Source organism: Trichocoleus sp. DQ-A2 (assembly GCF_039961915.1).
Lineage (GTDB): Bacteria > Cyanobacteriota > Cyanobacteriia > Cyanobacteriales > FACHB-T130 > FACHB-T130.
The window spans coordinates 1-57,671 of record NZ_JAMPKD010000025.1 but is presented as its reverse complement, the minus strand read 5'-3'; the positions used below and the strand labels follow the sequence as shown (position 1 = coordinate 57,671).

General features: G+C 46.5%; 46 protein-coding genes and 2 pseudogenes (1 of these 48 running past the window's edge). 27 read left to right on the top strand and 21 right to left on the bottom strand.

From position 1 onward, the window contains the following. The 6 genes from NC997_RS21810 to NC997_RS21785 all read left to right on the top strand — a co-directional run. Window positions 1–121, top strand: the 3' portion of a protein-coding gene (locus NC997_RS21810) for a CDP-alcohol phosphatidyltransferase family protein (RefSeq protein ID WP_242031490.1). It extends 422 nt beyond the left edge of the window; only the last 121 of its 543 coding nucleotides appear in the window; the start codon falls outside the window, past its left edge; its stop codon occupies window positions 119–121. Between the two features lie 513 nt (window positions 122–634). After that, on the top strand, window positions 635–1,849 hold the full coding sequence (locus NC997_RS21805) for a hypothetical protein (RefSeq protein WP_190529691.1): 1,215 nt from the start codon (window positions 635–637) through the stop codon (window positions 1,847–1,849). 73 nt (window positions 1,850–1,922) lie between these two features. Further along, on the top strand, window positions 1,923–2,102 hold the full coding sequence (locus NC997_RS21800; protein WP_190412266.1) for an HNH endonuclease signature motif containing protein: 180 nt from the start codon (window positions 1,923–1,925) through the stop codon (window positions 2,100–2,102). Window positions 2,103–2,438: 336 nt separating this feature from the next. After that, window positions 2,439–2,900 (top strand): hypothetical protein, encoded by a 462-nt coding sequence (locus NC997_RS21795; protein WP_190412265.1) that lies wholly within the window; start codon window positions 2,439–2,441, stop codon window positions 2,898–2,900. A 108-nt stretch (window positions 2,901–3,008) separates the two neighbouring features. Further along, on the top strand, window positions 3,009–3,806 hold the full coding sequence (locus NC997_RS21790; protein ID WP_190529689.1) for a sulfite exporter TauE/SafE family protein: 798 nt from the start codon (window positions 3,009–3,011) through the stop codon (window positions 3,804–3,806). Window positions 3,807–3,921: 115 nt separating this feature from the next. Then, window positions 3,922–4,668, top strand: a complete 747-nt coding sequence (locus NC997_RS21785) for a phosphatase PAP2 family protein (protein WP_190412263.1) — start codon at window positions 3,922–3,924, stop codon at window positions 4,666–4,668. 16 nt (window positions 4,669–4,684) lie between these two features. Here NC997_RS21785 and NC997_RS21780 read toward each other — a convergent pair whose 3' ends face one another. The 6 genes from NC997_RS21780 to NC997_RS21755 form a co-directional block, all read right to left on the bottom strand. Further along, window positions 4,685–5,866: an AbrB family transcriptional regulator gene (locus NC997_RS21780; RefSeq protein WP_190529687.1), complete on the bottom strand. Its 1,182-nt coding sequence runs from the start codon at window positions 5,864–5,866 to the stop codon at window positions 4,685–4,687. A 260-nt stretch (window positions 5,867–6,126) separates the two neighbouring features. Further along, window positions 6,127–6,552 (bottom strand): DUF202 domain-containing protein, encoded by a 426-nt coding sequence (locus NC997_RS21775; RefSeq protein ID WP_190412261.1) that lies wholly within the window; start codon window positions 6,550–6,552, stop codon window positions 6,127–6,129. Between the two features lie 243 nt (window positions 6,553–6,795). Next, complete coding sequence (locus NC997_RS21770) at window positions 6,796–7,440, bottom strand: hypothetical protein (protein WP_190529685.1); 645 nt, start codon at window positions 7,438–7,440, stop codon at window positions 6,796–6,798. Window positions 7,441–7,586: 146 nt separating this feature from the next. Continuing rightward, the gene (locus NC997_RS21765) at window positions 7,587–8,246 is read right to left on the bottom strand and encodes a cadmium resistance transporter (protein ID WP_190430925.1); all 660 of its coding nucleotides are present in this window, start codon (window positions 8,244–8,246) and stop codon (window positions 7,587–7,589) included. 21 nt (window positions 8,247–8,267) lie between these two features. Beyond that, window positions 8,268–9,005 (bottom strand): cadmium resistance transporter, encoded by a 738-nt coding sequence (locus NC997_RS21760; RefSeq protein ID WP_190529683.1) that lies wholly within the window; start codon window positions 9,003–9,005, stop codon window positions 8,268–8,270. A gap of 45 nt (window positions 9,006–9,050) precedes the next feature. Continuing rightward, window positions 9,051–10,538 carry an APC family permease gene (locus NC997_RS21755; RefSeq protein WP_190529681.1) on the bottom strand — a complete coding sequence of 496 codons (1,488 nt, stop codon included), beginning with the start codon at window positions 10,536–10,538 and terminating at the stop codon, window positions 9,051–9,053. 222 nt (window positions 10,539–10,760) lie between these two features. Here NC997_RS21755 and NC997_RS21750 point away from each other — a divergent pair, with 222 nt between their 5' ends. Next, window positions 10,761–11,702, top strand: a complete 942-nt coding sequence (locus tag NC997_RS21750; protein ID WP_190529679.1) for a LysR substrate-binding domain-containing protein — start codon at window positions 10,761–10,763, stop codon at window positions 11,700–11,702. Between the two features lie 6 nt (window positions 11,703–11,708). Here the strand turns inward: NC997_RS21750 and NC997_RS21745 are convergent, their stop codons facing one another. After that, the gene (locus NC997_RS21745) at window positions 11,709–12,509 is read right to left on the bottom strand and encodes a prohibitin family protein (protein ID WP_190529677.1); all 801 of its coding nucleotides are present in this window, start codon (window positions 12,507–12,509) and stop codon (window positions 11,709–11,711) included. A 278-nt stretch (window positions 12,510–12,787) separates the two neighbouring features. On the opposite strand from NC997_RS21745, the pseudogene NC997_RS21740 reads away from it, so the two are divergent. The 5 genes and pseudogenes from NC997_RS21740 to NC997_RS21720 form a co-directional block, all read left to right on the top strand. After that, window positions 12,788–13,080, top strand: a pseudogene (locus NC997_RS21740) (sulfate ABC transporter ATP-binding protein); the annotation flags it as partial. A 184-nt stretch (window positions 13,081–13,264) separates the two neighbouring features. Beyond that, a complete protein-coding gene (locus tag NC997_RS21735) occupies window positions 13,265–13,567 on the top strand; it encodes a hypothetical protein (protein ID WP_190529673.1) in 303 nt (100 codons plus the stop codon). A 112-nt stretch (window positions 13,568–13,679) separates the two neighbouring features. Continuing rightward, window positions 13,680–14,396 carry a pentapeptide repeat-containing protein gene (locus NC997_RS21730; protein ID WP_190412253.1) on the top strand — a complete coding sequence of 239 codons (717 nt, stop codon included), beginning with the start codon at window positions 13,680–13,682 and terminating at the stop codon, window positions 14,394–14,396. Between the two features lie 243 nt (window positions 14,397–14,639). Then, window positions 14,640–15,293, top strand: a complete 654-nt coding sequence (gene msrA / locus NC997_RS21725; protein ID WP_190412252.1) for a peptide-methionine (S)-S-oxide reductase MsrA — start codon at window positions 14,640–14,642, stop codon at window positions 15,291–15,293. Between the two features lie 226 nt (window positions 15,294–15,519). Further along, complete coding sequence (locus NC997_RS21720) at window positions 15,520–16,308, top strand: tryptophan-rich sensory protein (protein WP_190529671.1); 789 nt, start codon at window positions 15,520–15,522, stop codon at window positions 16,306–16,308. Window positions 16,309–16,457: 149 nt separating this feature from the next. On the opposite strand, the gene NC997_RS21715 is transcribed toward NC997_RS21720, so the two are convergent. Beyond that, a complete protein-coding gene (locus NC997_RS21715) occupies window positions 16,458–17,969 on the bottom strand; it encodes a CoA-acylating methylmalonate-semialdehyde dehydrogenase (RefSeq protein ID WP_190529669.1) in 1,512 nt (503 codons plus the stop codon). Window positions 17,970–18,126: 157 nt separating this feature from the next. Here NC997_RS21715 and NC997_RS21710 point away from each other — a divergent pair. Further along, window positions 18,127–18,355 (top strand): annotated as a pseudogene (locus NC997_RS21710) (transposase); the annotation flags it as partial. A gap of 130 nt (window positions 18,356–18,485) precedes the next feature. Next, complete coding sequence (locus NC997_RS21705) at window positions 18,486–23,900, top strand: ATP-binding sensor histidine kinase (protein WP_190529650.1); 5,415 nt, start codon at window positions 18,486–18,488, stop codon at window positions 23,898–23,900. Here the strand turns inward: NC997_RS21705 and NC997_RS21700 are convergent. From NC997_RS21700 to NC997_RS21690, 3 genes are all read right to left on the bottom strand, one after another. Beyond that, window positions 23,853–24,113: a hypothetical protein gene (locus NC997_RS21700; protein ID WP_348257824.1), complete on the bottom strand. Its 261-nt coding sequence runs from the start codon at window positions 24,111–24,113 to the stop codon at window positions 23,853–23,855. The two genes, NC997_RS21705 and NC997_RS21700, sit on opposite strands and share 48 nt — an antisense overlap. 243 nt (window positions 24,114–24,356) lie before the next feature. Beyond that, window positions 24,357–24,647 (bottom strand): hypothetical protein, encoded by a 291-nt coding sequence (locus tag NC997_RS21695; RefSeq protein WP_339380513.1) that lies wholly within the window; start codon window positions 24,645–24,647, stop codon window positions 24,357–24,359. A 160-nt stretch (window positions 24,648–24,807) separates the two neighbouring features. Then, a complete protein-coding gene (locus NC997_RS21690; protein ID WP_190529733.1) occupies window positions 24,808–25,476 on the bottom strand; it encodes a DUF1614 domain-containing protein in 669 nt (222 codons plus the stop codon). 431 nt (window positions 25,477–25,907) lie between these two features. Between NC997_RS21690 and NC997_RS21685 the strand changes: the two genes are divergently transcribed. The 4 genes from NC997_RS21685 to NC997_RS21670 all read left to right on the top strand — a co-directional run bounded on the left by NC997_RS21685 (window position 25,908) and on the right by NC997_RS21670 (window position 32,636). Continuing rightward, a complete protein-coding gene (locus NC997_RS21685; RefSeq protein WP_190529648.1) occupies window positions 25,908–26,516 on the top strand; it encodes an Hsp20/alpha crystallin family protein in 609 nt (202 codons plus the stop codon). Window positions 26,517–26,921: 405 nt separating this feature from the next. Beyond that, window positions 26,922–27,206, top strand: coding sequence for a hypothetical protein (locus tag NC997_RS21680; RefSeq protein ID WP_190412245.1), 285 nt, complete (start codon window positions 26,922–26,924; stop codon window positions 27,204–27,206). A gap of 470 nt (window positions 27,207–27,676) precedes the next feature. Then, window positions 27,677–28,759: a glycosyltransferase family 4 protein gene (locus NC997_RS21675; RefSeq protein ID WP_190529646.1), complete on the top strand. Its 1,083-nt coding sequence runs from the start codon at window positions 27,677–27,679 to the stop codon at window positions 28,757–28,759. 367 nt (window positions 28,760–29,126) lie between these two features. Then, the gene (locus NC997_RS21670) at window positions 29,127–32,636 is read left to right on the top strand and encodes a tetratricopeptide repeat protein (RefSeq protein WP_190529645.1); all 3,510 of its coding nucleotides are present in this window, start codon (window positions 29,127–29,129) and stop codon (window positions 32,634–32,636) included. Between the two features lie 7 nt (window positions 32,637–32,643). Here NC997_RS21670 and NC997_RS21665 read toward each other — a convergent pair whose 3' ends face one another. After that, the gene (locus NC997_RS21665; protein WP_190412242.1) at window positions 32,644–32,856 is read right to left on the bottom strand and encodes a hypothetical protein; all 213 of its coding nucleotides are present in this window, start codon (window positions 32,854–32,856) and stop codon (window positions 32,644–32,646) included. 423 nt (window positions 32,857–33,279) lie between these two features. Here NC997_RS21665 and NC997_RS21660 point away from each other — a divergent pair, with 423 nt between their 5' ends. Beyond that, window positions 33,280–35,757, top strand: a complete 2,478-nt coding sequence (locus NC997_RS21660; protein ID WP_190529643.1) for a glycoside hydrolase family 31 protein — start codon at window positions 33,280–33,282, stop codon at window positions 35,755–35,757. 36 nt (window positions 35,758–35,793) lie between these two features. On the opposite strand, the gene NC997_RS21655 is transcribed toward NC997_RS21660, so the two are convergent. The 3 genes from NC997_RS21655 to NC997_RS21645 all read right to left on the bottom strand — a co-directional run bounded on the left by NC997_RS21655 (window position 35,794) and on the right by NC997_RS21645 (window position 38,327). Then, complete coding sequence (locus NC997_RS21655; RefSeq protein WP_190529641.1) at window positions 35,794–36,669, bottom strand: phosphatase PAP2 family protein; 876 nt, start codon at window positions 36,667–36,669, stop codon at window positions 35,794–35,796. Between the two features lie 138 nt (window positions 36,670–36,807). Beyond that, window positions 36,808–37,029: a hypothetical protein gene (locus NC997_RS21650; protein ID WP_190529639.1), complete on the bottom strand. Its 222-nt coding sequence runs from the start codon at window positions 37,027–37,029 to the stop codon at window positions 36,808–36,810. Then, the gene (locus NC997_RS21645) at window positions 36,984–38,327 is read right to left on the bottom strand and encodes an erythromycin esterase family protein (protein WP_190529731.1); all 1,344 of its coding nucleotides are present in this window, start codon (window positions 38,325–38,327) and stop codon (window positions 36,984–36,986) included. Before NC997_RS21645 ends, NC997_RS21650 begins: the two co-directional genes overlap by 46 nt. Window positions 38,328–38,713: 386 nt before the next feature. Between NC997_RS21645 and glpK the strand changes: the two genes are divergently transcribed. Then, window positions 38,714–40,234, top strand: coding sequence for a glycerol kinase GlpK (gene glpK, locus NC997_RS21640; RefSeq protein WP_190529637.1), 1,521 nt, complete (start codon window positions 38,714–38,716; stop codon window positions 40,232–40,234). A gap of 262 nt (window positions 40,235–40,496) precedes the next feature. Here the strand turns inward: glpK and NC997_RS21635 are convergent, their stop codons facing one another. Continuing rightward, window positions 40,497–41,279: an SAM-dependent chlorinase/fluorinase gene (locus NC997_RS21635; protein ID WP_190529635.1), complete on the bottom strand. Its 783-nt coding sequence runs from the start codon at window positions 41,277–41,279 to the stop codon at window positions 40,497–40,499. Window positions 41,280–41,578: 299 nt separating this feature from the next. On the opposite strand from NC997_RS21635, the gene NC997_RS21630 reads away from it, so the two are divergent. From NC997_RS21630 to NC997_RS21620, 3 genes are all read left to right on the top strand, one after another. After that, window positions 41,579–44,071 (top strand): glycoside hydrolase family 15 protein, encoded by a 2,493-nt coding sequence (locus NC997_RS21630; protein ID WP_190529633.1) that lies wholly within the window; start codon window positions 41,579–41,581, stop codon window positions 44,069–44,071. A 118-nt stretch (window positions 44,072–44,189) separates the two neighbouring features. Then, window positions 44,190–44,921: a pentapeptide repeat-containing protein gene (locus tag NC997_RS21625; protein WP_190529631.1), complete on the top strand. Its 732-nt coding sequence runs from the start codon at window positions 44,190–44,192 to the stop codon at window positions 44,919–44,921. Between the two features lie 5 nt (window positions 44,922–44,926). After that, a complete protein-coding gene (locus tag NC997_RS21620; RefSeq protein WP_190529629.1) occupies window positions 44,927–45,493 on the top strand; it encodes a DUF4126 domain-containing protein in 567 nt (188 codons plus the stop codon). 248 nt (window positions 45,494–45,741) lie between these two features. Here NC997_RS21620 and NC997_RS21615 read toward each other — a convergent pair whose 3' ends face one another. Next, entirely contained in the window at window positions 45,742–46,716 is a 975-nt protein-coding gene (locus NC997_RS21615) for a DUF6569 family protein (RefSeq protein ID WP_190529627.1), read from the bottom strand. After that, window positions 46,698–48,077 (bottom strand): VWA domain-containing protein, encoded by a 1,380-nt coding sequence (locus NC997_RS21610; protein WP_190529625.1) that lies wholly within the window; start codon window positions 48,075–48,077, stop codon window positions 46,698–46,700. The genes NC997_RS21615 and NC997_RS21610 overlap by 19 nt, the downstream gene beginning before the upstream one ends. A gap of 389 nt (window positions 48,078–48,466) precedes the next feature. On the opposite strand from NC997_RS21610, the gene NC997_RS21605 reads away from it, so the two are divergent. The 3 genes from NC997_RS21605 (at window position 48,467) to NC997_RS21595 (ending at window position 50,255) form a co-directional block, all read left to right on the top strand. Then, complete coding sequence (locus tag NC997_RS21605; protein ID WP_190529623.1) at window positions 48,467–49,228, top strand: Mut7-C RNAse domain-containing protein; 762 nt, start codon at window positions 48,467–48,469, stop codon at window positions 49,226–49,228. Window positions 49,229–49,425: 197 nt separating this feature from the next. Further along, a complete protein-coding gene (locus NC997_RS21600) occupies window positions 49,426–49,896 on the top strand; it encodes a regulatory protein RecX (protein WP_190430743.1) in 471 nt (156 codons plus the stop codon). Between the two features lie 86 nt (window positions 49,897–49,982). Next, window positions 49,983–50,255 carry a PQ-loop domain-containing transporter gene (locus NC997_RS21595; protein ID WP_190412229.1) on the top strand — a complete coding sequence of 91 codons (273 nt, stop codon included), beginning with the start codon at window positions 49,983–49,985 and terminating at the stop codon, window positions 50,253–50,255. Window positions 50,256–50,383: 128 nt separating this feature from the next. Here the strand turns inward: NC997_RS21595 and NC997_RS21590 are convergent, their stop codons facing one another. Together NC997_RS21590 and NC997_RS21585 are read right to left on the bottom strand one after the other, a co-directional pair. Further along, complete coding sequence (locus tag NC997_RS21590) at window positions 50,384–50,932, bottom strand: GAF domain-containing protein (protein ID WP_190412228.1); 549 nt, start codon at window positions 50,930–50,932, stop codon at window positions 50,384–50,386. Between the two features lie 12 nt (window positions 50,933–50,944). Beyond that, window positions 50,945–54,214 (bottom strand): alpha-mannosidase, encoded by a 3,270-nt coding sequence (locus NC997_RS21585; protein ID WP_190529621.1) that lies wholly within the window; start codon window positions 54,212–54,214, stop codon window positions 50,945–50,947. 67 nt (window positions 54,215–54,281) lie between these two features. Between NC997_RS21585 and NC997_RS21580 the strand changes: the two genes are divergently transcribed. Further along, window positions 54,282–56,303, top strand: coding sequence for a hypothetical protein (locus NC997_RS21580; protein WP_190529619.1), 2,022 nt, complete (start codon window positions 54,282–54,284; stop codon window positions 56,301–56,303). A 58-nt stretch (window positions 56,304–56,361) separates the two neighbouring features. Here NC997_RS21580 and NC997_RS21575 read toward each other — a convergent pair whose 3' ends face one another. Then, window positions 56,362–57,327 (bottom strand): tetratricopeptide repeat protein, encoded by a 966-nt coding sequence (locus NC997_RS21575; protein WP_190985769.1) that lies wholly within the window; start codon window positions 57,325–57,327, stop codon window positions 56,362–56,364. Window positions 57,328–57,671: the final 344 nt, after the last annotated feature.

Sequence of the window (57,671 nt, the reverse complement as noted above, 5' to 3'; positions counted from 1 at the left end):
TTATTCAGCCAAAGCTTGGGGAATAACGCTATTCATCACCACAATTGCCCTATTCGTTTTTAATTATGCTGGAGTTACGCTATTGATGATGATTGCTGTAGGTTGCATTCACACGCTATAAGAAATTGCCATGACACTAATTCTTCCGGATTGGACACACGATGTCTTGAGTATTGTTCATGCGCGAAAGATAGTTTCTTATAAAAAATAGTGCTTTCAACTTAAGAAGATAGGTAGTTGATAAGACTTTTAGAATCCCTGTAGGCGGGTTTCCTGAATATAGCTGCGACTTTAGCCGCCTAGATAATATCAGTGGTTTCAGTTTTTGAAACCACCACTTTAGATGCCCTAATCACAATGTTATAAAAATAGTAGCAAATCTCCCGACAGTATTAAAAGTTGCGGTTATGGCAATCTGATTTTAGTTTTATTTTTATAAAGTGCTTTGAGTGCGTTCAAAATCTAGAAATGCACTCAAAGCCTTGTGCTAACGTGCCTGTAAAACCTAGAAAAAATTTAGTTTGGAACATAGGTTTTTCAGCCACGTCTCAAATGATGGTATGAACTTCAAGCAAACATCAAACTTCTAAACTTTAATTCGAGTGGCTTTGGAGTAGCCTTAATTGTGGAAAGAATGACTCAAACTAAAAATCCTAAAAAATGGCTAGTTGCTACTTTAATTTTGTTAACTAGCAGCTTGTCTTTATCTTTATGTACTGCTTTAACCTTAAAAGAAGCTGCTGTTGCCGATCCCGTCAAACAAGTATCTAAGAAAGAAAAGTTACCGTCTTCCGTTGCCAATGCCATTTTGCGAATAGCATCTCAACGCACGGGATTACAAGCGTCGCAACTACGCATCATTAAGTATGAACAGATTTACACCAACGGTTGTTTAAATCTGCCGCGTCCGGCTGAAGGCTGCACCAAAATTAATATGCCTGCGTGGGAAGTCACTGTAAAAGCTAGGCAACAAAGCTTAGTTTATCGAAGCGATCGCAACGGCTCCCGGATCAGATTAAATGAAGCTGCTAGCAGCATCGTTGATGCCAAATTGCCTAAATCTGTTGTCAGTGCCGTTTTGCAAGATGCCACCCAAAACTGGGGACTCCCGGCGAACACCGGACGCGTTGTGAATGCGAAGCAGACAGGGTGGGCGTATGGTTGCGAAGTTTCGACTTTTCCCCATCCCTGCGATCCAGTTGTCGTGGAGGGCTGGCAAGTCACCGTAGAAAGCGGGCAAAAACGCTGGATTTATAATACTGACAAAGTGGGTTCCCAGGTTCAGCTTTATCAAAGGGAGAGCCAGCCAAACGAGGCGAAAAAATTACCTCCTGCGGTTGCTGAGCAAGTTTTAAAGTTAGCATCCGAGCATTTAACCTTACCAATCTCCCAACTTTTGATTACACAAACTCAACAGCAAACTTGGTCTAATGGCTGTTTAGATCTTCCAAGTCCTGTAGAGCGGTGCATGAGCGCTCAGACACCAGGTTGGCAGGTAACGGTGGAAGGCAAACCGAAGCAATATCAGGTCTATCGTACTGATAAATCTGCTGAGCAAATTAGGACGGAAGCAATAGGCGATATGCCCCCACGCAAAGACTCTTTACCGAATTCCATTGCCAAGGTGGTATTGCAGGATGCTAGTAAGCAATTAAAAGTACCAACTTCTCAGTTATACATCCTCGAAGGTCGAAGTCAGATGTGGTCAAATACCTGTTTTGATTTGCCTGGTACGGAAAATAGCTGCGCTCAAGCAATGGTCGCAGGTTGGCGAGTCGCTGTGGATGGCAACGGGAAAACCTTAGTTTATCGCCTCGATCGATCGGGTTCTCGGTTCAAAGTCGAGTGATTTTGTCGTTGATTTGGGGATTAGGTGGATGCCTAAACCAGGTAGTTAGCTTGATAGTAGGTGCAGGAGCGGATTGTCCTTCAAGGATGGAGACTTGCTGGACACTGACCATATCATCCCTAAAAACAGAGGGAGTAACGATACCCCTGAGAATCTACAGCTACTTCACCGACATTGCCATGATGTGAAAACAGCCCTTCGACGATTGGGATCTTCGGCTAGTAGTGTGCATGATCAGCCGAAGATCCCGTGAGGAGCCGGAGGAAGCGAAAGTTTAATACTCAACACGTCCTGCTACGCTAACAAGCCTCACTTTCACGCCCTGGCTGCCTGACAAATCATTCCGTGTAGGTTGGGTTGAACAGAGTGAAACCCAACAGCAGCCTGTATTTCGTTTAGTTTTGCTCCCGCCTCAAGCCAACCGATGACTCTTCTAAGGGTTTCAAGAGCTTTGGAGAGCCTTGCAGGTTTCACACCATAGTTAGATATTTCAAAAAAAACTAAAGCGTTGTCCCTTCCGCACTAGACTTTTGATCCGTATCAGATTAAATTGAAACTACGGTAACTCTAGCGGGATAGTGGATTTTGCATGGACAACGCTAAAAGACCCAGTAGTGAGCTGACCCTCGCAGGGCAAGTAACTCCTGAGCATTTGCAACCAGCGGCTCAACAAAGTTTCCAGGAAGGTTGGTTCAAAAAGCTCAGAGGCGGATTCCTTCTGGTCATTGGATATATGCTGTCACCACTATGTTGGTGGAATGACCTGTTTTTCAATCTGCCAATTGCTTATTTTTTTGGGTATATCTGTAGTTGGCTTTCCCCAGATTTACTTCTGCCTTGCTCAATCGTCGGGTACTGGCTCTCTAATATTGCGGGAATTCTCTTGATGCAAGTAGGGGCTGTCGATGTTTTTAGTAAGGAACCCGCTGAGCGTAACTGGAAAAAAGAGTTATTGACAGGTGTAGTCTCCTCAACCGCTTACACTCTGGTCATTCTGGCATTGATACAGTTTAAGATTCTCGATGCTCCTGTCTTATTCCCCGGTGGCTAATGGGGATTTATGGGCGGTGAATGTTGCTTAATCGCCGCTAGCACTAATGTCAAAGTTTACTTTTAGTTAGAGATTCAGCATTTTAACCACCTGTGCAAGGACAGCAGTATGGACTATCTATTACTACCGTTCCTCAGTTTTGTCGTGGGTATCATTGTTGGTTTAACGGGAATCGGTGGAGCATCTCTGATCACTCCGATGTTGATTTTTGTGTTCCACGTCCCACCTGCGATCGCAGTCAGTTCCGATGTAGTAGCTGCCACATTGATGAAAGTGATCGGCGGCTTTAAACACTGGAAACAGCAAACGCTTGACCTGCAAGTTGTCAAATGGCTGGCTTGGGGAAGTGTTCCTGGTTCACTAACCGGAGTAGGGATTTTATACCTGATTAAGCTTAATGCAACCTTAGACCTAGATTACATTCTGCTACGTGCAATCGGGTTTATGATACTGCTTGTCACTTTGTTGGGACTCGCACAATTGTCGCTGAAAACTTTTTTCCCGAAGTTACAGTTACCTGAACCGCCTAAGTTTGACTTAAACACTCAGATGGGTCGAATTTCGACCCTCAGTGTAGGAGCATTTTTAGGCTGTCTGGTAGGATTAACAAGCGTGTCTTCTGGTGCGATGTTTGCAATTGTGTTGATTACCTTTTTTCGCCTCGACGCGCGTAAATTGGTAGGCACAGATATTTCACAGGCAGCGATTTTATTGGTGTTTACTTCCCTTGGACACCTCTGCCTTGGGACAGTGAATTGGAGTTTAGTATTGCCAATTTGGCTGGGAACAGTACCGGGAGTTTTGCTAGGTGCTAAACTCTGCAAGGTTACTCCTCAAGGCGCGCTCCGGCTGGTAATTTATGTGATTTTAGCAGGGGTAAGTTGGAAGTTAGTTTATCAAGCGTGATCTGAGTTTGATTTAATATCTGATAGCAAAGATATTTCCCCATCAGGGTGATACTATTTTTTAAAAAAATAAATGAAAATTTCGGTTTGTACACATTTTAAGCATTTTTTGGTGAATGTTTAGTTCTAATTTTTGGAAGCTGTCTTCATCTTTCCTAAGTTTTCTCGAAAAGCTGCTCGTTGCTTATTGGCGTTCTTTGCTACTCCTATTGATAGGAGTCTGTTTACCCATGCTGGTTTTTGAGGAACTTGCATTAGTAGTATTGCAGAATCAAGGCGGTCTTCCCTGGGATGAAACACTCCTACTAGCAGTTCACAAGATAGCACAGCCACAACTAGACGTTTTTGCGGCAACTTTAACCAAGTTCGGAGTATTTTGGGGCGTATTTCCAGTTGCTACTGTAATCTCGTTAGTGTTGCTGCGCCTTAAAAAGTGGCGATCGCTCGCCTATTTACTGACCACGCTACTAGGGAGCATTTTGATTAATCGCACTGCAAAGCTGTTGCTGCATCGAGTGCGTCCCAACCTCTGGGAGTCAATTTCCCCAGAGTTTGATTATGCATTTCCCAGCGGTCACGCGATGTCCAGTATGACCTTGATAGCTGCTTTAGTCATTTTGACCTGGAATAGTAATTGGTGCTGGTTGGTGCTGGCTGTGGGGAGCGTATTCGTATTAGCGATCGGTTGGACGCGAATATATTTAGGGGTTCATTTTCCCAGCGATATTTTAGCAGGATGGATGGTTTCAATTGCTTGGACAATTGGCGTTAGTCTGCTAATCCAACCACATTTAACTAAACCGAGTACTATTCCTGAGGATGAGCTAACTGTGGATGAAGAGGAATCAATAGCCCAAGGTTAACACCATCGCAAAGAAATTATGGCATTGCTGATTTGGGTGATATCGTTTTAAGCTGATCTGCTGCGCCATCTTGATTTTTTGTAGAACGGCCTTCTAGATAGCAAATGAAAGACACCAAAGCTGGAAGACACAGATTAATCGTCATTAGCCGAACTAGATGACCTGCGGTTACAATCTCAACATTGTGATGCAAAGCTAGAGAGATTAATATCATTTCTGGAGATCCGCCTGGAGATGTCACCAGCAAACACGTTAGCCAGTCCCAGGGCGAGATCAACGTAGCAATTCCTGCTAAGATGAATCCTGCCAAAAAGGTCATGGCTACAGGAACCGAAGCATACGCTACTGTAAGCCTTCCCAGCTTTGGGTTTATTCCCCAATATTCGCCGATTGTAATTCCCAGTAGAATTTGACCAATTAAATTAAATAAAGGGGGTAGATTAAAATCGATATGAGATAAAAATGGCAGTGAATTTAGCAATAACTCAAAAACAGCGCCGACTATTATAGAGCAAAAAAAACCAGCAACAGGAATTTTTAAATAACTGCCTATTCTAACTGTTAAGAATGTTAAAAAGAGCAATAAAAATAGTAAAAATAAGTAATTTAAATCCAGAAAAAATAAATTTTCATTAACAGAATGAATTATTGCACTAATGTCATGAGAATTAGAAACATTAGCAACAATTGGTATAACAATAATAATCGCCGTAAACCGTATTAACTGAACAAGAGAAACAAGTGAAATATTTCTACCATAGTCTGCTGCTATACTTGCCATGATTCCTATATTTCCGGGAACCGTAGCAAGCATGGCAGTTAGTAAGTCTGTTTTTTCAATGCGTGAATATATATAACCAATAATTCCACCACAAAATAGTAAAAATAATGCTAAAAATAGAAAGATATGTAATTGGGAATAAATAGTTATTAGATTACTTTGCTTAAGAGAAAATCCTACAGTAAGACCAACAATAATTTGTCCAAATTTCCTTAAGTTGCGATTTGGTTTAGCTTGATTGTTATATCGACGATAGAAATAAAATACCAAGGCACCAGCAGCAATACCCCCAAGTATCCAAGACCCTCCGCCTGCCCCAAGTGCAATAAAAGTCAGACCACTTAATAAACCGATAATTATTTCTATAGCAACAACTAAATAAGTGGTCATCAATTTACTAAGTGTAGATTTATCCAAACTTATTTTGCTCACAAAATCTCCAATCTTTAATCATTACTTTCTTATGCGTTGAAGTGCAAAGATTATCCAAAAATGCTTATAAAAAGCGCATTACTTACACCTTGCAGCCTATCTTAAAAATAACTGACGGTGCAACATATATGCGTAGCCTGTAGCCAGGTCTAACGCATTACTTCTGAGTTTATATGCGTTATAAAACCTGTAAAAATGACTTTTAAAGGTAGGCTCTCTTCAGGGTTACTTAAATAAAATCTCAGTTAATCAAGGATGACACCATTTAATGATTCAACTGGAACTGTGAAGACGTAGTAGATAACCCCAGCTCCCAAGGTGAGTACGGCAAGGCTAAATAAAATCACCCAGCGATCCGCAGGTTCGTATGTATCCTCATCAATGTCATGTCGAACAGCGAAGTAGTGCTGGGTTGACAGCAATACCGTTACCAAACCAACTAAGGAGAACACTAATCCTAACTTCCACCCATTACCAGGAGGTTGAGGCGCAAGGGGTGGACGGAGGAGACGAAGGCGCACGATCAAAACACCAAATCCCATCAGCGCGATCGCACTCCGCATCCATGCTAAGTAGGTGCGTTCGTTTGCCAAATGATCCCGCACTCGCTCAGAAGTCCGTCGTTTCGGCGTCTCTAATTTTTCTGTACTCCCATTTATCGGCTTAAACATAAACAATAGCTGCACAAAATACTACCCTCAATTATCAGTTTAGATGTACAAACAAAACAAGCTTTCTCCCTTCAGAAGCACTTTGATCCGAAACCCGATATTCCGAAAAATTTTATGAAGTCTATTAGCCAGAGTATGATAGCTGTTCAACCGTTTACTTTTGGTAGCTTTTCATACCCTGGCTGTCATCCTGCTACTTTTTAGAGGAAAAACACCTAAAGTGCTTTCGCAGGCGTGAAAAATTTAATCCTCGATTGGTGCGTTAGGAGTTTGCGCTTCCACATCTGCTGACGACAAGTTAGGAACAGACCATGTACCCTCACCTGCTTTGAAAACTTTCGCAGCAGGAACGTTGAATTCAACTGCACCAGTTTCTGGATTGGTTTTAGCGACTAATTGGGTTCCAGCCACTATTTTGAGAGCTACAGGCTCCCCTAAATCTTGCCCTTGGGTGTCACCAGGAGTTAAGCCAGCTACTTTGACACCACTTGGCAAGTAAACGCCATCACAGTTCCAATCATCGTCCGTGACTTTGCCATTTCCCAAGTAGTAGAGAGTACTTGCTTCGGAAAAGTTAGATTTATTGGGTTTATGAGCATAGACCGCTAACGTTTTCCCAGTTTCATTGCGGCACTGCCCCCAGTCTGCCGCTGTCTCTAAGATATATTTTTGCAGTTGCAACTCACCGAGTTTCTGCTGAATTTCCTCAGGTGTATAGTCGGATTGATCCGGTGCGTCTTTTGCCTTTAAGAGGCTGTCAAGAGATTGAGTTACCTCTGTGTAGTCAGGACTCAGGGTAAGTTTCGGTCTGTCTGCCAAAGAAGGTTGAGCGATCGCCAAATTGACCAGAAATACTAATGCTACCAGAGCGATTTTGAACAGTTTCATGAACTTTCTCCTTGCGAGATTCCGAGTTTTTCCAACTCGATGTTTGGGTTTATGGTTGGAAAATTTTTAAGGGTAGACCTTTAGCAAAAAAGGTTTTTATTAAATTGCAGATACTGGTAAATGGTCTGCCAAGGTAAAACTGACACTTATTGGAACGACGGTAAGAGTTGATAGCTACCGCTTTCAACCAGAATAAAAATTCCTAAGCCAATTAACACAAATGGGACGATTCTCTTACCGTAGCGAGTGAAAAGGTGAGCAACAACCGAATGGCGGGTTAATTGGTAGGCGACATAACACCAAACTCCAACCAACACAAAAAACACGCTTAAAATTACTCCCAAACTAGCCAGATTGCTACTAGCGAACAACGGTACATATATCCCGATATTGTCACCCCCATTAGCAAATGTAACAGCTGCGACGTGATAAGTCTGAGGAGTAAGAAAACTAGCGAGAGTTGACATCACTGAGGAACTAGCTTTTGAGCTATTGAATTCATCTGATACTGTCTGGACTTCGTTTTCATCTTTTTCCCAATTGACTAATTGATTCACTCCAATAACAATGGGAACCAGACCTAGTAAGCCAATCCAAGCTTTTGGCAGAATTAAGCCACCAAAGAAACCCGGAAGACTAGCGGCAATTAATACAGTGAATCCAAGATACTTACCTACAACAATATGTTTGGTGCGGAAGGTAGAATTTACCTGGGCGAAGAATAGCATCAAGATCACAATGTCATCGATGTTAGTTGCTACAAAGGATGTAACTCCGGCAATGATTGCTTGTGCAAACCAACTCATGACACTGCGATCGCAACCTCCTCAATTTTTCTCCACTTCAGGCGTTGAGCAAATTTCCGCCTCAGACACTTGCTCATTACTTTTGCCAAGAGTCAGCAAACAGAGACAACTTGTGACTAAAGTCAGTACGAGCAAGCCACGATTTTCCAGTGTGTGACTGTCTACTAGAATTAAAACACCCAACCCAATTAAAACACAGGGAACGAGTTGATTGCCATAGCGAGTCAGGGTTTGAGCGATCGCAGGTAAACGGGTTAATTGATAGGCGGTGTAGCACCAAACTCCCACCAGCGAGAAGAATACCCCCAGAATCGCCAGAAGACCCTCCCAGCTACTACTCGCAAACAACGGCACATAGATACCGATGTTGTCACCCCCATTCGCAAATGTAACGGCTGCCACGCTATAAGTTTGTGGAGATAAAAAACTGGTAAACCAAGATTTCTCAGGTGGTTCTACTTTTTCCTCGCCTTCCGATTCATCGGTGTCTTGATTGAGTAAGCGACTGATTCCAATTGCAATCGGGAGAATGCCTAACAAACCAATCCAAGGGCGCGGCAATATTAGGGTACCAAAAAAACTGGGAAGGCTAGCGAGGACTAATGCACCAAAACCCAGATACTGACCAGCCACAATATGGCGACGTCGGAATACCGCATTCACTTGCGAGAAAAACAGCAACAAAATCACGATGTCATCAAGGTTGGTGGCTGTGAAGGCAGTGAATCCAAGGGGGATTGCCGTGATTATTTCGCTCATTTTTGCGTGTCCTTAAGGTTTGTAGATGCGTTGTCCAAACTAGCTTCAAAATTCATCATCTGCGATCGCCTCTGGTATCACCACTGAACTAGGTGTCGCAAATTTTGCATGAATCTCTTCAATCCCCCGCTCCATTGAACTGACAATTTCTGGAGAGCGGAATCTTTGGATGACAAACCATCCGCAAGTAACCATCAGGTACATCAAAAACAGGTAAGGAAACGCATCGTAAGGCGCTTCTGGAACTGGGAAAAGATTGCTACCTGGAATCCCCACGCTTCCGAGAACGGGAATCATCATAAACCCAACTGCGAGAACTGAGAACACTACATGGTGTAGGCGGAGTTTTCTAATCTTGTGCAGGTAAACGGGTGCAGCGATCGAAATCAAGGTATAAACCGTTAAAAACCCGTAGCTACAGATCGCGCCCAAGTAACCCATGCTGTCAAACAGCTTCACATGAAACAGGGACATCGAAGCAGGCACAAGAAATACAATCAGCGAACACAGCGTAACGGCAATGTGCGGTGTCCGGTTCGATGAGTGAGATAAACCCAACGAAGAGGGGAATAAGCCGTGACGAGCCATCGTAAAGAAGACTCTGGCTGCTGGATTAATACTACCAAGGACACAGGCAAAGAAGCTAAACAGGGCACTGAAGGCGACCAAGGTTCCTAAAAAACCAACTCCCGCTTGTTGCGCTAGAAAACCCAGCGGTTCTTCCGTAGTAGTAATGGAAACTCCAGTTCCGCTAAAACCCAGCACTTCAATGTAAGTCATCGAAATGAAGAATAAACCTGCCAGGGTAGTACTCCCCAAAACTGCTCTGGGGATCGTTTTTAAGGGGTCTTTTGCTTCATCACCCAGAGATGTAGCACTTTCAAAGCCAGAGAAACTAAACATTACTAGGACAAGCCCCATTGCGACGCTACCTGGAGTTACGCCTTGCAAAGTCAATTGGGACATATCTAACGCAAAGCCTTTGTGCGCCCAGATGATGATCCCCAAGACGGCAATCAGGAGCAGAGAGGCTCCCTCCATCCACAGCATCGCCATTGCTGATAGCTGGATATCTTTATATGCTGCATACCAGGCAACCCCTGCACCGAGCGCCAGCAGCGTAATCGTCGAGGGATGAACGCCCAAGTGACCAATCAAAATCCCGCTAAAGTTGGCAAAGCCACACAACACTGACATTCCTGTAAACAAGTAAGCCAGAACTAAACTCCAGCCACAAATTACACCCGCTGTAGGCCCCAATCCTTTGACGATGTAAGAGTAGAGCGAACCTGGAGAAGCAGAACGACTGGCAAATTGATTAATGTTAGTACTAACAAGGACTAACCCAATCATGCCGATCAGAAAACTTAGCCAGGTGCCATTGCCGGAAAGTACGACGATCAATCCTATATTTGAGGCGGGTATTGTTGTGGGTGCAATGACCGCAAAGGATTGAGCAAGAACTTCTCCAAAGGGAAGACAGTTTGGCTTTAAGCCGCGATCGCTCTGATTTAATCGTCTTTCACTCGTCATTTAGAGACTCCCTTCATACAGATTTGCCAATTCGGTGCGGCTAGCCGAATCTAACCGCTAGGCTTTGTCTGGGTAAGGCTTGATTGCAATGAATATATGTTTTCAATCTACGCAGCCAAATTAATAAAAGCAAATACTTTTTTTTGTTGAAAGGATAACTTAAAGTGATTGATAGCTTGATATAGACAGCTAGAGGTGCTTAAGGAGCCTTAAAGAGTAGAGATGACATTTGAACAATTACGAATTTTTTTAGCGGTGGCAGAACATCTGCACTTTACCCGTGCGGCGGAGGAACTATATATTACCCAACCTGCGGTTAGTGCCGCGATCCAAAGCTTGGAACAGCAATACAGCGTGAAACTTTTCCATCGCGTTGGTCGCCACATTGAGATCGCGGAGGCGGGAAAGCTGCTACAGGTGGAAGCAAAGAAGATTCTCGATCAGGTGGCTTTGACTGAGCGAGGTTTGCGCGAATTAAACAATTTACAACGGGGCGAGTTGAAATTGGGTGCGAGTCTCACGATTGGCAACTACTGGCTACCCAACAAAATTAGTCAATTTAAAACCCAATATCCTGGCATTTTTGTTAACTGTACTCTGGGCAATGCAGAAGAAATTTGTGAAGGGACAGCAACGGGACTATTTGATTTAGGTTTAATCACAGGAGAAGTTAAACCATCGCTACAGAGTTGCTTAGAGCAAGAGAGAGTAGGGAGCGATCGCTTACAAATCGTCGTGGGAAAGTCTCACCCCTGGTTTGAGCTTGCTGAGATTTCTCTAACAGAACTTTCTACAACCAGTTGGGTAATGCGAGAGCCAGGATCTGGAGCGCAACAAATGTTTGAGCAAGCTTTGCAAAATTGGGGAATCGCTCCTACCCAGTTCAATGTAGTTTTAGTATTGAACAGTAGCGAGATGGTGAAGGCAGTGGTTGAAGGCGGTGTCGGTGCAGCTGCAATTCCTGAATTGATGGTGCAAAAAGAACTACAACTCTCTACACTGCACGCAGTTAAAGTTGTAGATGATAGGACAAGAGCGAAGACGAAACTAGAAATCGTCCAGCCTGTCTTGAAGCTGAAGCATCAACAACGGTTTCAGACTCAGGTTTCAATTGCTTTTGAAAACCTGTTAACTGTATCCACAACACTATCTACAATATTTTAATCAATTTTAGTTAGGCTTTACAAATTTACTTAAGTCCAACAATTTTGTAGAGGTTTCGACAATTAGCGGCAGCTTTCCATCCCATTTTTCTATTGCTTGCCTTTGCAATAATTCTGGAGTTAAATTTTCACGTAACACCCTATCCGCTTCCGCTTCTCCTCTGGCTAAATTAACCTGTGCTTCTGCCTGTTGTAATGTTTTTAAGGTTATAAAGCCTGCACGTTTTGCGTCCTGTTCGGCAATCTGTTTCGCCTCCACAGCATCGCTAAATCGCTTGGAAAAGTGGACATGGACTAGGGAGATATCATCAACTCCAATGTGATAGCTAGCCAGTCGTGTAGTTAATGAATCGTCTACGCCCGCTTTTACTTCTCCTCGCTTTGTAATAATTTCTTCAGCAGTGTACTGTGCCATTACTGCTTTTAATACTTCTTCTACTGCTGGATTTATAATTTTTTCTATAACTAGGTTCTCGTTCCCAATTTGTTGATAAATAGCATTCGCTTCCTCTGGAATAATGTGCCAGTTGAGAGCTACATCCGTGAAAACATCTTGAAGATCCTTCGAGGAAGCTTCAGCAGAACTTTCCTGTTTTTGTACTCGAACACTCAATTTTTGGACGGTATTAACAATAGGAATAATGAAGTGGATTCCTTCGTCTAATACTCTCGGCTGCACCTTACCAAACTGCATTAATACACCCCGTTCTCCAGCATCTACAATCACAACAGGAGTGAGGGAAATCACGACTAACAATAGAAATAAAATTAGTTTACCGCCATTGGGAAGAGCTTTAAATTTTTTCATGGTCGAGGGGTAAATGGCAACTTTACTAAACTATCAGCGAACTTTCGTAGATGTACTCAATCTCAAATAATCTCACCTTATATCGAGTCAGCAGGCCTAACGTTTTGCAAATCTTCCATTAGAGAGATGTTGGTTGTGATGACTTGGCAACTTTAACCCCTCGCCATTTGCTAGTTTCCTAATTCTTTAATATTTTTTTACTCAGATGATTAAGCGGAATGCCAAACTACGGTAATGGAATCGATAAACCGTAGTTTATATCGAAAGGGACACTTGCCGTGAGAATTGTTGTTGAAAACGTATCCAAGCAGTTCGGCAGTTTCAAAGCGGTTAACGAAGTTAGCTGACAAGTGTCCAACATGGCGGGTCGGGTTTGTGTTGCAGCACTATACTCGCTCTCACGCACTTGAGCGTGAGAGCGAGAGCCTTTGGTCTACAAATTCGCAATGCACTGAAAGCGAGAACCCAAACGCGAGTAGAACAACTACTAGAGTTGGTGCAATTGAACGGAATGGGCGATCGCTATCCCTTTCAACTCTCTGGAGGTCAGCGCCAACGAGTAGCACTGGCACCCCAGCACAGATTTGATTTGACTCAATACATTTCGGTTCAGGTTTTGACCGATTGCAACCCAAGCGACCAGAAATTCTTAGTAATCTAAGTATTGGAACGGAAGTCCTTACTTAGTTGATTCGACCAAATCTCTATAATCATTCTTAGTCTGTGCCTTTCGTAAAACAATCCGGGAGCAGATTATGAGACTAGATGAATTTACACAGTTGAGCGAACAGGAAAGATGTCCTGAGTCTATACCTCAAGCATTGCAGGCACTGTGGTACGACAAAAAAGGAGATTGGGACAAAGCTCATCAAATTGTGCAAAATGCCAGTGATGCTGACAGCGCTTGGGTTCACGCCTACCTACATCGGAAAGAAGGCGACAACAGCAATGCCCGTTACTGGTATCGGCACACCGGACGACCAGAGTTTAAAGAAGACCTAAACCAAGAATGGCAGCAGATCGCTGAAGATGTGCTAGAGCGTTGCAAACCGCAATGATTTGATGGGATGGGCAACAGGAGCGCGATCGCCCCTAGAGGTTTCGGGATCTCATTACTTCACTCCGAAAGAAGCATTCGTTCAACCGGCAACGCCTGCTAGGGTAGTGATAATGAGCGATCTAGATCGATACTACAAAGTGCTGGGATTAGAGCCTGGAGCCTCACTTGATGAAGTGAACCAGGCTTATAGGGATTTGGCTTTTATTTGGCACCCCGATCGCATCCCAAAAGATAATCCTCGGTTACAGCAAAAGGCTCAAGAAAAGCTGAAAGAGATTAATCAGGCACGCGATCGCTTGCGCTCAGTTCGACCCGGCGAAAAGAACCGAAATCCCGAACCTCCGGCACGCGATCGCGCTCATCCACCGAGTTCTTATTATCAATCTAGTTACTCCTATCAATCACCGCCTCAATCTCCCCCTCAATCTCCCCCTCAATCTCACCATCAGGCTCCTAAGCAGCAGTCCGACTTGAGCGGAGCCAACTTGAGCGGAGCTAATCTCAAAGAAAAGGACTTGTCTGGAAGAAATTTGAGCAATGCCAACCTCAGCAACGCCAACTTAAGCGATGCCTTCCTGCATAAAGTGAATCTTCAGGGAGCCAACCTGGAAAAAGCGAATCTTTTTAGAGCCAACCTGTTGCAAGCGAAGCTAAACAACGCTAACTTGCGAGAAGCTAACTTAATTGGAGCCGACCTCAGTGGAGCCGATTTGAGGGGAGCCGATTTGAGGGGAGCTAAGGTTGGGTCGCAAGACCGAGTCCTGGTTAAACTGACTGGAGCGAACTTAGCAGGAGCAATCCTACCCGATGGCAGCATCCACGGTTAGGAAGCAGCGATACATCCTATTTGACCTTACCCCGTAAGCAGGGAGAGGAGAAGCTAGCCCCGTTTAGCTCAGCGTTTAGCTCAACAACAAGGCAAAGAAATAGCCGCCTCTCCGTGAATGTCGAGGGGGTTGGGGGGTGAGGTTCCGGCTAACCCTACCTCCTTCCCGCTCTTCAGGGGATGCCAAAATCTTTACAATATGAAATAAGGTTAAAACGTTTATCAGAAAACAGAGTCAGAATCAATGGCGCTATTCGGATTTGGTAAAAAGCAAAGTCTGCCCACGATCGAGCAAGCATTGCCGGGACGGGCAGAACCCATGCAAGTCCCCGCTACTCACTACGTAAACGGTAATCCGCTGAAACCTCCTTTTCCCGATGGGATGGAGATGGCGATGTTTGGCTTGGGGTGTTTCTGGGGAGCAGAGCGCATATTCTGGAAGCAACCTGGAGTTTTCACCACCGCAGTTGGCTATGCAGCAGGAGTCACGCCAAACCCTACTTATCATGAGGTTTGTACGGGCATGACGGGACACAATGAAGTAGTTTTCGTTGTGTTTGACCCGAAAGAAATTAGTTACGAAACACTGCTGAAACTCTTCTGGGAAAGCCACAATCCTACCCAAGGAATGCGTCAAGGCAATGATGTCGGCACCCAATACCGTTCCGGAATTTATGCGTATTCAGACAGCCAGAAGAAGCTGGCTGAAGCATCCAGAGATGCTTATCAGCAAGCCCTGAAAGCCTCCGGGTATGGGGAGATTTCCACTGAGATTCTGGATGCTCCTGAGTTCTATTACGCAGAAGCCTATCATCAGCAGTACCTCGCCAAAAACCCAAATGGGTATTGTGGACTAGGCGGGACGAACGTTACTTGTCCTGTAATGACGAACGCTTGAAATAGAAATTCTGTCTGATAGCGATCGCTAGCAGAAATCACTATCTTTACCCGGTATGCTCTTGAGCGGGTTGCTGCGTTCGTGGCACTGGTTCCTTAAAGCGTGATGAACTTGTCTAACCTAGATTTGGTAATGGTTTGACCAGTTCTCACTCTTTAGCAAACCAGTGCCACAATTTTTTATTTTGAATTGTCAACCAAAGCCTTAAAAAAGAGGCGGTAACAGTATGAAATCTGTCAATCAGCGCTTCGACTCAGATTTCCTCCGGTCAGTTGCAAATTTCATCGCTATTCTTGCTGCATTTGCGATTAATGTCTATGCAAATGTGGCTCCTCCCAATGGATTGACAATTGGGGAAATTTCTAATCGCTTCTTCAGTGATGTCCCCATTATCCCCGCCAACTATGCTTTTGCGATTTGGGGAGTCATTTATTTAGGTTTGATTAGTTTTGGAGTCTATCAAGTTCTACCCGCGCAAAGACAAAATCCCTATCTGCGTCGGGAAGGGTATTTTTTAGTATTAGCGAGTATTGCACAAATTGCCTGGGTGTTTCTGTTCGAGTACCAACTGTTTACACTCTCAGTTGTGGCAATGCTGTTCATATTACTGCCCCTGATTGGGCTTTATCTGCGGTTGGGGATTGGATTAGAAAGAGTTTCAAGGGCACAAAAATGGTTCGTTCACATTCCCTTGAGCATCTATCTAGGCTGGATTAGTGTTGCGACGATTGTGAATGTGGCAAGTACGCTTGACTATTTGGGTTGGAATGGTTGGGGCATCAGTCCTCAAATATGGACGGTAATTCTGCTGGTTGTAGCGGCAGCGATCGCTGCGACGATTACCCTAAAACGGGCGGATATTGCCTATCCCTCCGTCATTATCTGGGCATTTGTGGCGATCGCGGTTCGTCAAGCCAATCAACCTTTGATTGCTGTGACCGCGGTTGTACTCGCGATCGCGTTAGGGTTATTAATTTTATGGCGTCAACTGCGCCGTCCTAATGTGGCGATTTAATCGATAAAATCCTAAAGAACCTCACCCCCTACCCCTCTCCGTTAACGGAGAGGGGAAAATGCTAAAGGTTTTACGGCTTGCCGTTCCTTGGAAGGAGAGGAATTGGACGTGAGGTTTTTATTGTGAAATACAATGAATTGCATTAGATACTAAAACTGACGCGACCAGGTTTTAGGCCAGCGTTCTACTACAACTTTTGTTTGGGTAAAGAACTGCACAGCGTCTTTCCCTTGACCGTGTAAATCGCCGTAGAAGCTGTCTTTCCAACCACTAAACGGAAAGAACGCCATCGGTGCAGCGACTCCTATATTAATGCCAATATTGCCCGCTTCTGCCTCATACCGAAACTGCCGCGCCGCCGCACCACTGCTAGTAAATAAACAAGCCATATTTCCCCACTGACCGCTATTGACTAAAGCGATCGCATCCTCAATCGTCTCTAGATGCATCACTCCTAACACCGGGCCAAAGATTTCTGTACGAGCTAATTCGCTTTTTGGGTTGACATTTTGCAAGATTGTCGGTCGGACAAAGTTTCCCTGTTCGTAACCGGGAATCTTAGCGCTGCGTCCGTCTACTAATACCGTCGCACCTTCGTCAGCTCCTTGTTGAATTAATTGCTCAATTCGCGCTTGACTTTGACGGGTAATTACGGGACCCATTTGCACTTTCTCATCCAAGCCATAGCCAACGACTCGTGTTTTTGCCGCATTTGCGATCGCTTCGGTAAAAGTGTGCCGTGCTTCTCCCACCGTCACAGCCACAGAAGCCGCTAAACAGCGCTGTCCAGCACAGCCAAAAGCACTATCGGCGGTAATTCGAGTCGTCATTTCCATATCCGCATCTGGCAGGACAATGATGGGATTTTTCGCGCCTCCCTGACATTGCACTCGTTTCCCAAAGACGGCGGCTTTACTGTAGACATATTGGGCAACGGGTGAAGAACCGACAAAACTAATGGCGCGGATTGTGGGATGTTCTAAGATTGCATCGACTACTTCCTTCGCCCCATTCACCAAATTGACGACGCCTTTGGGCAATCCTGTCTTTCCTAGTAATTCAAAGACCTTTTGCATCGTCAAAGGGACTTTTTCAGAAGGCTTAAGAATGGTTGTATTGCCACAAGCGATCGCATAGGGCAAAAACCAGAAGGGAATCATCCCAGGAAAATTAAACGGCGCGATGATTGCGGTCACTCCCACGGGTTGACGAATCATCATTTCGTCAATCCCACGAGCAACATCCTCCAAGTTATAACCCTGCATCAACAGGGGAATCCCACAAGCGACTTCTACATTCTCAATTGCCCGTTGTAACTCTGCTTTTGACTCAGCAAACGTCTTCCCGCATTCCAGCGTAACAATGCGAGATAATTCATCTAAATGTTCTTCTAACAGAAATTTCAATTTAAATAGATATTGCACTCGTTCCGTTGCCGGGATGCGTCGCCAGTTCGGATAGGCAGCCGCAGCCGCAACAGCAGCAGCCTCGACATCGCTTGCAGGTGACAAGGGAACCTGGGTTAAGACTTCGGCAGTAGCGGGATTCACCACATCCAGGTATTCGGTGGCGCGGGAAGCACACCACTCGCCGTTAATGTAGTTGGGTAAGGGGTTTCTGAAGGACACAGAGATTTCTCCTTCCAAAGGTTTTTTCTGCATCCTACTCCCAAAAAGACCGGAACCGAAGCTTTACCAAGGAGGGTAATTTAACCTGAGTTTGGGTTAAGCAGCTTGGGGCAAAGCAAAGTCCAGATCCGACGGTTTCTTGGGCTGATGGCATTCTTGCAATCAAACCACACATCTGGTTCACCCTGAGGGACAGGTGGTAATTGTTGATAACGCGACGTTCCATCATGGCGGACGCATTGCACCACTACTTGATTAGGCTGGATTGAGGCTGTTGTAATCTGCCCCCCTATTCTCCTGACCTCAATCGAATTGAAAAGTGTTGGGCTTGGCTCAAAACTCGCATTCGCCAATGCTTCTCTCACTCCAGTTCCCTCCGACACTCGAGCGAGTCTGTTCTTAGGGATGCTGTGTGCTAATACTCCTGCCGATAGGTATATATAGAAAGTTTCTGAATAATTAAGTAAGTTGTACTTTTAGCTTATTTGTTACATACGTAACATTTTAGGGAATCCTAGGAATAAAGTTAAAGCTCGCTTTTTAAACCTAATGACTCCTCTAGTACAGCAATTCCCAAAACTTTCTGGCTATACCTTGGTTGAGCAACTGTATCTAGGTTCTAGGACAGCTGTCTATCGAGGAGTGCAAAGGTTACAGCAATGTCCGGTGGTGATTAAGACACTGCGGCACGAATATCCTAGCTTCAGCGAATTGGTGCAGTTTCGCAATCAGTATGCGATCGCAAAAAATCTCGACATTCCAGGCATTGTCCAACCGATGAGTCTAGAACCCTATGCTCATGGCTATGCCTTGGTGATGGAAGACATTGGTGGCATCTCTCTACGTCATTACATCCAGACTTCCCCGCTGACGGTTGAACAATTCTGGCCAATTGCTCTGCAAATTGTGGATGTCCTCCACCAGCTCTATCAGCAACGAATTATTCACAAAGACATTAAACCCGCCAACATTCTGATTCAACCCGAAACTGGGCAGATTAAGCTGATTGACTTTAGCATTGCTTCCCTGTTACCCCGCGAAACCCAAGAAATTCAAAATCCCAACATTCTAGAAGGCACCCTAGCCTATATCTCACCAGAACAAACCGGGCGGATGAACCGGGGGATTGACTATCGCAGCGATTTCTATTCTTTGGGAATTACCTTTTTTGAACTGCTCACAGGACAGTTACCGTTCCCAGCTGACGAGCCAATGGAAATGGTTCATGCCCATATAGCGAAGCAACCCCTCTCTGTCTGCGATCTCAACCCAGATTTGCCCATCCTGCTCGGTGAAATCCTTCGCAAACTGATGGCTAAGAATGCGGAAGAGCGCTATCAAAGTGCCCTCGGTCTTAAGCACGATCTAATGAGATGCCAGCAAGAGTATGGTGTTGCGAACAAACACGCCTGGTTTAACTTAGGTGAACGGGATATCAGCGATCGCTTTTTGATCCCCGAAAAACTTTACGGACGAGAACAAGAAGTTCAAACCTTGCTCGATGCATTCGGTCGAGTTGCCAACGGAGCCTCCGAACTGATGCTGGTAGCCGGTTTTTCCGGCATTGGCAAAACCGCCGTCGTCAATGAAGTGCATAAGCCGATTGTGCGTTGGCATGGCTATTTCATCAAAGGTAAATACGACCAGTTCAACCGCAATCTTCCCTTTAGCGCCTTTGTCCAAGCCTTCCGCGACCTGATGGGTCAACTGCTGAGCAATGATGACGTGCAGTTGCAAGAGTCGAAAGCGAAGATCCTGGCAGCAGTGGGTGACAATGGTCAGGTGCTGATCGAGGTAATTCCTGAACTCGAACAGGTACTTGGCTCGCAACCCCCTGTACCCGAACTCTCTGGTAGCGCCGCTCAGAACCGTTTCAATCTGCTGTTCCAGAAGTTCATCACCGTGTTCACCACCCCAGAGCATCCACTGGTCATTTTCCTGGATGACTTGCAGTGGGCTGATTCGGCCTCTCTGAACCTGCTCAAACTCCTGCTAACCGAGCGCGATGCCTACGGCGGCAAGCAACGCGGTTATCTGTTCATCATCGGAGCCTATCGGGATAACGAAGTGTTCCCGACTCACCCCTTGATGCTGATGCTCGATGAGGTCAAAAAAGCTGAAACCCCGATCCATACCCTCACCCTGGAACCCCTGAGCCAAGCGGATGTGAATCAGTTAACGGCAGATACGCTGAGTTGCTCGATTGAATTAGCTCAGCCATTGACAGAGTTGGTCTGTCAAAAAACCAAGGGAAATCCCTTCTTCCTCACCCAATTTCTCAAAGCCCTGCATGAGGACGGCTATATTTCGTTTGATTCCCAGGCAGGACATTGGCAGTGCGACTTAGCAACGGTGAAGTTACTCGCGCTCACGGATGATGTCGTTGAGTTCATGGCACTTCAGTTGCAAAAATTACCTGCTGCAACCCAGACTGCTTTGAAGCTGGCAGCTTGCATTGGCGCTCAGTTCGATTTGGCAACCTTGGCGATTGTCAATGAGCGATCGCCCGAAGATACCGCCATCGACCTCTGGAAAGCCTTGCAAGAAGGCGTGATTTTACCGATTGCCGAGGTCTATAAGTTTTATCAGCCGTCACCACTTCAGGTGGCAGAAGTCAACCAGTCAGCAACCTTTAACTGTTCTTATCGCTTTCTCCACGACCGCGTTCAGCAAGCTGCCTATTCTCTCATCCCTAACGAGCAAAAACAGACGACTCATTACCAAATCGGACAACTGTTGCTGCAACAAGTTTCCCCAGCCGCCAGAGAAGAACGCATTTTTGAAATCGTCAATCAGTTGAACTATGGCACGACGCTGGTTGAGGCACAACAGGAACGGGACGAACTCGCCCAACTCAACCTCATGGCTTGCCGCAAGGCCAGACTGGCAACCGCCTATCAAGCCGCCCGCGAATATGCCACCGTAGGGCTGCAACTGCTAGGAACAGATGCTTGGCACCGGCAGTATGAAATGACCCTATCCTTGCACGACTTAGCTGCCGAGGTTGCTTTCTTGGTGGGCGATTTTGAGCAGATGGATCGGTGGATTGAAGCGGTAATTCATCATGCGAAAACGCCTTTAGAACAGGTGCAAGTCTATCAAGTCAAAATCCAGGCATTAGTCGCCCGCAATCAATTTGTGGAAGCGATCGCGATCGGTCAATCGGTCTTCCAAATGTTGGGCGTGAACCTGCCAGACGAAACAACGCTAGAGGATATTCGGCTCCTGAAGCAGGAAATTGATGCCTTAATTGGCGATCGCGCCATTGAGTCATTTCTTCATCTGCCCCCCATGAGCGATCCTCAGCAGCTCGCGATTATGCAAAATGCAGCGCGACTGACCCCCGTCTGCTATATGTCCGGCACAAAGCTTTATTTTCTGGTCGTAGCCCTCCAGGTTAAATTATCAATTCAGTTTGGCAATAGTCCGGTTTCCCCTTACTGCTACGCGGGTTACGCCTTTCAACTGAGGATATTGTGGGGAGACATGACCAAGGTGCCTCAGTTTGGGCAATTAGGATACCAACTCGCCTCAGAGCCAGATGCCAAAAATATTCGAGCCGCAACAGCCCTGTTAATGGGGGGATATGTGGGTCACTGGACGATCCATCTGCGAGAAACGTTGGCTATTCTGCTGGAAGGCTATCAAGCTGGATTGGAAACTGGCAATCTAGAATTTATGGGCTACGATGCCCAGTTGTACTGCTTCAATGCTTATTGGTGCGGTCAACCGCTCGCTGAACTCGAACCTCAAATTCGCGCCTATTACCAACAGTTGTGCGACCTCCACCAAGTCACGGCAGCAAACTGTGTTTTGGCTTACTGGCAAGCGGCTCAAATTCTTTTGGGTGAGTCAGAGGAAGAGATTCTCCTACGCCAGGATGCCTATGAAGAACAAGTTCTGGATGAGGCAAAAGTCGATTTTTATCGACTATCTTTCTTTTACCTGTATCGATTCACATTGAATTACTGGCTGGAAGACTTTGCCAGAGCGGAACACGATGCCACTCAAACCCGACAGTATTTAGCCGGAGGGATGGGAAGTACCGTTGAACCGATCTTATATTTCTATGATTCTCTGACCGTGCTGGCGACTCCCCCGGAATCGATGTTGGAGTCAGAACCTAGATGGCAGCGAATGCAAGAAAATCAAGCCAAGCTAAAAGAGTGGGCAGATTATGGCCCCATGAATTACTTGCACAAATATCATCTAGTAGAAGCTGAAAAACATCGCGTTCTCGATCGCAAAACGGAAGCGATAGAACTGTATGACCTAGCGATCGCCGGTGCCAAAGCCAATGGCTACCCTCAGGAAGCAGCTCTTGCCAATGAACTGGCGGCAAAATTCTACCTGGCTTGGAACAAAGAGCGGATCGCCCAAGCTTATATAATTGAAGCCTATTATGGCTATGCTCGCTGGGGGGCGAAAGCCAAACTCGCCGACTTAGAAACTCGCTATCCTCAACTGCTGGCTCCCATCCTCCAACAAACGCAGACACTATTCTCTATCGACGAAACCGTATTTGCCACTGGAACTGTCACCGCTACGAATACTTCTTCCACCAGTATTTCTGATTCCCTGGATCTGCTTGCCATCCTCAAAGCTTCCCAAACTCTTTCTAGTGAAATTGAGCTTGAGCAGTTAATTGGTACTCTTTTACTTACGGTAATACAAACCTCAGGGGCGACGCAGTGCGCTTTGATGTTGAGTGAGGAACAAAATCTCACGGTTCAGGCTAAGGCAGAGCTTACGGGATCGGGTCAAATCGAAACGCAGATTCTGCATCCGGCGCAGTCGCTTGTCGATAGCGGTATAGTGCCCATCAGTCTGGTCACAAAAGTCAAACGCAACTTGCAGTCTGCCGTGATTCCCAACGCCGTGCAAGAGCCGCTATTGATCGGTGATGTGTATATTCAAAACCAACAGCCCAAGAGTCTGCTGTGCAGCCCCATTCTGCAACAAGGCAAGTTGCTGGGTATGGTCTATCTGGAAAATAATCTGGCAACAGGAGCCTTTACCCGCGATCGCGTTAAGTTGCTGAATCTGCTCTGTGCCCAAGCTGCGATTTCCCTGGAGAATGCTCGCCTCTATCGGCAAGCCCAAGCCTATGCTCAACAGCTAGAAGAATCTCAGCTTCAGATTGTCCAAAACGAAAAAATGGCGACTTTGGGTAACTTGGTGGCAGGAGTTGCTCACGAAATTAATAACCCAGTCGGCTTCCTCAACGGCAGTATTAATAATGCCAAAGATTATGTAAAAGACCTGCGTGAGTATTTAGACACCTACCAGCAGCACCAGCCGCCTACTGGTTTGGTAGCTGAATTGGCCCAAGAAATTGACCTAGAGTTTCTATTGGAGGATTTACCCAAGTTAATTGACTCAATGCAAGGAGCGACCGATCGCATCAAAGGCATCAGCACCAGTCTGCGTACCTTCTCTCGTGCCGATACGGAACACAAAGTTAGCGCCAAGCTGCACGAAGGGTTAGATAGTACGCTGTTAATTCTCAAGTATCGACTCAACGCGAATGAAAATCGGCCTGCCATTAAAGTTATCCGAAACTACGGTGAAATCCCTGAAATTGATTGCTTCCCCGGTCAGCTTAACCAGGTGTTTATGAACATTTTGGCTAATGCGATTGATATGTTCGATGAAATGGCACAGCAAACAACCTTTGAAAAATTAGAACATCATCCCCAACAGATCGCGATTCAAACTGCATTATTACCAGAACAAAATACGGTTGAAATTCGCATTAATGATAATGGTAAAGGCATGAATGAGGAAGTTAAAACTAAGATTTTCGATCATTTGTTTACCACTAAAGAGGTTGGCAAGGGAACGGGGTTAGGCTTAGCGATTGCTCGTCAGATTGTGCTAGAGAAACATGATGGTCGGCTGGAAGTCCAGTCGGAGTTAGGGCAAGGCACTGAGTTTTCCATCTTCCTCCCGGTTCGGGGTTAAGTCATCCATCCTGCTTGAAACGCTGTAAATCAACCACCGCTGTGGCGCAGTACAACCACTCTGTTGCAGCGGAAAGTTTAGATATCTTGGTGTAGATGCAAAGGCGATCTGCTGCCGCTGAACACGACCGTTGTACAGCTTAAATTCTGGGTTTTGGCTGCTGAAGCAGGGACTTTCGCCACTAGGGTTCAAAGTGACAGCACAAATCGTCAATGTGCCAGAAAAGTTCTTCTGGCACTAGATAGGGGAGGAACTAGCTGAATTATAGATTTAACTCATTTGAGCTTACACGTCTCCTCCTTTTCTTATCCCAAACTCAGGTTGATTTAAACTCCAACGTTCGCCAAATCAAAGCGATAAAAAGCAAAAAACCCCAGTACCCATTTGGAGTGTACTGAGGAGCGAGTTCTTTCGAGTCCGATTATTTTTTATCTAGAGTCCCGTTGGCTTTGTTCTCTACATTACAGCCGAAATTTGCTCCACTAACGAAAGCCGTCCTTTACACGCGGCGCGAAGGAGACGGTCGATGACATCTCTCTCTTCTTCACCTAGCGAATCATCAAGTAGCGCTGCCATAAGTCCGTAGCGGTCAGCAAGCGTCAGGGAACCAGAATAAGTAACTTGAGCGAATAACTCAGAGAGGGCGGTGGGGAGAAGTTGGATAGAAGGCATCGTTTGGGACTTGAACTCGATATCTATAATATCGGTGAATTTCCGGTTGTCATTGGTGATGCGATGGGATAGCAAAAAGTGATTCTTTTAGCCGCCTCTTGTGATTCAAATCACAAGAAATGGCGAACTCAATCGCAGCCCGAGTACGATCTGGGTCACTTCATGGCTTCCTGGCTAAAACTCCACTTTGGTGCTGAATGAGACTCCTAGGGCTGAAGCAGCTGGGAGTGTCAATTTAAGTCAACAGCAAGGCAAAAAGACCGCATAAAGCAATGCCATCAAAGACTCCGGCTCCGCCGATACTTAGCACTCCTGGTGTCATTGCTTGAATTTCCTTCAGATGCAGCAAATCCGCACCAATCAACGTTCCCAATACGCCCCCAGCAAACGCGACAGGAGCAGCATGAACCCCTGCAATCACAATGGCAGACAGCGCAGCGGTCAGGGGAGCCAGTAATGGACTCATTTGAATACCAATTCCCGGCACCACTTTTGCCCCGTAGTAGCTAACCAGCGTGACAATTGCAGTCACTAGGACAATGAAAAGCGGATCTGCACGGGTAAATTGGTACAGCGCCACAACTAGCGGAATTAATCCACCCCCCACATTTAAAGCTACGACAGTTGAACGCCGCACTTTCCTCAGAGGAATCCCCCAGAATTGCCTTAACCAGAAGGAGGTAAAGTCATCGAGCAAGTCAGCTTGGGATTCCACTCGATAGAGGGGGATATTGATAGTGCTGCCCAGAATAACTGCTGTTAGTAATAAAACAGCCATACCGGGAGAAAATCCTAGCTTGGCTACCGCAATTTGCACCACATCCACCGCTAAAGCAAACCAAAGAAAAGGTAGTAGCAGCAGGAACAGGATAAATAGAAGTAGGGAGACTGGAAGATAAATCATAAACATCTGGGAGAAGGATTCCTCGTTAGAGTCCTTCACGCTGTCGCTATTGTATAAATTTAGAGAAAATCCAGTGAGACGGTGTTGACCACCTTAATCATTGGTTATTGCCGTACACGAGCAGGAAAGACTCGTGGTTATGCGCCCCTACGATATGGGTGGAAAGCATTACTTACTAGGTAGGGTTTTCCCTAATGACAAAACTTTTTGGATAGAACAATATTAGATTAAGGCAAGTAAATAAGTCTGGTGACTAAAAGCTGCTTTCTCAAAGTAATTAGCAGTGTACCCAGTCACTGAAAAAGACTATTTTCTTGCCTCAGGTAAAGCAGCTTCTCCATATTAAGTAATCGCAATCAAAGAAGCTGTGCGCGAGTCTACCAAACAATAACGTTGAGTGAGTTAAGTCTATAACGGAGGTAACTGAACGTATGGCACTAATACGTTGGCAACCATTCCGCGAAATAGAAACCTTACGCCGTCAATTTGACGAACTGTTTGAGGAACTTGCAAGAGGCAACCGCGAGTCTGAGATGACTTGGACGCCTTTGATTGAACTTCAAGATATGGATAACAACCTCATTTTTAGGGCGCAACTCCCTGGTTTAGAAGCTAAGGATATCGATGTCCAAGTGACTCGTGATGCAGTTTCAATTTCGGGGGAACACCGCTCTGAAAACAAGGTTGAAGAGAAAGGATATTTCCGCTCAGAATTTCGCTACGGTAAATTCCAACGGATGATTCCTTTGCCGGTTCATATCCAAAACGAGCGGGTACAAGCTGACTTCCAGAATGGCGTTTTAACGCTGACGCTTCCTAAGGTGGAAGAAGCACAACGCCGAGTAGTCAGACTTAATTTGGGTGAAAGCCAAGGCGCTGGAAGCGTTAGCGTAGCCATGCGCGATCGCGCGATAGCGATGCCAAAGGAAATCGCTGGAGCAAATGCTTCCACAACTGCTTCAACAACTGTAGAAGCGAACAGCGAACAAGGTAACGGTCATAACGACCAAGCTCAAGCTGAATCAGCGATCGCTTGCTAATTAACGCTCTTTGCATCCTCCATTCCTCCTGAGAGACATGGCAGCAGACGGGAGCAATTCCGTCTGTTGCTGAAACGACAACTAACCGCGATCGCAATCACTGCAAGTGCGATCGCGGTTAATTTTTTCACATAACAGCTTTGTGCATTCCCACAAGTTAAAGGATTATTCCAATTTGTCTGTTGAGTGCTGCTTCAATCGCCGCATCAGTGGCTTGAACTGAGATTTTGAAATACACACCCACAGCAGCCTTCAATCTCCAGCAGTGTTGCAGCTGCTCATCAAAGCGTGGTGCGGTTGCATCTCCCTGAATCCAGGTTAAGCCTGGTTCTTTACGAAGACGAAAATTCAGGGAATAATTAGAGAAATACAGATGAGGAAAATTTTTAGTTCGGTAGAAATACTATGCTGAGAATTGCGATCGTAGCTCTATTAACTTTGGAGATAGTGTTATTGTCTGCGTTAGCGCTATCTCCAGCTAACGCGACTAGCAGTGACTTTGAAAATTACATCTGGAGCTTTGCAGATGTAGGCAGCCATCAAGTTGTTTGTAAGAAGATTGTGATGCATCCGGAGAAACAGTTGCACTCCGGAGAATCTGGCAGACAAGTTGTAAAGATGTCTTCTACCTCTACAGTCGTGAGTGATAGTTATTGTGCTGCCTCAACGAAACCTGTTGTGGGAAGCTAATCGGTTACTTCAATACTGAGCTGAGTGGGAGGTAACTGGAACGCACCTCACATGTTAGTTATGTTTTGCCCGATTGCTCCCGGAAAGGTATAGCAGTCCTAAATGATGCGTGAGAGCGAGATGACCGACTTCCTTAAAGAACTCGGTCATCTGTTCTGCTGATTCACAATTCCAATAGGGTTGTTATAGCGCCAGATAAAAAGAGATTATTACGCGCAGAATTCTCATAATACAAGTATTTTAATTCTCAAAATAATATCTCAAATTTTATATTTTTTGGGTTCGGATATCTCTACCTTCTTAATTCCAAGTTTCCGCCTAAAGTAGCATTTACAAAACTAAATATTCTTTATTAAAATTTTGTAAAGTAATTTCCTCTGTTTAGAAAATCCTTCACAAGGAATAAAACATCTATAGAACAGAGCCTCTTCTAATCTAAATTAGACCTTACTACAATTAGGAGGTTAGTGATGAGAATTGCACAGGTGGCCCCTTTATGGGAGCGTGTTCCACCTCCAGCCTATGGCGGCATTGAATTAGTTGTCGGGTTACTTTGCGATGAATTAGTCCGGCGCGGTCATGAGGTCACTTTGTTTGCATCTGGTGATTCCATCAGTCTCGCTAAATTAGAATCTGTTCATCCACAGGCACTCCGTTTAGACTCCTCAGTGAAGGAATATAGCATTTACGAAATGCTGCAATTGAGTCGAGTCTACGAGCAAGCAGATAAGTTTGATATCATTCACTCTCACATGGGCTGCGCTGCCTTGCCTTATGCGAATCTGGTAAAAACGCCTACTGTTCACACCCTGCATGGCATTTTTACCCCAGACAATGAAAAGCTGTTTATGCACGCCCGTCGTCAACCTTTCATTAGTATCTCCAATGACCAGCGGGAACCCAGACTAAATCTGAACTGCGTCGCTACAGTTTATAACGGCATCAATCCAACGATTTATGAGTTTTACCCCCAGCCGGATAACCCCCCTTACTTGGCTTTTCTAGGTCGAATCTCACCGGAAAAAGGGCCGCATTTGGCAATAGAAATTGCTAAGCGTTCTGGCTGGCACTTAAAGATGGCAGGGAAAGTGGATGTCGTTGATGTGGAATATTTTGAGCAGGAAATCAAGCCTCACATCGATGGCAAGCAGATTGAATATTTGGGTGAAGCAAACCATGTTCAAAAGAATGCATTGATGGGAGGGGCTGTTGCAACTTTGTTCCCAATTACCTGGCGCGAACCGTTTGGGTTAGTAATGATTGAATCGATGGCATCGGGAACGCCAGTGATTGCCATGAAGATGGGTTCTACGCCAGAAGTGATTGCTCACGGGAAGACAGGCTTTTTGACCCATAACGTTGAAGAAGCGATCGCTGCAATTGATAAAGCCGCCCAATTAAACCGCTACGCTTGTCGAGAACACGTGCAAACCCACTTCAGCGTCCAACAGATGACTGATGGTTACGAAGCAGTTTATCAACAAATCTTGGCAGAGCGCTTTTCGCAAAATGGTCACGTCCGCAGTCAATCTAAATTGCGTAGCACCCATTAATCGCTAATCGTTTTGAGGAATCTTACAGGGAGGAGGAAGCTTTTACCATCCAAACTGTAAGTCTTGATTTCTCAATTCAGTTCAGTTAAGAGCGAATCGCAGTTTAAGAATTTTAATTGCCCTAAAACTTGTTATCATTTCGCCTTGTTGCTGTTAAGTGAGCCGACTTAAGAAGAATTTCGCTGAATTAAGTTGTATGCAATTTCGCGTCTCTACAAATGCCCTTCGACTTAGCAATGGTGCAAGCTATGAGCTTTGCCACTAACCGGAGTGCTTGATAATTGAGCAAATTTTTACATAACTGTGGCTCAGATAAAGATATAGATAAGGGAGCAAGCCATCTACCAAGCGGCAAGAGGACTTCCCAATGCACTACCGTCTTAGATACCTCAGCTTTACTACTGCGACTCTACTACTTTCGGTAACATTTCCCCTTTTACCGCTTACCTCAAACTTTGAGCCGCTGGTAGTTCAGGCACAAACGACCCAAGATAGAAATGCTAAGGCGAAGCGGCTGAACGAAGAGGGACTTCAGCAATTAGACAGGGGACAATTTCAAGAAGGCTTAGAGAAATTCCAGCAGGCTTTAGCGATTAATCGAGAAATTGGCGATCGCAAAGGCGAGGGAGTCAGCCTCAACAACATTGGGCTAGCTTACAATAACTTGGATCGATATCCCAAAGCTTTAGAGTTTTATCAACAAGCTTTAGCGATTTTTATGGAAAGTCGGGACAAGGCGGAGGAAGGTAACACTCGCAGTAACATCGGGTTAGTTTACCGCAAACTGAGTCAGTACCCCAAAGCCCTAGAGTTTTATCAGCAAGCCTTAGCCATTCGCAGAGAAATTGATGACAAGGCAGGGATAGGGACAACCCTTAACAATATGGGGGCAGTTTACAACAGCCTTGGAGAGTACCCCAAAGCCCTAGAGTTCTATAACCAAGCCTTAGATATTCGTAGAAAAATTGGCGATAAGAGGGGGGAAGGGACAACCCTCGGTAACATTGGGGGAGTTTACAAGCAGTTGGGACAGTACCCGAAAGCCTTAGAGTTTTTTAGCCAAGCTTTAGGCATTACTAGAGAAGTTAGCAACAAAGCGGGGGAAGGGGTAAACCTCAGTAACATTGGGACAGTTTACTCCGACCTGGGACAGTACCCGAAAGCCTTAGAGTTCTTTAGCCAAGCTTTAGCTATCTTCAGTAAAATCGGTGCCAAGGCGTGGCAAGGAAACACCCTCAATACGATGGGATTAGTTTACAACAACCTGGGGCAGTACCCAAAAGCTTTGGAGTTCTATCAACAAGCTTTAGCCATTCGTCAAGAAATTGGTGATAAGGCGGGTGAAGGAGGCACTCTCAACAATATTGGGGGAGTTCACACTAATCTGGGGCAGTACTCGAAAGCCTTGGAGTTTTTTAATCAAGCTTTAGCCATTCGTCAAGAAATTGGTGACAAGCCGGGGAAAGGGGTGACTCTTAACAATATTGGGGCAGTTTATGTTGAGCTGGGGCAGTATATAAAAGCTTTGGAGTTTTATCAACAAGCTTTAGCCATTCGCAAAGAAGTTGGCGATGAGGCGGGGGAAGGGATAACTCTCAGCAATATTGGATTGGTTTACGCCAAGCTAGGACAGTACCCGAAAGCGTTGGAGTTTTATCAACAAGCTTTAGCGATTGGCAAAGAAATTGGCGACAAGGCAGGGCAAGGGGTAACTCTCAACAATATTGGGTTAGTTTACGACAACCTGGGACAGTACGAAAAAGCGTTGGAGTTTTATCAACAAGCTTTAGCGATTGGCAAAGAAATTGGCGACAAGGCAGGGGAAGCAAACACTCTCAGCAACATCGGGATAGTTCACCGCAAGTTAAATCAGTACCCGAAAGCGTTGGAGTTCTATCAACAAGCTTTAGCAATTCGCACAAAAATTGGCGATAAGGCAGGGGAAGGGACAACCCTCGATAACATGGGGGGAGTTTACTATAAACGGGGACAGTACGAAAAAGCCTTGGAGTTTTATCAACAAGCTTTAGCGATTCGCAGAGACGTTGGCGACAAGGCAGGGGAAGGGACAACCCTCAATAATATTGGGGCAGTTTACTACGACCAGAAACAGTACCCAAAAGCCTTGGAATTTTATCAACAAGCTTTATCGATTGTTAAAGAAATTGGCGACAAGCCAGGGGAAGGTTTAACCCTCAATAATATTGGTTTGCTTTTAGAAGAACAGAAACAGCCAGAATTAGCGATCGCTTTCTTGAAACAATCCGTCAATGTCACGGAAGCCATTCGCAAAGATTTAAGAAGCCTGCCAAAAGAGCAACAGCAGTCTTATACCGAAACCGTTGCAGCCACCTATCGCCGTCTTGCTGACCTTTTGCTCAAAGAAAACCGGGTACTCGAAGCGCAACGAGTCCTCGACTTGCTCAAAGTTCAAGAACTCGACGATTACCTCCGTACCGTACAAGGGAACGAAAATACAAAACCGGGGGTGGAATATTTACCTTTAGAAGAGCGACTTTTGAGTGAGTATAATACTGAATTGGCTTCTGTTGTCCAAATCGGTAAAGAACTACAGAAACTCCAGAAAATTCCCGCAAGCGATCGCACCCCTGAGCAGGAACAGCGCCGACGGCAGATTGAAACCGCTCAGCGGGCAACAACTCGAAAATTTCTCGATTTCATCGGTTCTCCCCAAATTGTCGCCCTTGTCGGGCAACTGAACCAAACTACAGGCGGCGAAAACCTCAGCCCACAAATGCTTGTAGGTTTACAGGACAATCTCAAGAAACTGGCACAAGATGCCGTTCTTCTCTATCCGCTGATTCTCGAAGACCGCCTGGAACTGGTACTCATTACCCCCTACGCGCCTCCGATTCATCAAACTGTCCCCGTCAAAAGAGAAGAACTCAACCGCACCATTGTCGATTTTCGCTCAGCTTTGAAAAATCCGAACGCGAATGCGAAAGAACCTGCCCAAAAACTCTACAATTGGCTCATTCAACCGATAGAAGCTGCCCTTAAAGAAGCGAACGCCCAGACTATTATCTATGCCCCAGACGGGCAACTGCGTTACATTCCCCTAGCGGCTTTGTATGACGGCAATCAGTGGTTGGTGCAGAAGTACCGCGTCAATAATATCACTGCCTTGAGTCTGATCGAGTGGGACAAGAAACCCCAAGCGCCTAAGATTTTAGCGGGTGCGTTCAGTCAGGGAAATTACAGCTTTCAAGTCGGCGATCGCAACTTCAACTTTGGAGGATTGCGCTTTGCAGGGAAGGAAGTCGAAAACTTGGTGGCGATGCTTCCCAGCACGACAGGTTTACTCAATCGGGACTTTAGCGAAAAGGAGATATTAGCCCGGATTAGCGATTATTCTATCCTTCACTTCGCGACTCATGCCGCTTTTGTCACGGGTAAACCAGAAGATTCGTTTATTTTATTTGGCAATGGCGATCGCGCAAATTTCCGCGATGTCGAAACTTGGCCTTTGAAAAACACCGATCTGGTCGTACTTTCTGCCTGTGAAACCGGAGTCGGCGGTCAATTAGGTGATGGGAAAGAGATTTTAGGCTTTGGGTACCTGATGCAAAAGGCGGGTGCGAGGGCGGCGATCGCGTCTTTGTGGACGGTCGATGATGGCGGTACCCAAGCACTGATGAATGCTTTCTATACCGCTTTAGAAAATGGCAATACCCCAAAAGCTGAATCCCTCCGCCAAGCACAAATCGCCTTGATTACCGGCGACTATACAGCTTTGGGTCAAGAACGGGGCATTTTTGTCGTCGAACGGATTCGAGATATACCCGGTAATGTTAGCGATCGCCTTAGCCACCCTTATTATTGGGCACCCTTCATCTTAATTGGCAATGGTCTATAAATGCCGATTACTGCTGTTCTTGCCCCGATCCGCCTTGATTCGGTCGTTGAGTCGCGGCGGCATTCTCCGGACTTTCTTCTTCGGCTCTTCTCGCATCAACACCTTCATCTAGAAGATCGGCTGGCTCTACTGAGAGGTCGGCAGCAGTATCAATCCGACCATTCGCATTCGTGTTGGGTTTTGGTGAAGTGCTTTTATGACTGGCATGACCACCTGGCATAATTTTTTCCTCAATTTAAATGAATTTATCTCTTTCAGCTTAGACTCGTCGGTTTAGAGAAATACCCTATCTTGGGGCTTAAATTTGGCTAAAAAAACCAACATTTCTGATTAGTTTCTGTTTATTCATTTCTGTCTATTTATACTCAAAAAGTATAGATAGAGACGCGACAACTCTTGTTTATACTGGCTATCTAGACGAAACCCGCTCTCAACGGCTTTCAACCCGGCTCTGCCAGAATTTGTCAACCGTGTCTTTTTAATCACCAGAATATTTTTTAGCATATTGAGATTTTAATTCAAGAGATCATACTTAGGATTGATGAGATTTCCAGGATAAATTTGCTTTTCTCTTGAAGAGTTACTCGATTAAAAGATTTGTTAAATCGGTTAAAAAGATTAGCTCTGTTCTGGCATAAATACGATGAGTCTCTTCAAAGAAATATCGCTAAAGATACGTTTTGTTCTAGGATCGCTGCTCTATGTGAGTTATATGCCGCAGGCATGGGTCTATTCTCGCCAACGCGATCGCATTGAACAAGAGTTTCTCAATCCGCCAGCCGATGAGGCTTTTGACAACCCCGGAAAATTACTGCGGGGCGAGCCAAGCAATCGAGGTGCTAATTTTTACTTCGAGCAAGCAGAGTTAGAAATTTGTTTTCTGACTAGCGATTTAGTCCGAGTGGATTGGAAGCCGGGGATACCGCCGATTCCGTATGCGATCGCTCGTCAGGATTGGTCGGAAGTCGAGACGACGCTGGAAGAAACGGCGGAGGGTTGGACGGTTTCGAGCCACAATCTCACCGTTATCGTCGGAATCGATGGCAGCCTGAAATTCTGCGACGCCTCTGGGCAACCCTTACGGGAAGAACTCCCGCCGCAACGAAAAGACGGGGGATGGATTCACAAAGCCCAACTGCGAGAAGAAGAACGCATTTATGGCTTGGGAGAACGCGCTTCCTCCCTCAATCTGCGTGCAGCGAAGGAGGTAACAAAGAAAGGAGAAGTTACCCAGCAACCTAAAACCTATCGGATGTGGAACTATGACGCGGCTGGGATGTATGCCCCCGGTTCAGATCCGATGTATATTTGCATTCCGGTTTATTGGGGTCTTCACTCCGCAGGCAGTTACTTGGTTTTCTATGAAAATTCTTTTAACGCTAATTTTACGTTTGCGGATGTCGCCACCGCTGACTTCGACGGAGGATCGCTGCGTTACTACTTTACTTCCGGCTCCCCAGCGGAACTACTAGAGCGTTACACGGAGTTGACGGGACGTTCTCCCCTGCCTCCCCGCTGGGCTTTGGGCTATCATCAGTCCAAGTGGGGGTATGGTACCGAAGAAGCAGTCCGAAAAGAAGCGAAGACATTTCAGGCTCATAACTTGCCGTTGAGTGCGATTCACCTGGATATTGACTGTCAGGTGGGATACCGAGCCTTCACAATTGACCCGGAACGCTTTCCCAACTTAGGAAGTTTTACGCAAGAACTGGCTGAGTTGGGGGTACAGTTTATTGCCATTCTCAACCCAGGAATCAAGTACAGCCGCCAGAGCAACTTGTTCTTGGAGGGTCAGATTCTCGATGCGTTTTGCAAACACCCCAACGGCAAGCTTGTCGTTGCCCCGGTCTGGCCTGGTTGGTCAGTTTTCCCCGATTACACGAATCCAACGGTACGCAAGTGGTGGAGTCGGCAGTATGCATACTTGCTCGATGTCGGCGTGGCGGGATTTTGGCACGACATGAACGAACCGGCTGCATTTATTCTTTGGGGCGATCGCTCTCTTCCCAAACCGACGCGGCATTTCCTGGAAGGGAGAGGTGGCGACCACCGCGAGGCGCATAACATCTACGGGTTGCTGCAAGCGGAGGCGGGATATGAAAGTCTGCGGGAACATCGACCCCATCAACGCCCGTTCATTGTTTCGCGTTCGGGTTGGGCAGGACTCCAGCGCTATGCTTGGACTTGGACGGGCGATATTGAGTGTACTTGGGCGGCGTTGCGCCAGACGGTGGCAACGGTCGTGGGGTTAGGACTATCGGGAGTTCCTTATAGTGGCCCGGATATCGGCGGTTTTCAGGGAAATCCGAGTGCTGAACTTTACCTGCGCTGGTTCCAGATGGCAAGTTTTCTGACTTTTTGCCGCACCCATTCTTCTAATAACGTTGAACACCGCACGCCGTGGACGTATGGCGAACCTTACCTGAGTATTATTCGGCAATTCTTGCAATTACGCTACCGACTGCTGCCCTACTTCTATACATTGGCTTGGGAAGCAAGCCAGAAGGGTTATTCTCCAGTTCGTCCGCTTTTCTGGGCTGACAGCGATGAATCTGCACTTTGGGATGTAGAGGATGCTTTCTTGTTGGGCGATGCACTGCTGATTTGTCCGATTGTCGAGGATAAAGCGCGATCGCGTGACGTTATCTTACCCAAGGGTCGTTGGTATCGTTTCTGGGATGATGCCGTGCTGGAGGGTTCGCAGTCGGTCAATCTGGATGCACCGCTAGAGCAGATTCCGGTGCTGGTGAGGGCGGGGAGTATTCTCCCAATGGAGGAACAGCGGCAACTGATTCTCCACCTCTATCCACCCGTGCAAGGAACCGGCGAAGCTCATCTTTACAGCGACGCCGGAGATGGATATGGAGAATCGCGGCTCGATCGGTTCCGGATGGTGCGGGACGAGAACGGTTTAGAACTGACCTGGGAAGAACAACACGGGGATTATGCTTTCCCTTACGCCAGTGTCCAAGTGCAACTTCACGGGATGGAAGTGCAGCAAGCTTGGATCGATGGGGCAGAAGTGACTTGTCAGGGGAATCGTGTGGAATGCGTTAGCGCAGCGGGAGGCGGTAGCATCCATCGCTTCCAGCAAATTCGTTTGAAAGGAGCGTTTTTTTAATCCCAATTGCCTGTTTTCAGCTTGATTGGAGAATGGCTACGTCAGTCCTGTCGATGATAGTTTCATGCGTACAAACAGTGCCGGTGCCAAGAACACGATCCACAGTGCCGCGATCGCAAACGTCACCACCTCAAGCGCCACCCCGTAAATGCCGATGAGGCGAGGCACCAGTACGAGCATGGCAAGTCCTCCCAAACCGATCGCCAGCTTCAACATTTGCTTTTGGAAGGGAAGTATATCTGGAGAGTAATGAACGTACCAATATTCCAGGGGCATTCCAATTCCCATACCCAGTGCAGCACCAAAAATTTCCCAAGCTTGGGGCAAAAAGCCGGTGAAAGGAAACACTGCAACGGGTGCGGAAAGACCGAGGATTAAGAAAAATCGAAAGGGGCGTCCGGAGAACCAGTGCAAAAGCACGAACCACAAACGCTGATAAGTCAGCACCAGGATCAGCCCGATCGACACGCCACCGAGTAAGTCTACCGGATAGTGTACGCCGAGATATAGGCGACTCAGCATCACCCCCGCAACAATACCCACCGCAACCACGATCGGGATACGATTGAACGCAGCTAACGTTCCCCACAGGGTAGTTGCAGTAACGGTGTGTCCGCTGGGAAAGGACGGTACTGTTTGTTTTTCGCGGATCTCGATCTGCGGGTCGTGCGGACGCGGCACCGGGAAGAGTGTCCAAATCAGGACGTTTGTAAAGGTTGCCCAGAGGATAATACCCAGCAAGCCGTAGGCAAGCTCTCGCCCCCAGATCCACAACACCACAGCAAAGACCACTGCGATCGCCGGAACTGTCCCTAGTATGGTGAGGGTCTTAAAGAACCAACTCCAGCTAGCCCCAAAAAAGCGCTGAACTCCAATAATCGACTCAGCACTCCACAGTACCTCAATCCCCATGCCGCAATTTTTCCGAAAAACCTAACTAAATATATTACGTTTTAGCTAAGTCGCCGTGCTGGAGGAGAATTCCACGCTTAAAATGCGGTACCAAAGTCTCAGGGAGAAGCCGTCCCTGCTCGCGGGGAAGAAGCCGATTCATAAATCTAGGGTGGGGTCTAATAACTGGCTGTTTCCTCCATCTCCTCTTTCCTCGCCTTCTCTTCGAGACGCTACACGAACGGCATGGGTCACAGGAGTATCGTCAACAGCCGGGGTTTCATCCCGACGCTGACCCTCGATCTGATAGAGGACGGGACTTCCTGCGAGGCGAGTTAAAAACCAGAGGGAAATGTCTCTGGCACTTCGTCTGTCTCCCATCCGGCACGCTCTAGTGGCTGCACTGCTTGGGTTTCGTCGAAGTGGATGATGGCGTCAAATTGGTCGGGTAGCCGTGCGTGGAAGTAATGGCTGCTCCGCTCGGTTTCGGGTCGATAGATGACACCGATCGCCCGTTCTAATCGAGGCTCCCGCAATCCTTTGATTGATGAGCCACTGTCGCGTAAGGCGAGCAGGAAGCGCGGCAAACCCGTATCGTGAAACAGCCCTTCATAACTGTCTGGGACTGCCGGACGGATGCGCTTGCGTTCGGCGGGTGCGTCCCAATTTGAGGCGGCGGTGACGGTTCCCGTGTAGGTGCTGAAGCCGACGAGTACCGCGTCGCGACCGTACTGTTCGCGCACCAGTTGACCGACGTTCAGTTCGCCGTGTGCGCTCATGTCGGTGGCGCGGGCGTCACCGAGATGGGAGTTGTGCGCCCACAGAACGACCTTAGTGCGATCGCTTTGTTTGTCCAAATGAGCGACGAGGTGTTGCAGCGTTTCTGCCATGTGGCGATCGCGCAAATTCCACGACGACACCCGACCACGAAACATTGAGCGGTAGTATTCCTCGGCGTTCTTGACCAGTCGTGCGTTCTGTTCGGCATAGAAAAATTCGTCCTCTGTCACGCGACCATCCCGATGGGCGTACTCGCTAGCACGACGTTGCAATTCTAGAAGTTGGTTGACAACTTGGCTCTCACAGGATTCCTCAACATCGAAGTTGGCGACATACCCGTAGGATTGAGCGTCTTCACCAAAGTCTTCAAAGCACGAGTAGCGGTGACGCGCCTGTTCTGCCGCCTCTGGGTCAATTTTGTCAAGGTAGTCGAGAACGGCGGCGATTGACTGGTGTAGGCTGTAGAGGTCAAGACCGTAGAAGCCAGTCTTCGTCGCATTTTCAGGGAGGGCGCTATTGTACTGGCGTAGCCAATCAATGAAGTTGACCACATCCGCGTTGCGCCACATCCAAGCGGGGAAGCGTCCAAAGCCAGAGAGTGCTTCGTTACTGGTGGTATCGTCGCTGACACCAGTGACGTAGCGGTTGACGCGGTAAGCATCGGGCCAATCGGCTTCGACAGCGATCGCTGTAAAGCCTTTTTCTTGAATCAGCCGCTTGGTAATTTCGGCTCGCGCTTGATAAAATTCATGGGTGCCGTGGGATGCCTCACCCAGCAGGACAAAGCGGGCATCGCCAATAAGTTCCATCAAGGGGTCGTAGTCAGAGGTGGCACCTGTGAGTGGGTGGGCAATGTGGCGCAGGGTATCGGTTAGCTTAGTCGGAGTCACGTCGGGCATCGCTTTCGCCCTCCTTTCAAAAATTTGCTTGGGACAGCGATCGCTACTGGGTGAATATTTATGCGATCGCATTGCTGATGAGAACTGGTTCTTGGCAGACTCTTATACTTGTGCAAAATACTTGTGCAAAGTCTCAGAACGTGGAGAGTCTACCTCCAAACTAACTGCCTCGATTTCTGCTAACTTCTACCCCAGGAAAGGCTCTGGGTGAAGTTAGTCTGTTATGAGGAATACAAAAAAGCCGAGAAACGTAGACGTTGCACGCTCAAAGTCTGATGCGTGTAGCAGCGATCGCTTTCTTGGCATTCTTGGCAACGTTTACGATCGAGACTTCGGCTTGACTCGCACGTTGAAAAACTCTCAATTTATTACTAATAAAGCTTGCAATGACTGCATCGACGCCTGCCTACGTTCTCGCCCTAGACCTCGGTACTACCGGCAACCGAGCGATCTTATTTAATGCTGACGGGATGATTGTTAGCTCTGCTTACAAAGAACTGACTCAGTATTATCCCCAACCGGGTTGGTTAGAGCATGACCCCAGAGAAATTTGGCAAGATACTTGTTGGGCGATGCAGACTGTATTGCAGAAGGCGGGCATAACGACAAAAGATATCACTGCAATTGGGTTAAGCGTGCAGAGAGAAACTTGTCTGCTGTGGGACAAAACCACGGGGCGACCTTTACATAATGCAATTGTCTGGCAAGACCGACGCACGGCACCGCTATGCAATCAACTTGCAAGTCAAGGTCACGCAGCAGATATCTACGATCGCACAGGGTTAGTATTAGATGCCTACTTTTCTGCAACTAAATTAACTTGGTTGTTGGAGGAAATTCAACGAGAACATCCCCCCATCGATTTAGAGAATGTTTTAGCAGGCACGATTGATACCTGGATTCTCTGGAACCTCACGGGCGGTAAGGTACACGCCACGGATGATAGTAACGCCAGCCGCACGATGTTGATGAATCTGGCTTCGCGGGAGTGGGATCAGACGCTACTGAATTTATTTAAAATTCCGGTTCATTTGATGCCAAAAATTCAGCCAAGTTTAGGCTTATTTGGCTACACTCAGCCGGAATTATTAGGCAGTGAGGTGCCCATTACGGCGATTTTAGGCGATCAACAAGCTTCCTTATTTGCTCATGGTTGCGATCGCCCTGGCTTATTAAAATGCACCTATGGCACTGGCTGCTTCTTAGTTACACATACCGGAGAGAAAATACAGCGATCGCGCAATCAACTCCTTTCGACTGTCGCTTGGACGCAGACAGGCAATGACGGAAAAATCCAAGTCGGTTATGGCATGGAAGGCAGTATATTTACCACTGGAGCTTGCATCCAATGGTTGCGGGATGGCATTAAACTGATTACTGCGGCTACGGATACAGAACGAATGGCGCAGCAGGTGGCGGATAACGGAGGTGTTTACTTCGTTCCGGCGTTGAGTGGTTTGGGTGCGCCGCACTGGGATATGAGTGCGAGGGGGGCATTTTTCGGCATTACAGGCGGAGTGCAGCGAGAACACATGGTCAGGGCGGTGCTAGAAGCGATCGCCTTCCAAGTCAAAGAAGTTGTACAAGCCATCAACCAAGATAGCGGCACCGACATTTCCCTGCTAAAAGTAGATGGAGGAGCTTGTCAAAATGACTTTTTAATGCAACTCCAAGCGGATGTTTTAGGAATCCCAGTAGAACGTCCAGCCGTTCTCGATGCTTCTGCACAAGGTGCCGCTTTTGCTGCTGGTTTGGCAGTTAATTTTTGGCAAGATTACGCCACATTAACCGCGAGTCGTCAAATCGACCGAACTTTTCAACCTGGTGCGGGAGTCACCCAGGCACAGGCGAATTTTACAATATGGCAAAAAGCAGTTGAAAGAGCGAAACATTGGGCGGAGGATTGAGGACTGAGGGCTGAGGGCTGAGGACTGAGGGCTGAGGGTTGAGGTTGAATAGAACTTCTTGGTTAAGATTATGTCCGGCGAATTAGACATAATTCCTCAGCATCCGGAACCCCACCCCAACCCCTCCCCGCAAGCGGAGAGGGGCTATCAACTCCCCTATTGCCCGTAAAAATAAAAAACATTTATTCCGATTCCTTCTCCTTTTAGGAGGGGGCTAGGGAGAGGTTTCAATGGGATTATTTGCCCAATCCCAGAAAAATTGTTAGATAATCTCTATCTGCGTGCCAACTGACGGACGCTTGAAGGACTCCCAGGCATTGCCACCGCGTAAGAACAGTTCGATCCAGCGTGTTTCTTCGCCTTGGGCATTTTTCCAACCGCTGCTACCGGGTGCGAAGGCTAATTGTCCGGGTTCAACGGCAAAGCTGCCATCGCTCATTGTCGCTTCTTGCTCGATGTCACCGATCCGCAAACGGATATTAGCGCGATCGCTCCCATTGCTGGCATCATATTGAATCGTTGTTTTTAAGTTGCCATAGCCGTCAATATAGGCAATTCGATTCGACGGCACATCGGGGATATCCGAAGGCTCAATCTTATCCCCTAGCGCATCTGGTTGTCCCAACGCGATCGCTGCCGCCGCTTGCGGAAACAAGTCACGAGAACGAAACTGCGAACCTTCCGCAGCAACAGCAGCCCAGCTCAATTCTGCTACATCGCGGACAAACGAGAAGGCATAGCCAGCATTCACTCCAATTACCCGCACACCCGTCGGGAGACGTGCGAAAGCCAGACGTTCACCCGCATTCCCGACACGCGCCTGTTCATCATCTTCGCGGGGCGCAACGTTGTGGTAAATAATCGTTCCCGCCGGGGCTTCATTCAAACCTAACTGGGCGATACAGAAGCCAGCAGCCAGGGTGGCAAAAGCAGGCACGGGGGTGAGGATTGGCTCAGCATCCGGTAGATAGAACCTGATACGCTGCACGACTTCCGCAAACGCAAGATCGCCAAATCCGTAATCAGCGATGATGTGGACTAGCATAAAGTTTCTTAGCTGTTGCTCTTTGCAATTTCATCCTATCGACGGGCATTTTTGAATGCTTACCGCCTTGGTATGATTTCCGAGCGATCGCCAGAAACTATCGATGCGAATAAACCCGCACCCTTTAATTTATTTCCTATCAATATTTGTTTAACTTCTAAATTCTCTCTATACCTCTTCTCTCTGCGCCTAAAGCGCTAACGCGCATGGCTTCGCTAAGGCGGTTCGCCAAACAATCAAATAAGATTGCTATATTCGACTAATCAAGTCAACTTCACCCAGTTCTCAAGGCGAATTAATTGAAAAGAATTTATTGGTTTGCAAGTGCCATTATTGTCATTTTGTTAACAACTTTTATCCTAGAAAGTAAAGTTTCTTTTCTAGGTGCCATAACCCAACAGGAAGCCTTTGGTCATCCCGGCACTTGTCCAACTTGGTCGCCTTCAACCCTCACCTTTCTCGGTACTGCCCAAAACCCAACTTCAAAAGTGTGGTTCACGGGTTTCGATGGCATCATTAGCCAGATATTTTATCCTTCGGCTGACAAAGCAGCGACGGTAGATTGGCAGTTTTTAGTAGGCGATTCGGCAAAAACTTGGGTTGATGAAGAAAAGCAGGATACTATCAGCCAGGTTAGTTTGAATAATACGCGATCGCTTTCTTGGAAGATTACCAATACGGCGAAAAACGGCAAGTATCAAATCGACAAGACAATTTTCACCGACCCCAATCACAATACTTTAATTCAGCAGGTAACATTCACCGCGCTCAGCGGAACGCTGGATAATTTTAATCTTTATACTTTGTATCATCCAGCTATTGACAATAACGGAAAAGCCACTACAGGTTACAGCACTACTTACAAGAATATTCAAATGCTGATTGCTAAAAATCCCACCAGCAATCAAGCATCGGCATTGGCGAGTTCTCTAGGTTTTAAAAAAGGCATGATGTCTTCTGGATTCGTCGGACGCAGCGACGGCTGGCAAGATCTCAAAGGCGGTGAAGTTGATAATACGATGAACTGGACTTATGAGAAGGCAACCAATGGCAACATTGCACAGATGGCAATGTTCGATCTCAGTCCTTATGCCAACCAGAAATCGGTCACTTTTAACCTGGTACTTGGCTTTGGCAACAGTGACAAAAACGCTGAATCGGAAGCCGCAGGAACCCTAAAAGATAATTTCTCTACGATGCTGTCCGCTTACAACACACAATGGAACAGCTACACCAATCATTTAAATACCTATGGCGGCACCGCAGATACTCAGTATTATGTTGCGGCAATGGTACTGAAGGCAGCGACTGACAAAGCATCGGGTGCGATGGTTGCAGGTTTGGGGAATCCGTGGGGGAACTCTAACTACTCAATTTGCACTCCATCCGGCATCGAAATGTCAGGCGGCTACCACCTCATTTGGCCTCGTGACTTGTATAAATTTGCCAGCGCCTTACTTGTTGCAGGCGACACGGCTACCCCCAAAAAAGCCCTGGATTGGTTGCTAAGCACTTTGCAACAACCAGATGGACATTTTCTTCAGAATGCCTTTGCGGATGGTACCCCTTACTGGAATGGCATTCAAATGGACGAGACGGCCTTCCCAATTATCTTGGCGTGGAAACTCGGTCGTACCGATGCAGACACCTATATCAAACACATCAAGCCAGCTGCTGATTATATTGTGAAAAATGGCCCAGTTACGGGGCAAGAACGTTGGGAAGAAAACGCAGGCTATTCTCCCGGCACCATTGCTGCGGAAATTGCGGGTTTAGTTTGTGCCGCAGATATCGCCAAAATCAACGGTGACACAACCAGCGAGAAACGCTATTTGGCAACAGCAGACTACTGGCAAGGCATGGTAGAAAACTGGACATTTACGGCTAGCGGTTCGATTGGCAATGGCAAATATTTTGAACGCATTGATGATAATGGAAATCCCAATGACGGACACATTTTACACATTGGCAACGGTGGCGGCGATCGGGATGAACGTTCTATCGTTGACAGTAGCTTTTTAGAATTAGTGCGTCATGGAGTAAAAGCTGCAAATAATCCCTATATTCTCGCCTCCCTTCCGGCGATTGATTCCACCATTAAACAAACAATTCCTGGCAAAGGAGAGGGTTGGTTTCGCTATAATCACGACGGTTATGGTGAAACATCAACGGGTGCAGATTATACAGGTGCGGGAATCGGACGGCTGTGGCCTATTTTCACTGGAGAACGCGGTCATTTTGCGATCGCGCGTGGTAACAAAGCAGACTCTTACCTGGCAACAATGCGTGCCTTTGCCAATCCTTCTTACATGATTTCCGAGCAAGTTTGGGATCTCAATGCACCCTCTGGTTATATTCCCGGAACTCCCACTAAATCAATGACTCCCCTTTCCTGGTCGATGGGAGAATACATCACGTTGCTGGCATCAAATTATACTGGCAAAGTAATGGATATGCCGGAGGTTGTCTATCAGCGCTATGTCGTCAATTCATCCAAACCGCATCAAGGCAAAACGGTAGATTATAACGAAGCTAATGCAAAAAAAGGGTTAGCTTTAACGATTTATTACAAAGGGTTATTGACCAATTCTGAACAAGTCAAACTGCACTGGGGATACAATAATTGGCAGCAAGTTACTGACAGCCTGATGATCCAGCGAGAGGATGGATTCTGGGAGACAACACTCTCTGTTCCTCCGGTAGGAACTACTTTAAATTTTGCTTTCACCGATGGAAATAATTGGGATAACAACGGGGGGAACAACTGGAATGAAACTATCTCAAATTCTTAAATCTGAATATGTCTATTGATTGATGTCCACTCCGGGTGTGTTAGCTAGGGTATTTAAAGGATATACAAAAGTTTTATCGATTTGAATGCCCCTTGAATAAAATTGCTTAAAACACCGGATGAAAGACTTAATCCGAAATTTATTATCATTCTCCAGCAACCGGATTAGTAGTTCTGGAGGCCGGGTAACGCAAGATATGCTCTTATTCGACTCCTTATATGCTGCCCAAGAAATTGCTTTTATTCTCGGCGGTGAATGGGATGGTTGTAATGGGGTGGTATTGCCTAAAAAAGACGAATTAGCGGTTAACACGGCGGCTAAATTAGTCGGGGCGCAATGGTGCTATTGTGAAGACAAAAGTGCCATTTTAATCAAATTTGCTGCTGATGATCTGAAGCGGCGTTATGCAGCCGGAGAAAGGTATTTTATCAATGCTAACTTGAGAGGTGCTTGGCTTTGTGAGTGCTTATTGAGCGAAGCTAACCTGAGTTGGGCAAAACTGAATTTAGCGAACTTAAGCAGAGCAAACCTAAGTAAAGCGGAGTTAAGTAAGGCAGATTTGAGTGAAGCGAATTTGAGCGAAGCAAATCTGAGTACAGCTAACCTAACGAGAACCAATCTAGCGAAGGCTAACTTGCGGCTGGCAGATTTACGAGGGGCAAATTTGAGTAAAGCTTTCTTGAGTGAAGCGAACCTCAGTGAAGCCGATTTAAGGGGAGCAAATTTAGAACTTGCCGACTTAAGAGGCGCAGATTTGAGTGGAACGAACCTGAGTGGGGTCAACTTGAAAGAGGCCAAGGTGATTGAAGCAGATTTGGCAAGAGCAACCCTAGCGAATGATTCAATTTGAGTAGTATGGATACCTTATTAAGTATTGCAATTGGCATTGGTTTGAGTGCGGCTTGTGGTTTTCGGATCTTTGTCCCGCCGCTAGTGATGAGCATGGCAGCACTGTTTGGACATCTGCCACTGGCACCGAATTTTGAGTGGATGGGAACTTATCCAGCGTTGCTGACATTTGCTATAGCGACTTGTGTTGAAATTGCCGCTTATTACATTCCGTGGATAGATAATTTGCTGGATATCGTTTCTACACCAACTGCGATCGCTGTCGGCACTTTCTTAACCGCTGCCATCATTCCCCACGACGATCCTTTAGTTCAGTGGACAATCGCAGTGATTGCGGGTGGAGGTTCGGCGGGTATCGTGCAAGCCTTAACGGGTATGGTTCGCTTTTCTTCAACCGCACTCACCGGAGGATTCGGTAATGGGGTGGTTTCCACTCTGGAAGCAGGGGGTGCGATTATTCTATCCATCCTGGCGATTTGGTTGCCTGTCGTGACTGTCGCCTTGGTAATCAGTTGTGGGATCTTGCTTTGGCGGAAAGGATATCTCAGGCTACCCAATCCCAGAGAGTCTTGAGCGGTGCAAAGGACATAATAATACCCCCTTCCCGGACAGGGAAGGGGGTTAAATTTTCTGTATAAAGTTTAGATATGGCAGGAAATTACAGTTGGACAAGCGGTTAGCGCGGTAGCGTTTCTTAACCATGACTTGGAATCATCAAGTAAACACCAATGCCTAACTCAGTTCCAACTGTAATGTATTGTAGTACAAATTGAGCGAATTGACAACTCAGTGCTTCCCTATCCTGTCAAGCGTTGGCTTGATTAAATGGCTAAAGCAAACAACGAAGCATACACCAGTTGTCCAGACTCTTCGACCAACTGACCCGCAAAGTTTTTCCCTTTACAGGTATGCAGCCGCAGACTCAAGAAGCGTTCTTCTTCTTTGAGCTGAAATCTTTCTGCGGGTGTTTGACTTAGCCAATTGCTGACTTGTAACTGTTTTTCCTGACGGCTTTTGTGCAACTGCTGGCGCAGTTCTTGCAGATTGCTGGCTGCAAAAGGAAGCACGGGTTTGTCGCTTCCTTTTGCGTGCTTTTGGGCATACATCGCCGCCACACCATAGCAGAAGCAAACCAGAGGCATCCATACTTCCCGGAAGTAAGCCGCAGTGGGAGCAATTTCCACGCCAACTAACTGATTCCGAATCAAGAACAACGCCCCGGTTTGCTGGGGAAGCAATTCAAATCGGCTTTGATATTGCGTCAGAAAGGTGCGTTTTTTACTGAGAATTTGCTCTAAGTGACCGCGTTGAGGTAAATCAAATCGCTGATTTAGACGCTCAATTTCTTTCCAGAGTTTGCTGTAGTCTTCCTGACCCCGGAGTTTCAATGCTTGAAAGCGCAGTTGCAGGGGGAGAATGAAGAACCATTGTTCTCGACCTTCCAAATAACCGCCTTGACCGGATTGCACACAGCAGGCATCTTTAAACATGAGTTTCTGTCCCGCAGCAATAAATGCTGACCGACACAAAGCATGATTTTGGGCTTGGTCTTGGATATAACCCATGTGCAAGGGAACGATTGCCACGCCCGTTGATGGATTATGGAGTTCTACATTTCCATAGCCGTGAACTCGACTGAGTTTCAACCCAGACAGGGGACTGGTAAATTGACCCGGACAATCTGGGCTGAAGATAGGGACTACAGTCAAGGCTCCAGACTGTTGAGGAATTCCAAAATGATAAGGAGAGAGATCGACTTTGTCGGGAATTAATAACTCTAATTGCTGGTAGTCCATGTGGCTAACTCCTTTTCTTGGAATGTGAGTTTTTGGCGGAGGAATTCCTGCAAAGAAGTTTCGGTTTGCTTTGCACCCGCGATCGCAAATAGCGAATTTAGTAAGTCTTCAAAATCGTCTTGATGCCAGAATTCTCTTTGGAGGAGATTAGGCGCAGGCCGTCTCAATTCCAAGTCATCCAGCGCCGTAAACTTGCTATGACAGAAGATAATTGGGGTATGAATACCCAATTGCGGCAAGGTGGCGACGACTCTTTCCAAGTCTCCCGGATACATATTTTCATAACCATCAGAGACAATGGCGACTAAATCGGGTGAGTCTTCTAAAGCATCCAGTAAAGCACCTGCCAAGTCGGTGTAACCTTCTGGCATGGGTAATTCGCCAACTCCCCCAAGGGTATGGACTTTGAGGTTCGCGCAGCATTTTTCGAGTACCAATTTCAGGGCGACGGACTGCGCTAGAGAACAGTATTCGCGATCGCCATAACTTCTTGTCGAAGCAGACGCATCCAACACTAAAGCTATTTGACCTGAAAATTTTGGCAGGTTTACCGCAGCTTGTTCGACATAATGCTGCAAAGCTGACATTAATTCTGGCGATTTTCCACCCCGATACAAATGCACCAAGGTTGCGGAAATATCACCGCGATTGGTTGCCGTTACTGTCTTGGGACGCTCTGTTTGTACTTCAAAGTGACGATATTGTTGATGAACGAGAGTATATTTAACTTCGCCTGCCGCAGGCATTAAACCTGTTCCCAGAGGAGAATGATACAGAAAAGGTAGAATGGCTTTCACCGATTCTGGATTATGGGCATAACGCAACAGATAGCGGCGCAAATCGCTTTTATCAACCGTTGCATCCGACAGCTTTTTCACAGAACCCCTCGCCACATTCTTCCCCAGCGCGTGTTCAATCGCATCCACAACCGCAGGACGACGGCGCAAAGCCATATCCTCAAATTGGGGATGATTGAGGATGTACTGGAGAATCGCCCTCGCGGTATGTTTGTGATTAGCTCGTACCCGTCGCAGTGCTAAAAAGACGGTCAAAACTTGGTCGGGGTGCAAAATTGCCAACAAGAAATTAATGACGCGATCGCTTGTTTGACGTGCTTCCTTCGACATCCCCACGCGAGAGCGTTGTAGCAACTGAAACAAAATCCGCAGGCGCTGCCCCGTTGTAACATGAGTGATGAGAGCTAAAAGCGCATACAATTCTGGATTTTGTTCGTAAGCTTCCCGATGTAGAGATTCATCGCTCCAGCGTGGGAGTTGCCCGTTATAACGTAGGAGAAATGGCTCATTACAAGAGCGCAGATGCAGAATAATATTCAAGATGGCTGGTTGAGTTGCATCCATAATTTGACTCCTTGCATTACAAAGCTGGAGCGTATCCCCGCAGATGTTTAGGAACGCTCTGATTACTTTGATGAATTCCCCAGTGGCTTTAAGAACTCGACCACTTGTTTAAGTGTGCTACAAATATACTACAATTGATTGAGTTGCCACAAGAGGGCAACTAGCGATCGCAAGCATCTCACTTGTGAAAATTTGCAAAGACCTACAACTATCCCCCCGCAGGCAGGGGAAAGGTAAAGAAAAACTTTTTTTCATGGGGAAGTAGAATTTCAAGATTTTGGCTTCCCCGTACCCCCTCTATTCCCTCGCAAGTGGAGGAAGACAAGGAATAAATTTTATTTACGAGAGTTGAGGTGGGGTTCTGAACTACGGTGTATTAATTTCTCAATATGGCTAAAGCAGATTTTAATTTTTACGCAGAATTGAATGATTTCTTGCCACGGAAAAAGCGGGACGTAACCATTACTCATGTTTTTGAGGAACGAGCCTCGATTAAGGACACGATCGAATCTTTTGGCGTCCCTCATCCGGAAGTGGATTATATCGAAGTCAACGGCAAACCCGTCGATTTTTCCTATATTGTGACGGATAGCGATCGCATCCATGTTTATCCAATTTCTGCGGCGACTGAAAAGACATCTAGCGTCTCACTCGTTCGTCCTCAACCGCTAAAATTTCCTCGTTTCGTTCTCGATATTCATTTAGGGAAACTAGCAACATCTTTACGAATGTTGGGCTTTGATACCCTGTATCGAAATGACTATGACGATCTAGAGTTAGCCCAAATTTCGGCATCTGAAGAACGAATTCTCTTGACTCGCGATAAGGGTCTATTGATGCGTAGTTTGGTAACACATGGATATTATGTCAGAGAAACTAATCCAGAGCGACAGGTGGGCGAGATAATGGGACGCTTTGGTCTAATTAAATTCGTCAAACCATTGCAACGATGTTTGCGTTGCAATGGTTTATTAGAACCTGTGGATAAGGAATCGATTCTTGACCAAGTGCCACCCAATATCCAACAATCTATTGATGAATTTAGCCGCTGTCGTGAATGCGCTCATGTTTATTGGAAAGGCACGCATTATGAACAAATGCAGCAATTTATCCAAGGAATAATTTTCTCGAAGCCAGTTGAATCGAATTGAGTATAAAAGCTGGATTTTTGCGATTCGCATTGATTATTCCAAGGCAAATCTTAACAATTTATTTCATTCTTTAAATAATTATTTCTTGGGTATTTGTGCCTAAAAATATATTTTTAACATACATTATTCTAAACTGCCATACAACAATTAAACTTTTGTATGTGTTAAAATCAATAAACATAATAACTGTTTGATAAATGAGTTGCACTGACTATTTTTTTCGCCTGATCTCCCGCCGAGATTACAGTGCTTACGAACTTTTAAAGAAAGGACAATTAAAGGGGTTTGAGCCAAACGAAATCTCCGAGGCTATCAATTATTTGCAAGAGAGAGACTATCAATCCGACACGCGCTTAGTCGCCAACTTGATTGCCTACTCTCAAGGCAAATATGGTAAATCTATGGTAAGGCGCAAATGTATGGAAAAAGGGATTTCCTCCGAGGTCTTCGAGCAAGTTTGGAACGAACAAATCGAAGCAGAGGGAAGTGAGGAAACGGACGATCTGGATGGTTTAAAGACAAAGATCATGCGAAAGTATAAAATTGATGATTTTCAAATTATCGACCAAAAAACCAAAGCCAAGCTATTAAATTACTTGCAATATAGAGGTTTTAATGCTTTTGAAGTTTTGAAGCAATGGCAGAGACAACAAGTAGAAAATGAGTAACGGAGTGGTTTGGTAATTTGGTATTGCTAGATTATCTTAAAAACTTTTAATTTGCATTTTTTTATCACCTTTAGTTTGTATCTACTATGAAAGATATTGTCACCTTGTTTTTTGGGTTGGGTATGGTGTTTAACGCCAGCTTATTTATTCCACAAGCCTTAAGGATTGTTCAAACTAAGAGTTCTAAAAATTTGTCTTTAATTACTTTTCTCGGTTTTAATTTTATTCAGCTTAATGGGGTTCTCTATGGGTATTATCGAAACGATTTGGTTTTAATGTATGGAAACTTAATTAGTTTTATGAGTTGTGCAAGTGTAACAATTTTGGCAATTATATACCGAGGTAAGGAACCTAAGTAAAGAGTAGGGGCGTATAATTCTACACCCCTACATTCAGGTTCATTTATATTCAGCTATGGAGACAAGCAATATTTAGTAGCGGCGCGATAAACCTTGTCTCTACATTTCGGTGTTAGTCGCTAGAGAATTTATCCCTTCGCAGGTATGGAAGACTTCGCTGCCAATATATAGGCAACAGCAAGGGGTGTTAATTTCTCTGTAACTGTGGTCATAATAGAGCGGTCTTCCGGCGTCCATACTCTAGGCTGACCAAAGATACAAGGTTGCAGAATTCCCCACAACAAATTATCTTTGCACAGGTGAGCGTGAACTAATGCTCGATGTCCAAATTCTTTTTGCTCGAAAGCTTTATTAACGACTTCCGGATTCGCTGTCTCTACATCTTCGACAAAGACAGAAGGTTGTGTATGCAGTGCCGCAGCAAAAAGCGGATCTTCTTTTGGCAAAGATTCTGGTTCTTTCTTCCAGTCAGCGTCAAGAATGTTGGGATATTCTTGAGTGCGACGCCAGCAGTAAGGAACTTTACCGATGGAGGTATGGGGATCGCGCAGGTAGAGAAAAACGCGATCGCACTGCAAGACTTCACCCAAAGCTGGCACTAAGGCAGAAAACACAGCATCGGGTGTACTGTCATGGCTCAAAATTTTATCGAGAACTGGTGGTATTGGGTTGTTCATACGCTTATTTTCTCAGCCGTCTGTTCGTTTCACTACAAAAGTAGCGATTTTCCAGGGCTGGATGCTGGCTATTTGCCCAGAAGCGGACATTTCGGGTGCATCGATGGGACGCTCTAACAAATCAACTGGGTGCGCGATCGCTAAATCCAAATCGCTATTCAGCTGCATCTGTGCCTCTTCCCCGTGGCACTCATAACAGCGCAAAATCCACTGCTGCAAGCTATCTTCTGACTGCTTCAACGCGATTAAAATCAGATTCTCAGCTTGCAAGTCTAACAATTGACCAACGGGGGGTAAGGACGAATTCTGTTCGCCTACCGATGGCAGCAGCATCACTTGTAGCGGTAAATTTAGCTCATAGCCTCGGCGCACAGTATGCGCTGACTGCCAGCTACCTTGATGAGGATAGAGGGCATAGGTGAATTGATGCCAACCTCGGTCTGCTTCTGGATCGGGCCAAGTAGAACTTCGTAACAGGGTAAGGCGTAATTGTGAGGGTTGGGCATCGTAACCGTATTTACAATCATTCAGCAAGCTGATGCCATAGTCATTTTCACTTAAATCTGCCCAATGCAAGGCAGGAACTTCCCATTTGGCGGTTGCTGCGGGGGTTTGAGGCTGAGTAGAACGCCCGTTAGCGTCGCGTGTGCTTCGCACAATCGCGCCGCAGGGAATTTCGTAGGTGGCAGAATCTGCCGTCAAGGTAAGCGGAAAAGCGGCTTTTACAAGTACGTGGCGTTCTTGCCAGTCTACAGTCGTAATGATTTTCAGTAGCGGCGAATCTGCTTGCAGCACGTAATCTTGGCAAAATTTCGACTCGCCTAGCTGTCGCACAACGCGCAGACGGGTTTGTACTGTCCCCTGTTCTACCCATTCAATTGACTTTAGCTGGGTGGGAGGTAAGGGGTGTTTGGTATAGTTGGGGTCAATGTTCCAAGCATCCCAATATTGACCGCTATCTTGGAAGGCTTGGAGTTGATTTCCTCCGGATTGATTGAGGATTTCTCGACGATTGATTTTGTCAAAAACACTGCTTAAATCGCCTGTTTGAGAATCAACAATTACTCGCAGTAACTCATTTTCTAAGATGCAATTTTTTTCGCTAAATCTGATATTATCTCGATTAGGTGCATTAGAATTCAGAAACCTAGTGCTAGGATGCCTGTTTTCTTGCCTTTTTGAGGTCAATTCTGCTTGAGGACACAGCCAGAAAAGGCGATAACCCACCGATGGGATATCCTCGGCAAGAAATAGCAGCGTCTTACCTTCAGAAAGCTGGGACGTTAGCAGTTTCCCTTCTAAGTTGTAAACTTGCCAGTGATGTTTAGACGCCGGTAAGGGGACGGTAACGACTTCCGAGCGTTGCCAGTTCAAGGAGTTGAAGACAATCACCGGCAGGGCGTCTGGTTGCGGCGGTGGGGGAAGGGCAATAGAAGTTGCGATCGCGCTTAAGGCTTGCTGTACTATTTCCGAACCCACCTGTTCTACCTCTTGCCAAGCCTGATTCGCATCTACAAAGACTTGGGGAATTGAGGAACCGGGGAGAATATCGTGAAATTGATTAAATAGTACCTTTTTCCAGGCAGATTCTAGCTTTTGCTTGGGATAAGCCGCACCGATGCTGATACTAGCCAAGGAAGCGAAAAGTTCTGCTTGGTACAGTAAGCCTTCACTGCGACGTTCAAAGCGCTTTTGATCGGCGTGGGTGGTGTAGCAACCCCGATGGAATTCTAGATAGAGTTCATCGTCCCAAACCGGGAACAGTCTTGAATTTTGAGTTTCGTTGGAGTTGGGATTCTGAGTGCTAATCTGCTGCAAATAGCTCTCAGATGTAGTGAATTCTAGACGAGGAAAGAAGGGGGATTTTTCCCAACGATGGGCGACTTCCAACATATCGCGGGTAGGGCCACCGCCATGATCGCCCACACCTGGAAGCCAAAGACTCTCTTTTAAACTGGTTTGGGTTTCCCAATCACAGGCATAAGACGCCATTTTAATCGGGTCAATGCCTTCACCAATTGGAGCAGACATGAGGCTGAAGATTTGGGAACCATCAAGCGATCGCCACCAAAATGTTTCATAGGGAAACTTTGTGGTGTCGTTCCAGCGCAATTTTTGGGTGACAAAGTATTCAATCCCAGCAGATTTCAGAAATTGGGGCAGCGTGGCACAAAAGCCAAAACTATCTGGCAACCAAGCGACTGTACTCAATTGCCCAAATTTTTCTAAGACGTAACGCTGACCATAGAGCAACTGGCGGACAATCGATTCGCCATTAATAATATTTAGTTCCGGTTCCACCCACATTCCGCCTACAACTTCCCAGCGTCCAGCAGCAACTTGTTGTTGAATGGCGGCAAATAAATCCGGGCAATGTTGCTCAATCCAAGCATAAAGTGCGGGTGTAGAATGGCAGAAAGTCAGGTTGGGAAATTCTTGTAGGAGTTTCAGAACCGATTTAAAAGTGCGTTGAGCCGCTTCCCAGGTGTCGCTGACAGGCCATAGCCAAGCCAAGTCTAAGTGAGCATGACCGAGCAAACAGATTTGAGATTTGAGATTTTGGATTTTAGATTCTGTTGACCCTAGCGTGTCGAGCAGGTTTTGACGGAGGGCGGAAAGCGATCGCTCAAACTTTTGTTCATCAGGCAGTGCTGTCCAGTCAATCTCAGCCACAGCATCTGCCAAGATATCCAGTTTTTCGGGTTCAAAGGTTTTTAAATACCGTTGTAAGACGGCTAACTCATCAGCGACAAAACCGGGTTCAATCCGATCGTCGGTGGTAAATTCGTATACGCAGAGCGATCGCACTAAAGCCCCATCATCATGTCCGGGACTGACCAGACGCAAGGCAACGGTAATCTCCTCACCCGGCGTGACAGACGGACTCAGCAGTACCCTCGTTGAGCAATCAAATAAATCTCCTGCTTGCACTTTGACGCCATTGACAAAAATTTGCGCGTCTTCTGCCCACCAAGTTAGCACCAGCCGCAACGCCAACCCCGATAAAGCATAACCTTGTAAATCTTGGGGAATCATCAATTTTTGACTAAGCCACAACACCTTTTGCCCTGCTTGCCAAGCAATATGTCCCCTCGCATTCAACTCCACAGATAACCAATCATTCCCGAAATCAGATTGGCGGACGGTATCTGCTGTCAGGTCTGCGGCACAGTAGCGCCAGCCAGTCTGAACGTTAACCTGAGTCATCGCAGAGAGTTTTTCAATCGCTTCGCTCAGGAGGCTGGATGAGGGCGTTACAAAAGGTGTCTTGGAATCGGTCATCTTTTCGATAAAATCAGGGCATCTACTATTTTTAGCAATTAGCAATTAACATTTAGCATTTAGCAAAATGTCCTCCCCTCCCAATGGTCGGTATAAAAGCAAATTATTTAATTTCCTCTCCCGAAAATCTCGCCAGTTGAAGGATGAGAGCGATCGCGCTGTGCGAAATCTGAAAGTCGCAGCGGTTTGGGGAGCGCAAATCCTCCTCTATCCGGTGTATCTGCTGACTCAAACTTCTCAATTAGCGGGGCGTCAGTTACAACAAGCGACGCAAGAGAAATTCCCACAATTACAAACTTCTGGGAAAAAAGACCGGGCACGTCCTAAAAACCCGCCAACGCCGCCACCGACAGACGCGCCAATTCAGGAAGTGCTACGAGCGATCGCGGGTCAGGAAGAATCAGAATTCCTGTTAAATCCAGCTGCAAATTCTGTCGCAGCTTCTAGTAACACGGGATTTTTCAATCAAGTTGCAGATGCGATTAATCGCGTCTCTACAACATATTTTGGATTCAAATTTTTCAATCATAACGGTGCGAGTGGGAGTCCTTCTAGCTCCTCAAATTTGATTCTTCGCCCGCTTAGTCTCCCGGAAACTGTGGTGGTGCAAACGCTACAGCCTAAAGCTGCGGCGGGAGCAAGCAGCGGACAATCCTTAGCGGCGGCGCTACAAAATCAAATTGTGGTTCGAGGAGTGGCTACGCAACTCGCTACCCGTTCCGTGGTACTTGTCACCGCCGAGAATCAAATTTTAGATATTCTTACTCCTGAACAACAGCAAAAATTACAACACCGAATTCGTTGGGAATTGGCAAACTACTGGCGTCAGTGGCGGTTAGCGCAGGCGTCGGGGGCAGGAATGGCAGCACAACTGCGCCCTCCTGTCAATCAGCGCCATCTGTTACCACCCGTGCGTCTCTTCTGGGGAGCGATCGCTTGGATGCAAAAAGGGCCAGTGGCGATCGCTGCCAATCTCTTCCAAGAATCAACGCTGGTGCGGTGGCAAGAAACAACACAAGAGGAAATGGGAACGCGATTGAGCGCCTCTAGAGAGGAAATCGGAAGTCTTCCACCCTTCGGAAACAAAGCCCTTCATCCTTCCTCCTCCTTACTGCTTCAGCCATTAATCTTCCTCGATCGGACGATGGTTGCAATCGAAGTCCGGCAAAAAGACTTTTTGGCAAAGCTGACACCCCATGCTGGGGAAATAGAGGCAAATGAGCGATCGCCTTTACAACGGATACAAGCTGTATTCACCCAGCCGATGCGACAACCGGCGTCTCCCGATGTTACAGACCCCCAAGCACACAATATTCAAGCGCTGATTCAGGCAGCAATTGACTACTTTTTTGGCAGGCGCAACGGAAAATTACCTTGGGAATCTACCCCAGAAATCGATTCTGATTCCTACAGCCAAACGCATCAGCTATCAGGTGGCGCTTCTGCCTCCTTATCATCTGCTCAACGCAACCATCCAGAACTAACCGCAACAGGCGTTGCCGATCCCTGGCTGACCATGAATGATTTATTCGGGAAGCCAGATGCACCCACCAGCAAGCAGGCAACGCCAACCGCCCCTAAGCGCCCATTACCAAGGGTGGCAGGCAAAGAACGACCCTCAGCTCATCTGCCGGGCAAGAAGACCCGGACTGCCCTCCCCGGAGCCAACCAGCCGGAGATGCCTGCTGAGAATTCTGTTTGGAGGTCGATTAAGCTTCGCCTGAGTTTCAAACAAACGATTTTGACGCCCCGCAAACCCGCTGCGCCTGAGCCAATGGCGGCGCGTCCAACACCAACTCCTTCTACAACCAAAAAATCTCGCAAAAAAGACGGCAAAATTACCAAAGCGCCTACTTTCCAGACGCCAAGAGTGGAAGCCGAAAGGGCGCTTTCAAATCTATCGCCAGCGATCGCACAAAGCAATCGGACAAGCTTTGCCACCCATTCGCCAGACTGGATTGAGGCTGAGGTGACTCCAGCCGGATACGTCAAGCACCCCTTAGAGTATTTGCTCGAATGGCTGGATAAGGCGATGCTGTGGCTAGAGAATTTCTTCGTGAAAGTTTGGCGTTGGGTGAAGAAATTCTGAGGAGAGTAGGGGCGGAGACTCCCCGTTCCTACTTTCTTGTGTACCCTTTTCCTGCGGTCTAAATTGGCACATTAGATGCTTCGCAATTTTCCGAAGCAACTGCCAAATTATTTTGGATGGTCGCCCATTCGTCTGGACTTGCTTCGCGGGTATAGATTTCCGATGCTTGCCTGTAACACGCGATCGCTCGTTCTAGATTATCAGCGCGATCGCCCCGTATTCGGTCGCGGTAAGCATTTCCGAGATTATTTTGCGTCATTGCCCAATCTTGGGGAAAGGCTTTGCGGGTATAAATTTGCAATGCCTGTTCGTAACACGCGATCGCTCGTTCTAGACGATCGGCGCGGACTGCCAATCTATCTTGGTCAGCCAAATCGTCCTGTATCCGATTGCGGTAGGCATTACCGAGATTATTTTGAGTCGTCGCCCACTCGTCAGGACTCGCTTCGCGGGTAAAAACTGTAACCACGATCTCGTAGCCGGTGATGGCAATTTCTAAGTTTTTCTCCTTGTCTCCTAGGGGAAATTGCGCCATCAGGTTGCTGAATCCGCCGATTGTCGCCCCAATAAATTTTGCTTCTTGGGGTTCAACTTGCGGCAGAATTATCATTGCCCAATCGTGCAGTATCTCAGCCAGTTTCTCATTCAGTTGATCGAGATTTGCTTGTAACAGCGGATACACTACTTTGCGATCGCCATTACTATCTGCGGTTGCTTGCAATACCTCCGTTAAGAATTGCACAGGCGATTCGGGAATCCTCTTGACGACAGTGGGTGTCGATGATGAGTTACCCATTTCTGTAACCATTGGCGCTGCAACATTCCGCAACCACTCCGCTGCTTCTCCATCGCCCCGTTCTGCCAGCATTGCGGCTACGGCTTCCATTGTCTGCACTAACCCGGCATCAATGAGCGCTTGATTCGTCTGCAAAATCTCCATTTCCTCGCCACTAGAGGAACTGAGTAGCACTTGGATCAGATTGAGATAGGCTTCGAGACGTTCTTCTCTCATAGGGCGATTCATCTATCAATAGATGGATTTATTGTTGCTTAATTCCCCTCTACACTGCCACCTAAAAATCGGTTTTTTTTGGGGTTTAACGCCGGAAATACCGAAAAATCTGAACTAAAGCCTAAATTTTCAGGCTTTAGAAATCTCCTGCCTATATAGAGCGGTTCGCACTTGCAACATAGGAACCTCACCCCCAGACCCTCTCCGTAAACGGCGAGGGGAGAATATTGAATTTCAATACTTCAGGACTTACGCAAAGGCACTAGATATGAGGAGTGGAACAATTCAATTGCATGGGCAGGGTGGGTGACTTCAATTGCTCAATCAAATAGTTGGATAATAAGCGTGTCTTGAGT

Bases quoted from the DNA above. Each gene is read 5' to 3' on its own strand.
- NC997_RS21805 (WP_190529691.1), top strand. From the start codon at position 635: ATGACTCAAACTAAAAATCCTAAAAAATGGCTAGTTGCTACTTTAATT.
- NC997_RS21795 (WP_190412265.1), top strand. From the start codon at position 2,439: ATGGACAACGCTAAAAGACCCAGTAGTGAGCTGACCCTCGCAGGGCAA.
- NC997_RS21790 (WP_190529689.1), top strand. From the start codon at position 3,009: ATGGACTATCTATTACTACCGTTCCTCAGTTTTGTCGTGGGTATCATT.
- NC997_RS21785 (WP_190412263.1), top strand. From the start codon at position 3,922: ATGTTTAGTTCTAATTTTTGGAAGCTGTCTTCATCTTTCCTAAGTTTT.
- NC997_RS21775 (WP_190412261.1), bottom strand. From the start codon at position 6,552: ATGTTTAAGCCGATAAATGGGAGTACAGAAAAATTAGAGACGCCGAAA.
- NC997_RS21770 (WP_190529685.1), bottom strand. From the start codon at position 7,440: ATGAAACTGTTCAAAATCGCTCTGGTAGCATTAGTATTTCTGGTCAAT.
- NC997_RS21765 (WP_190430925.1), bottom strand. From the start codon at position 8,246: ATGAGTTGGTTTGCACAAGCAATCATTGCCGGAGTTACATCCTTTGTA.
- NC997_RS21760 (WP_190529683.1), bottom strand. From the start codon at position 9,005: ATGAGCGAAATAATCACGGCAATCCCCCTTGGATTCACTGCCTTCACA.
- NC997_RS21755 (WP_190529681.1), bottom strand. From the start codon at position 10,538: ATGACGAGTGAAAGACGATTAAATCAGAGCGATCGCGGCTTAAAGCCA.
- NC997_RS21750 (WP_190529679.1), top strand. From the start codon at position 10,761: ATGACATTTGAACAATTACGAATTTTTTTAGCGGTGGCAGAACATCTG.
- NC997_RS21745 (WP_190529677.1), bottom strand. From the start codon at position 12,509: ATGAAAAAATTTAAAGCTCTTCCCAATGGCGGTAAACTAATTTTATTT.
- NC997_RS21735 (WP_190529673.1), top strand. From the start codon at position 13,265: ATGAGACTAGATGAATTTACACAGTTGAGCGAACAGGAAAGATGTCCT.
- NC997_RS21730 (WP_190412253.1), top strand. From the start codon at position 13,680: ATGAGCGATCTAGATCGATACTACAAAGTGCTGGGATTAGAGCCTGGA.
- msrA (WP_190412252.1), top strand. From the start codon at position 14,640: ATGGCGCTATTCGGATTTGGTAAAAAGCAAAGTCTGCCCACGATCGAG.
- NC997_RS21720 (WP_190529671.1), top strand. From the start codon at position 15,520: ATGAAATCTGTCAATCAGCGCTTCGACTCAGATTTCCTCCGGTCAGTT.
- NC997_RS21715 (WP_190529669.1), bottom strand. From the start codon at position 17,969: ATGCAGAAAAAACCTTTGGAAGGAGAAATCTCTGTGTCCTTCAGAAAC.
- NC997_RS21705 (WP_190529650.1), top strand. From the start codon at position 18,486: ATGACTCCTCTAGTACAGCAATTCCCAAAACTTTCTGGCTATACCTTG.
- NC997_RS21690 (WP_190529733.1), bottom strand. From the start codon at position 25,476: ATGATTTATCTTCCAGTCTCCCTACTTCTATTTATCCTGTTCCTGCTG.
- NC997_RS21685 (WP_190529648.1), top strand. From the start codon at position 25,908: ATGGCACTAATACGTTGGCAACCATTCCGCGAAATAGAAACCTTACGC.
- NC997_RS21680 (WP_190412245.1), top strand. From the start codon at position 26,922: ATGCTGAGAATTGCGATCGTAGCTCTATTAACTTTGGAGATAGTGTTA.
- NC997_RS21675 (WP_190529646.1), top strand. From the start codon at position 27,677: ATGAGAATTGCACAGGTGGCCCCTTTATGGGAGCGTGTTCCACCTCCA.
- NC997_RS21670 (WP_190529645.1), top strand. From the start codon at position 29,127: ATGCACTACCGTCTTAGATACCTCAGCTTTACTACTGCGACTCTACTA.
- NC997_RS21665 (WP_190412242.1), bottom strand. From the start codon at position 32,856: ATGCCAGGTGGTCATGCCAGTCATAAAAGCACTTCACCAAAACCCAAC.
- NC997_RS21660 (WP_190529643.1), top strand. From the start codon at position 33,280: ATGAGTCTCTTCAAAGAAATATCGCTAAAGATACGTTTTGTTCTAGGA.
- NC997_RS21655 (WP_190529641.1), bottom strand. From the start codon at position 36,669: ATGGGGATTGAGGTACTGTGGAGTGCTGAGTCGATTATTGGAGTTCAG.
- NC997_RS21650 (WP_190529639.1), bottom strand. From the start codon at position 37,029: ATGGGAGACAGACGAAGTGCCAGAGACATTTCCCTCTGGTTTTTAACT.
- NC997_RS21645 (WP_190529731.1), bottom strand. From the start codon at position 38,327: ATGCCCGACGTGACTCCGACTAAGCTAACCGATACCCTGCGCCACATT.
- glpK (WP_190529637.1), top strand. From the start codon at position 38,714: ATGACTGCATCGACGCCTGCCTACGTTCTCGCCCTAGACCTCGGTACT.
- NC997_RS21635 (WP_190529635.1), bottom strand. From the start codon at position 41,279: ATGCTAGTCCACATCATCGCTGATTACGGATTTGGCGATCTTGCGTTT.
- NC997_RS21625 (WP_190529631.1), top strand. From the start codon at position 44,190: ATGAAAGACTTAATCCGAAATTTATTATCATTCTCCAGCAACCGGATT.
- NC997_RS21620 (WP_190529629.1), top strand. From the start codon at position 44,927: ATGGATACCTTATTAAGTATTGCAATTGGCATTGGTTTGAGTGCGGCT.
- NC997_RS21615 (WP_190529627.1), bottom strand. From the start codon at position 46,716: ATGGACTACCAGCAATTAGAGTTATTAATTCCCGACAAAGTCGATCTC.
- NC997_RS21610 (WP_190529625.1), bottom strand. From the start codon at position 48,077: ATGGATGCAACTCAACCAGCCATCTTGAATATTATTCTGCATCTGCGC.
- NC997_RS21605 (WP_190529623.1), top strand. From the start codon at position 48,467: ATGGCTAAAGCAGATTTTAATTTTTACGCAGAATTGAATGATTTCTTG.
- NC997_RS21600 (WP_190430743.1), top strand. From the start codon at position 49,426: ATGAGTTGCACTGACTATTTTTTTCGCCTGATCTCCCGCCGAGATTAC.
- NC997_RS21595 (WP_190412229.1), top strand. From the start codon at position 49,983: ATGAAAGATATTGTCACCTTGTTTTTTGGGTTGGGTATGGTGTTTAAC.
- NC997_RS21590 (WP_190412228.1), bottom strand. From the start codon at position 50,932: ATGAACAACCCAATACCACCAGTTCTCGATAAAATTTTGAGCCATGAC.
- NC997_RS21585 (WP_190529621.1), bottom strand. From the start codon at position 54,214: ATGACCGATTCCAAGACACCTTTTGTAACGCCCTCATCCAGCCTCCTG.
- NC997_RS21580 (WP_190529619.1), top strand. From the start codon at position 54,282: ATGTCCTCCCCTCCCAATGGTCGGTATAAAAGCAAATTATTTAATTTC.
- NC997_RS21575 (WP_190985769.1), bottom strand. From the start codon at position 57,327: ATGAATCGCCCTATGAGAGAAGAACGTCTCGAAGCCTATCTCAATCTG.